This window comes from Cyanothece sp. BG0011, assembly GCF_003013815.1.
GTDB lineage: Bacteria > Cyanobacteriota > Cyanobacteriia > Cyanobacteriales > Microcystaceae > Crocosphaera.
In genome coordinates, this window is the sequence record NZ_PRLH01000050.1 from 1 (window position 1) to 57,459 (window position 57,459).

Genomic DNA, 57,459 nt, shown 5'->3' on the forward strand with positions numbered 1-57,459 from the left:
AGATTAGCTCAGGAAATTCGAGAATTAATAGACCAGGCAAAAGCTCAAAAATCTGTCATAGAAAGAAAATCTGACCCCATTCCCTTAGTACAACCTAAAGGAGATTTAGCGAACCTTGTTTCTGTGAGATATCCAGATACTAGGCTGTCTGATATGATTTTGCCGTCTGAACTAGCTGTTAGACTAAAACGGGTATTAACTGAGCAAAGACAAGGAAAACGGTTACGAGAATATAATCTTACACCTCGTCGTAAATTATTGTTTGTCGGGCCTCCTGGTTCGGGAAAAACCATGACCGCAGCCGCCTTAGCAGGAGAACTTCAATTACCTTTATTTACGACTTTATATGACAGTCTTATTGGTAAGTATATGGGAGAAACCGCTAGTCGATTAAAACTTATTTTTGAAGCAATGACAATGACAAAAGGAGTCTATTTTTTTGATGAATTTGATGCCATTGGTACGCAACGTCAAAACACCAATGATGTCGGAGAAATTAGAAGGATTCTTAACTCATTTTTAATGTTTCTAGAAAATGATCAAGGGGATAGTCTTATTATTGCAGCGACTAACCATCCTAACTTATTAGATAAAGCTCTTTTTAGAAGATTTGATGATGTTATAAAATACAAGTTACCTGATTCAGACATTATCCGTGAACTGATTCAAACTCGTTTAATAAGTTTTGAAATTGATTGGAAAGATTGGTCACAAATTATAGAGAAAGCAACGGGACTTGCTCAAGCTGAAATTGTGAGAGCAACAGATGAAGCAGCAAAGCAAGCAGTCTTATCAAACAGTGGCAAAGTTAGCGAAAAATCTTTGATTTCAGCTATTATGGAACGTAAAGAGATGAGTTTTGATGACTAAAGACAATTAATTAATAGAATGGTAAAATCTTCTCGCAAGCTTCCTCACCTATATCTACGCAATAATGGTAAAAAGGTAAACTATACATCCACATTTTCAGGTGGAAGAAAAATTTCACCACCCTATCGAAACCGAAAAGAACACGCTGAAAAGTTACAGCGTCAAATTGGTGAAGCGATTGAAAAAGCACGTCAACAATTAGAATCTCGTTTATCAGAAATTGCCGTTGGTAAACCTGGATTTTATTTAGAATTTGAGGTAACAAAAGATCAAGCAAATGCTTTTGAAAGCTTGGCAGATAAACGAAAAAAGCTTGAACTTGTTTCTGTTAAATCTTCTCTTGAGCAAGAAGATATAGTTAAAGCAACTGTATTTGTTCCGGAGTCTGCTACAGATTTTTTTCAGGAAAAAGTAGAACAGTATCTTAATGAAAATAATAAACCTACTAAGAAGCTGAATGAGAAAAATTTAACTATTGTTACCTTACTTTTTCTTATCAATACAGAATTAGATAAATTTATATTTTTATTATTACTGCTACCATTCCGTCCTAAAAATGAAAAATTAATAAGTCGAGTAGAAACTGTTGAAATTGGTACAGCTAAATCATTATTTACTGATAGTCTTGACTTGTTTCCTCAAAATGAACAAGCAATATGGTGGGAAGTTTGGTTACGTCGTGATCAACTAGAAAACTTTCAAACTATCACGCAAAGATTAGAAATTACTACTAAATCAGAAATAAAATTTCCAGAAAGAATTGTTGTCTTAGCAATGGCTAATGTAGAAGCTATAGAACAAGTTATTAAAAATTCTGATACCATTGCTGAATTACGAATTGCTAAAGATACTCCTTCATTTTTTCTTGAAATGGGATTAATTGAGCAGCAACAATGGGTAAGAGATTTAGAAAATAGACTTGAATCATTGAGATATGATATTGATATTAGAGATAATGCTGTTGCTGTATGTCTGCTTGATACAGGAGTTAATGGGACACATCAACTGATTAAAAGAGGTCTTGATATTGCTGACTTATATACCTGTGATCCAAATTGGGAAACAAATGATCATCATGGACACGGAACTCAAATGGCTGGATTAGTTCTTTATTCAGATTTATTTGAAGCTTTAACATCTTCTGAATATATAACCCTTGCTCACTGTTTAGAATCAGTTAAAATTCTTCCCCCTGTTGGAGAAAATGATCCCGAATTATATGGAGCAATTACGGAACAAGGGGTATCTCTTCCTGAAATTCAAAACCCAAAAAGAAAACGAATTTTTTCTATGGCCATAACAAGTCCTAAACCTTCTCCCAATTATGGCACTCCTTCATCTTGGTCAGCAGCAATTGATCAACTTTGTTTTGGTGAAGATAATTATAAAAGATTGATGATTATTTCAGCCGGAAATATTCGAGATGATATATATACTTCTGATTATCTTAATATCAACGATGTAAACACTGTTGAAAATCCTGCACAAGCTTGGAATGCTTTAATTGTTGGAGCTTATACCGAAAAAGTTAATATTACTCATCCTGACTTTCAGGGTTGGCAAGCTGTTGCACCATCTGGTGATTTATCTCCGAGAAGTCGCACTTCTGTTACTTGGGACAGTCAATGGCCCATTCGTCCTGATGTTGTTTTTGAAGGAGGAAATTGCGCTTCTGATGGAGAAAATGCCGCCCAAAATATTGATGATTTATCTATTTTAACGACTTATCATCGTCCTGAAAAAAGATTATTTGAAAGAATGTCAGATACCAGTTGTGCCACTGCATTAGCAAGTTATATGGCTGCAAAAATATTAGCAGAAAAACCCAACTATTGGCCAGAAACAATTCGTGCTTTAATTGTTCATTCAGCAGAATGGACACCGGCAATGCAAGAGTATTTAAAATCAGCTTCTTCCCAAAGAAAAAAAACCTCTATTATTCGTCGATATGGTTATGGAGTTCCTAATTTAGAAAGAGCATTAAGAAGTACCAATAATGACTTAACTTTAATTATTGAAGATCAAGTTAAACCCTTTGTTAAAGGATCAAGTAAGATTAAAACTAATGAGATGAATTTTCATACTTTACCTTGGCCAACTGAAGAATTAGAAAAATTAGGAGAAAGTATTGTAGAATTAAAGGTGACATTATCTTACTTCATTGAACCTAATCCTGGTGAACGTGGTTGGACAAAAAAGCATCGTTATGCTTCACATGGATTGCGATTTGAAGTAAAAAGGCCATTAGAAAGTAATACACAATTTGAGAAAAGAATTAATAAAGCGATGAGAGAAGAAGATGAAAAAATATCGAGCAGTGGAGAGAATGATAACTGGTTTCTAGGTGCTAATCTAAGAAATAAAGGGTCGTTACATTCTGATAGATGGACTGGAACTGCTGTTGAATTAGCTGAAAGGAAAATGATTGGAGTTTTTCCTGTTGGTGGATGGTGGAAAGAAAAAAAATATCTTGAACGTTATGATCAAACTGTTCGTTATTCATTAATTATTACTATTCGAGTTCCAGAAATTGAAATTGAATGTGATCTTTACACACCCGTATCTGATCAAATTAAAGCATCCCAAGAAATTAAAAATAAACAAGATATTTCTACAGCAACAGAAATTGAGAACTAACTTTTAAATATTATTTTTTCTCCAAATGTAAAAAATACTCATCTTATTTTATTATTAAGTAAAGTTATTATAGATTGGTTGATCATGTCATCAATTAAAGCCTATTTAAAGTGGATAATTTTAGGAATTACCCTATTTTTCGTTATTTCTACCTTTAGAAATCATTGGCAAGCTGTCACAGAAATCACCATAACTTCTCAAGGATGGATATTTTTATTTTTAGCTTTAATTGTTACTTTATTAGCTCATATTTGGTCGGCTTTTGTCTGGATAAGAATCCTCTACTTATTTAAGCAATCTTGTTCCTATCAATGGGGATTAAAAGTTTACTTAGTAACGAATATTTATAAGTATTTACCTGGAAATTTTGGCCATTTTTATGGTCGTATTAATGCTGTGTCTAAACAAGGGATTTCTTTATCAGTTGCGAGTTTAAGTGTGTTATTAGAACCCTTATTAATGTCTGCGGCTGCTTTATTTATTGCTTTATTAAGTCATAGTATCGGCATTATTGAAACTACAAGAAACTTTAATATATTATTCTTACAATGTTTTCTCTTAATTAGTGTTTTAGTGGGGATTCATCCTTTTATTATTAATGGACTTCTTCGCTTTATCAAAAAGATAAAATCAAAGGAAAATCAAGAAACAGAAACTATCTATCTACAGAAATATCCTGGTATTATTTTAATGGGAGAAAGTATATTTTTGTTATTAAGGGGACTAGGGTTTATTTTTGCTTTAATGGCTTTTATGTCTATTAGTTTTCAACAAATACCGATTATTATTAGTGCCTTTAGTTTTGCTTGGTTACTAGGTTTAGTTATTCCGGGTGCCCCTGGAGGTTTAGGGGTGTTTGAAGCGACGATTATTGCTTTATTAGAAACATCATCTTTACCCATCGGTATCGTTTTAACCACTATTGCTATTTTCAGAATTATTAGTATTTTAGCTGAAGTCATGGGAGCAGGACTAGGTTATTTAGGGTTTAAGCGTTAGGAACTAAAAGAGAGTAATCTCGGAATCAGGAAAAAAATATAGAATCTTCAAACCTTTATATAAGAGAAATCAAAAAGAAACCTTAAGATTACGCATTTTAAACCAAAATTAACTTGTTGATTACTTCTTCTTATTTCATTTTGATAATACTTGGTATTCGTGAGGAGTAATTCATCGTAATTATTAGGATTATTGAGAATTATCTTCATTAAACAACTTTATCCCTAACATTGGAGAAGATGAAAAACATTTTAAAAATTATTGCTGGTTTAACGACTGTAGCCAGCATGGCTACCGTTAGCGTAAAAGCAGCACAAGCACAGACAGCTTATCCTGAAGCACAAATGAAAGGGCTTCGTGGTTGGGACACCGAAGCGATTTTTACCATTGGGGAAACCATCAATGGTTACACCCCTACAGGTATTTTAGATGGAATTGGAGCCTTTAAACTCAACGATACTACCGTTCGCTTTCTGGTTAACAGTGAGTTAAGCGGTGGTCAAGGATACGCTTATGATCTCAATACCCTCGATGGTATTGCGGGTAATGAAGTCACTGTACCGGGTGGTGCGCGCATCAATTTCTTTGATGTAGATATCAACAGCAAGCAAGTCATTGATGGTGGACTGGCTTTTAACCGAATTTTTGATCGGGCTGGCAATTTAATCACCGATACCAGTCAGTTTCCTATCGGTGCATCCTTAAACCGTTTCTGTTCCGGTATGCACGTTGATGCCGGAACCTTTGGGTTTGTCGATGATATCTACTTCGCCGGGGAAGAAACGAACGGTGGAACTGAGTTTGTCCTAGATGTTGCCTCGATGAACAGTGCTGAAGGTGGCGCACTCTATGCAGCCCCTGCCTTAGGCCGCGCTGCTTGGGAAAATATTACCCCCATTGACCCCGGTAATGAGAATCAAGTTGCCTTACTGGTGGGAGACGATAGAGAAGCAGCCCCCATGTATTTATACATTGGTGAAAAAGATAGTTCAACTGGGGCTGGTTTCTTAGAAAGAAACGGTTTAGCCCAAGGAACCCTTTATACTTGGGTGGCAGACAGTGGGGAAACCATCCCAGAGGCCGGAGGGTTTATCGGCACTGGCAATAGTCGTTCTGGTAGTTGGGTTCCCGTGGTTAATATTGATCCCAACACCCCTGATGCTGATGATAGCGACGGCTTTGACGCCGACGGTTATGCCACTCAAGACGGTTTAGATACTCAAAGTGGTCGGGCTGCCTTTTTGGGTAATACAGTCGTGCCTGGGTTGACTGATGTGGGGGCCTTTCTCTTTTCTCGTCCTGAAGATGTGGCCACAAACCCCGACAACCCACTGGAAGTTGTTATGGCTTCTACCGGTCGGGATAGTGTCTTTCCGGACGATAGTTGGGGAACCACCTACACCTTTGTCAACGACTTAACGGCCTTAACTGCTGAAGCGACGATTCTTTACGATGGAGACGATGCAGGCAACGGTCAGTTTGCCGGGCCTGACTTTGGTCTTCGTAGCCCTGATAACTTAGACTGGGCAGATGATGGGTTAATCTACATTAATGAAGATCGTTCCGTTGGTGGTTTTTGTTTAACCAGTGGGGAAGAAGCCTCTATCTGGCAACTTAATCCGACCAATGGTCAGTTAGCACGAATCGCTCAAATGGATCGCAGTGTTGTGGTCCCTGCTGGCGTAACCGATAATGACCCGAATGACTGTGGTGACTGGGAAAGTTCCGGTATTTTGGATGTCACTGAACTGTTTGGCAGCAAGGAAAGACTTTTTGTCTTAGATGTTCAAGCCCATAGTCTCCGTGATGGGGTCATTGCTAGTGCAGACTTAGTACAAGGGGGTCAGTTAATTCTTATGTCTGAGTCAGTGCCTGAACCGACTTCAACCCTCGGCCTGTTAGCTTTAGCCGGTGCTGTTGGTGCAGGAACTTATGGCCGTAAGCACAAAAAATAGGAGTTATACCCCCTCAGGCAATGGTTGACGTTACAGTTAAACCCTTGCTAGGGATAACTCCCAATCTATCAGGTTCGCACTTCGACACTGCTCAGCACAAGCTCCAGATTGACACTGAGCGCAGTCGAGGTGCTATTTCTATTGTAAGCAACAGCAAATCTTAAGCCAAGGCAATAATTAGCTAATATATCGAGAAATAAAGTCTTTGAAAGCTTTAGCAAAAGAACTTCTTGCCTCAGGACCTTCATCAGAAGACTCATCAACCGAAGCACCCTGTTCCTTAGATTCCTCTTTAACTTTAGGTTGAGCAGGGGTTTCGGTTGGCTTTTTGGCCTCGGTTTTAGTTTCCTTGGTGGTTGGTTCTTTAAGTTCAGAACTCGGAGGGGTTTCTGTTGGCTTTTTAGCCTCAGTTTCAGTTTCCTTGGTGGTTGGTTCTTTAAGTTCGGAACTCGGAGGGGTTTCTGTTGGCTTTTTAGCCTCGGTTTCAGTTTCCTTGGTAGGAGCTTCTTTAAGTTCGGAACTCGGAGGGGTTTCTGTTGGCTTTTCAGCTTCTGGTGTGTCTAGATTATTTTCTTTTACTTGTGTCATAGGAGTTGTTTCTTCTGATTCTATAGTGTTATCGGTTGAATCTATATTGTCCACTTCTTCTGTAGAAGTGTCTTGATTTGATGGTGTTATTGTAGCAGGTGAATCAGAAATTGTCGTTTCAGGGGGAGAAGTTGGGGGCGTTTCTTCCGGTTCGGGAGGCTGTAAAACTTTGATAAACTGCTTTAATTGTTCTTCTTCTGTTACTGATAGCTGACGAACTTCTTCGACTTTTTTGGCGATTTCTGTCTCACCTAGATAGGCTAACCAGTTCTCAAAATCTCCACGTTTCAAATAATATATGACTTCTTGAGGAGACTGATGGCAGACTCCGATTAAATCTTGTACGCTATAAGCGAGGTGACCACTGCTAAATCTAAAGGGTTCTGGCATGGTTTCTTTTGTAATCTATAAGAATAATTGAAGAGATTAAACTCTCTTTCTCAAGATACTATCAAAAAGCCCACCTCTACGCTATCATCCGATAGTTAGGGTAAAGAGAATAATAATCAATCTTTCAGGGAAAACTCAGCTTTCTATCATCTAGAGTTTAGTCAATTGTGAGAGTATGAGCATAGACTTATCTTGCATTGTTAACAATGGTCTTTATCAAATCGTTCCCTAAGATGAAACAATTGTCTCATCTGACTTCTCTGCGACTTCGACTAACCGTCGGTATTGCTGCTATGTCCATTTTAGGATTAAGTGGGGTGGTACTTTGGATTAGTTGGCAAATGCAGAGTATTTTAGTTGTTACCCATAAAAATAATACACGCTATATTGTCGGTCGTTTTCCGTCTGATGTCGAAATCTATAGCGATATGGTTTCTTTAGAAGAGGGAACCCAAAAAGCCATTGATAACCTATCTAACCCCCAAACTTTACTATGGGTGAAAACCCCTCAAGGGGAAATTTTTGCCCAGTCTCAAGCTTTACAAATGGGAATGACAGGCAGCAATTTAGTCTCTTTAACTGATATTCCCCCACAACCAGAATTGCAAAAGGTGAATAATCGTTATTGGTTATTATGTTCGACGAAATTAGTGGTAAAAGGGGTGACTCTAGGCAATTTTTATATTGCTCAAGATATTACTAAAGATCAGATGATGTTTTGGGGTGTGATGCGGAGTCTGCTGATCATCAGTGTTATGGCAACTATCCTGATGACAATCGCCATTGCTTGGTACATCCAAACGTCTTTAACACCCCTAAAGCGCATGAGTCAGATGACAAAGGATATTGACCCGGAAACCCTGGGAAAGGTACAACTTGAATTAGAAAATGCTCCCAGTGAGGTCAAAGAATTAGCCGGAACCCTACAAACCACCTTAACTCGTCTTGCTCATGCTTGGGACAATCAACGTCAGTTAGTCAGCAATGTTTCCCACGAGTTACGCACCCCTTTAACGGTGGTATCTGGCTATTTACAAAGTACCCTACGACGGGGTAATAATTTAACGGATTTGCAACGAGAAGCTTTAGAAACCGCTTCATCGGAGGCCGATCGCACGGTTCAATTATTACAGGATTTGTTAGATTTAGCTAGGGCCGAACATGGAGGGATGTATTTTAACCTAGAAACTATTGTTCTTAATGAGTTATTAACAGAAATTGAAGGGATGGTGCATCAATATCCTCTCCCTGTGACGGTTTCTCTTCCCACTCAAGTTATCAAGGTAAAAGGGGATAAAAATCGCCTCAAACAAGTGTTTTTGAATTTAATTGACAACGCAGTTAAATATTCCCATTCCCCTGAACCTATTATCCTGAAATTGAGTCACAATAAACAACAGGCCAAAATAGAAGTGTGCGATCGCGGTGTCGGTATTCCTTTAGCCGATCAAACTCGCATTTTTGAGCGATTTTATCGGGTAGACGAAGCCAGAAGTCGCAATATTGGGGGAACTGGACTCGGTTTATCTATCGTCAAAACCCTAGTAGAAGGGATGGGGGGAACCATTCATGTTATTTCCGGGCCCCATCAAGGCACAACCTTTACTATTCTGTTACCCTTGTTTTAAAGTCTGACTCCTATTTTTATCATTAATTGAGGATGAACACAAAAACCAAAGAAACCAATCAATATCTATTGTTATCGGGGGATGCTGAACGCAAGAAATTAGAAGTTAATTTCTGGTTAGTATCTGTGATAGCTTTATTGTTATTTATTGCTATTTATACCCTGACTTTATTATTCCTAAGACAGACGTTTATCGGAGTCCTTTTATATGAAAGAGGGTTTACCCAGTTTTTGGTCATTTATTTGGCTTGTTTTGTGGTTTCTTTGACAATTTTGAAACTGATTAAATTACAACAAGAAACCTTAGCCTTACGGCGTTCTTGGGTTCCTCAAACTGTCATCTTTGATAATCCGCGATCGCGAGATTTAATGACGTTACAAAACAATTTAACTAAACATAATCAACTCCTACCCATTCGTTGTAGTCGCATTTTGGGGGCTTATATTCAGTCAGGAAGTCGTAAAACAGCTTCAGAATTAGCGTTAGATGATTCTACCTTTTATCTAAGTGCAACAGAGTCGTCTTATAGTTTTCCCCGTGTTCTTGTTTGGGCAATTCCATTATTAGGATTTATTGGGACAGTTATCGGTATTAGTCAAGCGGTAAATGGGTTTTCTAGTTTCCTAGAACAAGCAGGAGAAATTGAGCAAATTAAAGAAGGAATAGGAACCGTAACCAGTGGTTTAGCGGTGGCGTTTGATACCACTTTATTGGCTTTATTACTCAGTGTTTTGGTGATGATTCCCTTAGTTTTAGTGGAAAGAATGGAATCGAGATTACTGTTGAGAATTGATATTTATATCAATGATTTAGTGTTACCTCGCCTCAAAGAAAGGAGTGAAAACTTAGATTACGATGGCATTAATCAATCCATTCGTCAAGCGTTTCAAGACTATTTACCTAACCCTGAAGCTTTAATCGAACCCGCACAAATTTATGCACAACAAGCGGCCGAAACCTTTTCTAAAAGCTTTATTTCAGAAATCGAAAAACTACAACAATTAAGCGGTCATTTAATCGAACAAATAGAAAAAATTAATAACATGAGTATCGAAGAAAAAAGCAAATTTCTCGAAACTTTAGATCAACAATTAAACGTTAATCGGCAGCTTTCTAACTCGATGATCACAGAAATCAAACAGATTCAACCCATCCTAGAAAAATTAAGTAAACCTCGTTTAATTACCTTTACTGACTCAGAAGAACTTTAATTTATGCGTCGTCGTTCTTTTTCTAAAAATTCCATAGAAGTGGAATTATTTCCCTTTCTTTCTATATTAGCCTGTACTATTGGTACGCTCATTTTATTGATCATTGTTTTAACCACCCAACTGTTAGAAAATGAACGGGAAATTACTATTATTGCTAAACAAGAAACCACAGGGGAAAATCAAGGTAAAATACCGAAATATGTAGAATGTAGAGAGGATGGGGTGTTATTACATCCGAGTCAAGTGTTTGTCCCTAAATCTGAAATTGATAATCGGCGATCGCCCTTAAATCAATTAATTCAGGAGGTACAAAAAAACAAAGATCAACAATACTTAATTGTCGTCCTTCGTCCCCAAGGAATTGATGTTTTTCAACAAGTTAGAGACATGGTAGAAAAACGAGGGATCGATATTGGATACGAACCCATTGATCAAGATTGGACATTAAAAATAGAAGAAGCAAACAACAATGAGAACTAGAAGATATCGTCATCTGAACTCACCCAGTCAAAACCTAGATTCTTTTTTAGATATTCTCACTAATACCGTCGGGGTATTAATGTTTATTAGTTTATTTATTACCGTTGTCGCAGTAGAATCAAGTACCATTGTGACAACTCCTTTAGTCTCTAATACTGAAAAGAAACCGCGCTTTTTTGAAGTTAGAAATAACAAAATAGCTTATATTAATGATGAAGAAGTGGATCGGCAAATTGCCCTTTTAATGAAAAATTTACCCGAATGTTATCTTCCTGAAATTCCTAGCAACTTAGATAGTTATACTTATCAATTTTATCTTAATCGCATTAAAGACTATGAAAATTGTAGAGCGCAAACCCTCCAAACTTTTCAACAATTTAAAGGACAAACCGAACATTATAAAGTAACATTTTATGACCTTGACGCACTCCTTTATGAACCCTTAACCCCCGACACAGGAGAATCTTATAAAACCATTGCTCAAACGGATTCAAACTTTAATAAAACCCTAGAAAAATTTGATCCAAACACAGATTATTTAGCATTTATTGTTCGTCCTGATAGTTTTTCTGCGTTTAGAGCAGCGAGAAAACAAGCATGGAAAGCGGGTTATAATGTAGGTTGGGAACCCTTAAAAGAAGAAACCCCTATTGTTTTTGGTTCTAATGGTAGAAGCGTCGGAGTCCAATAAAAATATTATTATATTTAACAATATTAAATGATAAAATCATGGTGAAGTGTACACTTTAGAAAATCAACAAATTGACAATGTTAGAAACAGAGAATAATAAACAACAGTGGGAAGAATTAGCCTTAAAAACTTTTTTAGAGATGTTAAGAGCTAAAGATGGAGACCTGGAAGTAGTAGCTAAACTATCTGAAGTTTTTTCCGATCTTGATAGTCTTAAACCAATGGCTACATTTCTTAAGGAACATTCAGCAGGAAAACAAGCATTTAAAGAATATCCCTGCTTGGGTAATATTGATTTAAATGAACTGAATAAATTACCCAAAAATAGTTTAGGTTATTGTTATAGTAATCATCTCAAGGAAAGAGGTTTAACGCCATTAAACCTAGAACAAATACCAATTACTAATGATTATGAATTTATTCTCGTACATATTCGAGACACCCACGATATTTGGCACGTTGTTACTGGTTTTGATACTGATATTATAGGGGAAATTCAATTAGAGGCATTCTATGTTAAACAACTTCGCTTTTCCCGTTTCTGGTTATCTTTATTAGCTAAAAATCTCTTAAAAACGACTCTTTATAATATTGAAAATAGTGAGAAATATTTAAACGCAATTACTGAAGGATGGATAATGGGGAGTAATGCTTCCCCTTTATTTGGTATTCAATGGAATCAATTGTGGCATCTTCCTCTAGAAGATATACGAACTTCTCTTAATATAAAATTAGACGACAAAAATTAATAAGTTAAAATATCTCTCATGATTTTTTGTTCTATCGGGTATAGCAACAGTAATATTATGATTAATAATTTATACGAGACAGATTATGTTCAATGGACACAATTGCAAATTGAAGCATTAAAAGCAAAAGATTGGAAAAGCATCGATTTTGAGCATCTAATTGAGACTTTAGAAATGGGAGATCCAAAAGAAACAGTTGAAAGTAATCTCATTATTTTGATTGCTCATCTTTTAAAACTTGCTGTTCAAAAAGATGCTCCTGATTGGATGACTAATCGTTGGTATAATTCCATTGATGAACACAGAAAAAGGGTTCTTAAAGCACAACGAAAGTATAAACCGATTAAAAAATATTTACCCACTGCTATAGAAAATTCCTATCCAGATGCCAGAGATTTGGCGATAAAAGAAGGAAAACGAGCCGATGGATGCAAAGTTATGAAAAGAGATGAGTCAGAATATCCTAATAACTGTCCTTTTACTTTTGAGCAAATTCTTGATGAAAACTGGTATCCAAACTAACAATTACTTTATTTCCGAACTAACTTATTATGCAGATTTTTAACCAATTATTAAATATATCTACTGACGAAAGTATTGGTTTATATAATATTACTGAAACCGTACAGCAATTTATTAACACGACTTCGATAAAAAATGGTCAAGTTCTTGTTTTTTCAAGACATACAACCACCGCTCTTGTTATCAATGAAGATGAATCTCGACTATTACAAGATATAAAAGTTTACCTAACAAAATTAGCTCCCCCCACAGAGTCTTATTTACACAATGATTTGCATTTACGAGATGTCCCTCCCGACGAACCCGAAAATGCTCATTCTCACCTCATGGCCATGACTTTAAGTACCAGCAAAGTGATTCCTATTGTAGACGGAAAATTAGCCCTTGGTACTTATCAGTCTCTAATGTTAGTTGAATTAGATGGACCCAGAAAACGGACTTTTTTTGTTCAAGTTTGGGGGGAACCTTAAATAAGGTATTCAGTTAATTTTCTGAGCAAAAATTGTTAATGTCTTCTTCTATCGATTCAATTACGTTTTGAATAGAATCCTTTAAACTTGGACTAATTTCTAATCCTAATCCTAAGTTTTCTGCTTCAATTAAATAAACCGTTACATCATTAGGAAACTCTTCTTTAAATATCTTTCTTCCTGCTGCTAACGCATGATCCCAGCGAAAGTCGTGTAAACTATAACTAGGTTCGGGTAATTCTTCTAATTCCTCTCCTGGTACTTGATAAATAGTGCCTGGTTCTGAATCGGTCGTACAAGCATCAATAATGATTAATTTTTCACTTCCCCTTGCTTGAAACATTACCTCCATTCCGGCGGTTCCACAGTCATAAATCTGTAGATTAGCTAAGCTTTTATCCTTAAAAATATCTTGTAATTTTTGAGCAATAATAACCCCCACTGCATCATCACATCGATTGAGATTACCGCAACCAATTACTGTTAACATATATCATAAATTTAAACTATATTATCAGTTATTATAACTGTAGCAATCTATTGACTAAAATTAAAATAAAATTATTATCTTACGATGTAAAAATATTTGATAATGCTTCGAGCAATTTATGATTCTCCTCAAACGTACGAACAGCAATGCGAAAATAGCGATCGCCTAATGTTTCAAAAGTGGAACAATCTCGAATCAAAATCCGATACTGTTGTAATAATTCCTGTTGTAATTGAAAACTCGGAATTTCAGTTTTAACTAAGATGAAATTCACAGAACTAGGAACAGGTTCTAACCCTTTAATGTGTAATAATCCTGTCAGTAACTGCTGATAAGCTGATGATAACCATTGTCTCGTTTGTTGTACAAAAGCTTCATCTTTTATAGCGGCGATACCGGCGTTAACCGCTAAACTATTGACAGGCCAAGGATCACGCCACCGTTGCCACCGTTGTAGATGATGGGGATGAGCGATCGCATAACCTAAACGTAGACCCGGAAGACTATAAAATTTAGTCAGCGATCGCACAATAATTAAATTAGGATAAGCCTCAATCCAAGGAAGTAAACTTTGTTGCCCGGAAGGGGGAACAAAATCCATAAACGCCTCATCAACCACCACTAATTTAAACCGTTCTAATAAGGGTAATAAAGCCTCTCTAGGGAATAATTGACCCGTCGGATTATGGGGATTATTAATAATAATACCGGCCTCAGTTCCCTGACAGTGATCCAAAAGATTCAAACCATCAGAGGTTGGCCAAGGAAAAGAAAGGGGGATAATCTTCGCCCCAAACCCTTCTAACCCTCGCCAATAATCCCGAAATCCAGGAATCATGACATAAGTATGTTTTTCCGCTGCCAAGTCACGGCTGGCCCAGGTTAATAACTCTGCTGCCCCATTCCCTGGCAAAATCCACTCAGAGGGCAGTTTATGCCATTCTGAGAGGGTTTTTCTCAATTTTGTGTATTGGGGATCAGGATAATGTCTAAGGCTGTCTAACGCCGTTTTAATCGAGGTTAAGACCGATGGGGGAGGACCGAGGGGATTAATACTAGCAGAAAAATCTAAAATAGAAGAAACTGGACAGCCAATTTGAGCAGCTGCCCAGACTAAATTACCACCATGAACGGGTTGTTTCATCTGCCGAAAACTACTTTTTCGGTGCAACCCGTTCTTTAAACAGCTTTCCGGCCGAGAAAGCAGGAACTTTAGTGGCAGGAATACTCATTTTTTCATTGGTTTTGGGGTTACGGCCTTCTCGGGCCTTGCGATCGCGGGCTTCAAATGATCCAAAGCCCACTAGGGTGACTTTATCATCTCCGGCCACTGCTTCCATAATCGTTTCTATGGTGGCACTAATCACGGTTTCTGCTTGTTTTTTGGTGACTTCAGCCTTATTAGCCACTGCATCAATTAATTCACCTTTATTCATTGAGTAATCTCCTTATATGGTTTGTTAGTTCTATGGTGTTTTGGCACATCCTAGTTAAAAATAGGACGAATTATAAGTAATCTTTATAGACGTAAATCGCCAAAATCCCCATAGGCTAAATGTTTCACTGCATTATTCTAAGCCGAATTGTCCCCAATCGATCCCCTAAAACGGTAATTTATATAGATTTTTTGCATTTTAGTTCCAATAAATCAGGTCGGCAGAAGGAAAGTTTAAGGATTTTTTGCCAATGGGATAGGGGGTAACGATAACATAGAGAAATATAAGTCGCTAAACAAAGCAACCTGAGAGATCGATTGTGAATAATTATTCTCCAAAACTACTATGGCTCAATAATTCTGGGTTAGGGTGTTTATTAAATTTACTGCTACTGGCCATTTTATTAGTCTCCGTTGGCTTAGGATGGGTGGTTAATGGATTTCTGATTTTACTGGGGGTCATTTTAATTACTCCAGTGATTGGGTTATGGGTATTACGATGGTGGGTTCAGCGTAACTTAGTCGAAGATCAATGTCCTGTGTGTAGCTACGAATTTACAGGGTTTAATGGGGTAGAAACCCGCTGTCCGAGTTGTGGTGAAGCTTTAGAAGTTGAACAGGGCCAGTTTAAACGAGTCACTCCCCCAGGTATCATTGATGTTGATGTGGTCGATGTCTCGGTTCAACAATTCGATGATCCTGATTAGACCTCAAGTGTTACATAATTTAAAGTTCTACAACAATTTTTATGAGGAGATTCTGTCACTGCGGTAAACTAGCCCTTAATCCTGACTATTTTTAGAACAGACAGATAAGATACTCTTAAGTCTTTGTTCAGTTGGGAAACCTCGACTACAATTTATTGTTAGTTAAGGTGCTTGACTAAGGAGAACACTCGGTTAAGGAGCCGGAATCAATGTCACACAAAGTTAAAATCTACGATACCTGTATTGGTTGTACTCAGTGCGTTCGTGCTTGTCCCCTCGATGTTTTAGAGATGGTTCCCTGGGATGGTTGTAAAGCCAGTCAAATTGCTTCTTCTCCCCGTACAGAAGACTGTGTGGGCTGTAAGCGATGTGAAACAGCTTGTCCTACCGATTTCTTAAGCATCCGTGTTTATCTTGGGGCAGAAACAACCCGCAGTATGGGATTAGCCTACTAAAAAACCTGCAATTAAATCGGTCATTCGTGACATTTTCCCCACCTAATCATCTATCGGTTAGGTGGGACTTTTTCTGTTAACTATGTGTTAACAGATAATTAATTTTGTTAACTAATCCTCCAGAAAGATGTGGTGAATTAGATGTCAAAGATAGAATTGAAAAAAATTTAGACTCAATTTTAGGAGGAATTATTATTATGAATATTATTGCTTGGATTATTTTGGGATTATTAGCAGGGGCGATCGCTAAATGGATTTTTCCCGGTCATCAGGGCGGTGGCTTTATCGCGACCATGTTTCTGGGAATTATTGGGGCATTTATTGGCGGAACTCTAATGACTTTTATTCGCACAGGAACCCTACAATTGGCTGGAGCCTCTCTCAGTATTCCAGGGGTTTTTGTGGCTGTTTTAGGAGCAATTATTGCCATCTGGCTTTGGGGTTTAATTAATCGTGGCTAACCTTTAATAAAGTTTGTTTAAACTGACATCTTGCACGCCTAAGAAATTAAAAATTACATTGAACAGGGTGTAGGGTGTAGGGTGCAGAGGAAGATTAAAACTATTGCCTACCCCCCCTGCCCCTAACCCCCCCTGCCCCTAACCCCCCCTGCCCCCCTTATAAAGGGGGGTGTGGGGGGTTGGGGGGTTTATCGAAGGTGCAAGATATGAGTTAAATCAGATAAATTTTACGATTTTAGTAGGGGTCAACAACCGTTGACCCCTATAACATTTATATTTCTAGTTCAACTTGTAAAGGGTTGAAAAGTTCTAGTTTTGTTTGATGTTATTTAACCACTCTCGTAGTTGTTCGCCGGCCACTTCTCGCCCTCCTAAGCCAAAGGCTAAAGCAATGGCAGCAGCAATGCCTCCTACTAATAAGCCAAAGGCTAAATTAACGATATTCGGGGCAATTCCCATCTGTTGTAAGGCCATAGCCACCACAAAAATAAGGATAGAAATTCGAGCCGTATGGCCCAAAAATTTAGCTTGACGAGTGCCTGAATTCGTAATTAAATTAAAGCAAAGGTTAGCTAAGTAAAGTCCTAACGCTAAAATCGCTAATCCTACTAACACTTGACCTGCGATCGCTAACAAGGCTCCGACCACAACTTTCAAAGCTTCAATTTTGAGAATATCGACTGCCGTCAAAGACGCAAGTAACATGACCACCACTAAAACAATAATACCCGCGATTTCTGACGGGGTTCGGGTGGGAGTCGTCGGCGTTGGAGTCTTAGCAGTTGAAATGGGAGTGGTATCAGTTGCAGTGGCAGGAGGTACAGTGGGAGGAACTTCAGTGGTCTCCGTTGGAGTCGGAGGGGTTGGGGGGGGTGTAGGGGTTTGGGCGATACCCAACCATTGAAAAATGTTGTTAAAGCCCACACTTCTTAACACATTGGTGACTAAATCTGAGAGATATTGTCCCCCAACATAAGCTAACCCTAAGACCACTGTAGCTGCAAATAATTTAGGCAAGAGATTTAAGACTTGATTGAGCATATCCGTCGCTGGTTCGGAAATGGCATCAATTTGCAGCGCGTCTAAGGCAGTAATGGCAACAGGAATTAAAATGAGGATATTAACAACGGTGCCAATAATATTGGATAAGGAGTTACCGGTGGGGTCACTGGATAAGCCGAATTTTTCCCCGACTTGATTGAGGGGGGTTGTGGCTAATAAACTGCTGACCACCCGTTGCACAATTTTAGCCACAACCCAGCCCACCGCTGCAATAATGACAGCAGCAAGGATATTGGGGATAATGGCTAAAATTTCATTTAAGAGTCCTTGTACGGGGGCTAAGGTTCCCTCTAACTGAAGGGTACTGAGAATCGAGGGTAAAAACAGCAGGATCACCAGCCAGTAAACCGCATTACCGATAGTTTGGGATACAGAGAGTTGCTCACTATCCCCTCCTAACCGTTGTTCTAGATTAAACGTACCTAAAAGACGGGTAATGAGTGTCTTTGATAAGGCAGCTAATACCCAAGCAATAGCCACCAGGATTCCAGCCCCTAAGAGTTTCGGTAAGAAATTGGTAATTTCTCCGAGAAGACTATTAAGGGGTTCATAAACGGCTTCAAGTTGCAGGGTGTTTAAGAAAGCAACGACAGCGAAGAGAATAATGAGCCAATAAGTAAAATCAGAGACCCATTTTTCGATGGGAATGGAACTATCCGAGGAATCTTCTCCGGCAATCCAAGCAGCAATTTGATTATCGATTTCGGTACTCTGGAGAACTTTTTTGACAACGCCTCTGACAATCGAGGCGATAATCCAACCAACTAAGAGGATAATCAGACCTTGTACCAAAGTCCAACCATCAGAAAATAGTTGATTCAATAAAGACGGATCAACAATAGGGGTTTCTTGTGCTAGAAACCAGCGGGTTAACGTAGTCATGATATAACCTTTGAAAAATCAAGCGGTATATTTTCGGTTTTAATATAACGAAATACCAACTTAATGTTCAAAATACGTCAAGTTAATTCAGACTACGCTTAACAATTAATCATAATTCGTTACTAACCCCTTAAGAAGGGCTTCCTGTTAAGCTAGGAAGAGGTTGATGGGTCAAACAATGCCAATAACAAGTAAATAAATTAGGATGGGGATAGGTTAGAGAAGCGATGGCAGGGGCTGCTGGAAAGGGCCATAAGCGATCAAAAACAATCTGTTGACCTTTGAGGCGAAATTGCAACAAGTATAAGGAGGAAGGGGCATCTAGGGACTCTAATAACCCTTCGGCTAACTCATACAGGGGACGATATAAAGACTTATTCAAGGCAATGGGTTGTTCGTAGGAGTTAGGAAAGGCCCCTTCTCCAATAATCTCTCCATAGATGAATTCTGTCGGAGTGACGGCGATGGGTAGCCACAAATCTCCTAACCAAGAATCCCCAATACTGGTTTTATACCCTAAGGTTTTCTCTACCCATTGTCTTCGTCCCTTGATATCTTTACAATCTTGGTAAATTTTTTGTTCGGGAAAAGATAGCCAACTGGGCATTTCTATGGTCAGAGGACAATAGAGGATATCTGCATCTGCTTGGGAAACTTGAGATTTTCTTGACCATAATGAGGCTGCTGGGATCACTTCAACCTGAGTTGAGGGAGAATCAGCATAAATGGCTGTTTCAAGTGCCGTAACCATTTTTTCGGTTGCCGGGGAAGCTAAATAGGTGGTACCTTCAGCTTTGACCTCAGCATTGACGATAATTAAAGCTTTACGCATATCGGTTGAATGATTGAGCGAATCTTGTGTTTTCGAGTTAGTGGGAAAATTTAATCTATCTCTGTAGAGAGATTACCCATGTTAATCGCTAACGATAAACAGGCAATGTAAAATGAAAACAACTACCTTGTCCTGGTACACTATCAACCCAAATTTGGCCATAGTGGACACGAATAATTTTACGACATAAGGATAACCCTAATCCATATCCTTCTTTTCCTTGATCCCGTTGCAAGCGGAAGTGGCCTTCAAAAATTCGTTCCTGTTTTTCTTGAGGAATGCCAGGACCAGTATCACACACACTAACTTGTACTTTTTGACTGGTACGGTGAAGAATTGATAAGGTAATTTCTCCTCCTTCTGGTGTATATTTAATCGCATTATCGATCAAGTTGACAATCACCTGACGGATTAATTCTTCATCGGCATAGACTCCGGGTACATCTTGGGGAACATCATGAATTAAGGTTAAGGATTTCTCTTTTAATAAATCGTTATATTGGGCGACAATCTCTTTCGATAAACGGGGTAAGAAAACCTCTGTATGTTGCACGTGCAGTTGAGCATTCATACTTTTGGAGGCTTGTAAAATGTCTGTAATCAGACGATTCATCACCCGAAATTGATTACGGGTTTGCTGAAATAATTGGGCAGCTAATTTTTGCTGTTTTTTGGTAGGCTCGTGGGTTTGCGCCAGTTCTAGGGTTTCTACGGCAATAGACGCAGCGGTTAAGGGACTCCGTAAATCATGGGCTAACATGGCTAAGACTTGATCTTTGAATTTGAGTTGTTCAAGTAAGTTTTCTTTATCTTTCTTGAGACGAAATATTTCGTCGGAAAGACGCATGAGTTCCCCTGAATAACCCACACTGCTGGCGGTTTCGACGGATGAGTCGCGATGATTTTCTTCTAGGGATGAAAGCCATTTTGGCCACCATTTTTTCAGTTGATTGACGAGATTACTTCCTGCTAGGGTTTGTCTGGGTTCGGGAACCACTTTCACTAACGCCGGAGTCGCCACTAAGCGAAAATGCTCCACGAGGTGGGGTTGTTCGTGAATTTCAATGACTTCTAACTGGCAAGGACAATCTTCGCTAATGGTTTTGACGTAGTCTCGGATGGGTTGAATATACTCATGGGAACTGGGGCGCTCATCGACAAACAACAATAACTGAATTGACATCGGTGCAGCCTGATCAGTTTTAGCGGTTGTTTGATGGTTGGGGGGTTCTAGCACTGCAACTTAATATTATATACTGACAAATAAAGATGGTTGTTTAGAATCAGAGATTTTCCTATCTATTCTATTCTAGATTCTTAAGATAGTATAAAATCAACTACACTTAATGTTATAGCTTAATTGTAAAAACTTTACTGCAATGGTTGAAAACGATTATGGCTCTTGGCTATGTTGCCCTCGTCCTTCATGCTCACTTACCGTTTGTCCGACATCCTGAACGGGACTATGTCCTAGAGGAAGAGTGGCTGTATGAAGCGATTACAGAAACTTATATTCCTCTATTGCAAGTTTTTGAAGGATTACAACGAGATGGCATCGATTTTAAACTCACAATGAGTTTAACCCCTCCTCTGGTGTCCATGTTGCGAGATCCTTTATTACAAGAACGCTATACTGACCATCTGGGAAAATTAGAAGAACTGATCGTTAAAGAAATTGAGAATAATCAACACAATGGCCATATTCTCTATTTAGCTGAATTTTATCACCAAGAATTTACGAAAATTCGCCAAACTTGGCACCAATACAACGGAGATTTGATTGTCGGGTTTAAAAAATTCCTAGACAGCAATAATCTCGAAATCATGACCTCTGGGGCGACTCATGGTTATCTTCCCTTGATGAAAATGTATCCTCAAGCGGTGTGGTCACAAATTAAAGTGGCCTGTGACCATTATCAAGAAACTTTTGACCGTCCCCCCAAAGGCATCTGGTTGCCCGAATGCGCCTACTATGAAGGGTTAGAAACCCTGCTGGCTAAGGCGGGGTTACGTTACTTTATTATCGATGGCCACGGCATTTTATACGCTCATCCTCGCCCCCGTTATGGAACCTACGCCCCTGTTTTTACTGAGGCTGGGGTGGCGGCTTTTGGTCGAGATCACGAGTCCTCTAGTCAGGTTTGGTCCTCTAAAATGGGGTATCCGGGTGATCCTGAATATCGGGAATTTTACAAGGATTTGGGTTGGGAGGCAGACTACGACTACATTAAGCCTTACATTATGCCCAATGGTGAACGGAAGAATACGGGGATAAAATACCATAAAATTACCAATACTCAGGGCAATATGGGGGATAAGGCGTTATATGACCCCTATTGGGCTAGGGAAAAGGCGGCCGAACACGCAGGGAATTTTATGTACAATCGGGAACAACAAATTGCTCATTTAGCGAACATGATGCAACGTCCCCCTGTGGTGGTGGCTCCTTATGATGCGGAATTATTCGGCCATTGGTGGTACGAGGGACCGTGGTTTCTTGATTATTTATTCCGTAAGGCTTGGTATGATCAAAGTACCTTTGATCTGGTTCATTTGGCTGATTATTTACGGTATAACCCCACTCAGCAGTTGTGTCGTCTCTCTCAGTCGAGTTGGGGTTATAAGGGGTTTCATGAGTTTTGGCTCAATGATACTAATACTTGGATTTATCCCCATCTCCATCAAGCGACGGAACGGATGATAGAATTAAGTAACTTAGAACCGGCTGATGAGTTGGAACAAAGAGCGTTAAATCAAGCTGCACGGGAATTACTCTTGGCTCAATCTTCTGATTGGGCGTTTATTATGCGCGCGGGTACGATGGTTCCTTACGCAGTGGAACGAACCAAAACCCATCTTCTTCGCTTTAATCAGATTTATGATGATTTTCAACTGGGAACCATCAATGCTACTTTTCTAGACAGCATTGAGGCAATGGATAATATTTTCCCCAATCTCGATTATCGGGTTTATCGTTTCTCAGGGAACAAGGAATTAAGAAAATGAAGAATTTAGAATGAAGAATTTAGAATTTAATTCTTTTGTGCATTCTAAATTCTCAATTCAATTCAATTTAATTACTGCCGCTAAAGGTAACTTCTGGAAACTTACTTTGAGCTTCCTTCATGGTAATGCTTTTACCTTGATTACGTAGGTCTTGCCAGTAATTAATCACTTCTGTGGCTTTGTTTAATACTTCAATTCTTTCGGTTTCTAAAATCCAGTGTTTGGCTTCTAATTCTTCTTTTAATTCTTGCCAAGCATCGTTACGTGGCCAGAAAAAATAAGCGGTTAAAGGACTGGTTCCTTTTCCGACCACTTGATCAACTGCGATCGCTACGTTAGCATCTAACCACAATACTTTTAAAATAAATCTAGGCTCCAATTGCCCCTCCCGTTAAATAAACGACGACTATATTTAATAATATACAACACACTATCATACCCTATAGCGTCACTGTTTGACTATTAAATAGGCTCATGGCTTTTTCAATTCCTTCAATTAAGCTGGTTTCAATGGCATCAACCACTAAAGGAAAGGTTTTATCAATAATTTTTCTTTCTTCGGGGCTAAACCGCCCTAAAACGTGAGAAACGGTATTATCGAGTTGACCCGACTTACCAATACCGAGGCGTAAACGAGGAAAATTTTGTCCTCCCAAATGGGAAATAATGGATTTCATCCCATTATGACCACCGGCTGACCCTGATAAACGCATTCTCATGCGACCAATAGGCAGATCCATGTCATCATAAATCACTAACACATCCGTTGAGGTTAGTTTATACCAATCTACCACAGCCCGAACGGATTGACCGGAACGATTCATATAAGTTAAAGGTTTAAGTAGATAAATTTTTTGATTATTTCTGCTGGTTCCTTCTGCTATTACTCCTTGAAACCGGCGGTTTTCTTTCCAAGAGAGTCCCCATGTTTCAGCTAAAAGATCGACAATTTCAAAACCAATATTATGACGAGTTTTATCGTATTTAGGTTCAGGATTTCCCAATCCTACAATGAGTTGAGGAATAATCAATGAGTTTGATTGTGCTTGAGACATTTAACTGATGATTAGAGATATCAGTTATCCATTTTATCTTAAAATAGTGACTGATTCTAATTCATTGACCAAAAAATTATCTAAAATATTAATACCCCCAATTGAAAACTGCTATTAGCGATCGCCAAAAAGTGATTAATTATCTTAATCAAACTAAAAGAAGATAATGAAATTAAAGAGAAGACAATTATTCAAACAAATCAAAAGCTTTAGTCTGGGATATTTAACCTTGCCTTTAGCCCAAATCAATCAACAATATACCTTAACTCCACAACAAATTGAAGGGCCTTTTTATCCTGTCAATTTTCCCCTAGATGATGATAATGATTTAACCTGGATTAATGACAGAAAAAATCAGGCATTGGGAGAAAAAATTATCATTTCAGGCAAACTTTTAACCCAGGAACATCAACCGATCTCCGCAGCCAAAGTTGAAATTTGGCAAGCTTGTGCTTCGGGACGTTATAATCACCCTTATGATCCCAATCAAGCCCCCATTGATCCTAACTTTCAAGGTTGGGGATGGACCACTACCCGTCAAGACGGTTCCTATTTATTTAAAACCGTTAAACCAGGGGGTTATCCTGTTACGGGATCTTGGAAAAGACCCCCTCATATTCACTTTAAGGTAACACTTCCTCGTCAAAAAGAATTGATTACTCAATTATATTTCTCAGAAGAAAAAACCTTAAATGAAACGGATAAAATTTTACAACGAATCCCTATCCATCAACAACCTTTAGTGATAACCAATTTAATTAAAAATGAAAGCTTAAAGATGAGGATTGGGGAATTTAATATTGTAATATAGTGAAATGAACTAACTTAAGTAAAATATTGGATACCATAAGTATACGTCTAGCTCAACTCGATGATGTCAAAGCGATCGCCAATTTTAATCAAACAATGGCCATGGAAACGGAGGGAAAAGTTTTGCAACCCGATGTTCTAAAGGCAGGGATTAAAGCCTTATTAAACAACCCGTCCCACGGTTTTTATGTAGTAGCTGAAGTTCAGTCAAAGGTAGTGGGCTGTTTGATGATTACTAGGGAGTGGAGTGACTGGCGTAATGGGGTCTTTTGGTGGATTCAAAGTGTCTTTGTTGAACAGGAATATCGTCGTCGTGGTATTTATCGAAAAATGTATGAATTTATCAAAGAACTCGCTAATAATAAAGAAGAAGTTTGTGGGTTCAGATTATATGTAGAAAAAGATAATCGGGTTGCCCAAGAAACCTATAGCGCATTGGGAATGACACCCCTTCCTTATCTGATGTTTGAACAACCTTTTCCCCGATGATAATTGACCGAAAAAAAGGGTTCCAAGCCTCCTATTTCAAGGGGATGAAAAGAAGAGTTTTCCTTGTTTCAAGCCTCCAACTTGAGGTGGAGGTAATTCTAAATTCTACATTCTAAATTCTTCATTCTGATTGACAGTTCTTAGCAAAATAAGTCAAGATATGAATATATCGTAAATCTTTGTAAAGTTTTGCTTAGATGTCAATCGAATTTCTGTCATTAGAAAACATTCAAGAAATTGCACGTCAATACGGGTATTGGGCAGTATTTATTGGCATTGCCTTAGAAAATACTGGAATACCTATTCCTGGGGAAACTATCACTATCGTAGGCGGTTTTTTAGCCGGCAGCGGAGAATTAGGCTACTGGGTTGTGTTAGGAAGTGCGATCGCCGGTGCCGTCATCGGCGATAATTTTGGTTATTGGATTGGCCGTTGGGGAGGATGGCCATTATTAATAAAAGTAGGTAGCTTTTTTAACATCTCCACGAGACAACTAGAAGACGTTAGGAACAAGTTTAGTAAAAATGCAGCCAAAGCGGTATTTTTTGGCCGTTTTGTCACCTTATTAAGGGTGTTTGCCGGTCCGGTGGCGGGTATTGCCCAAATGCCTTATTATCGATTTTTACTCTGTAATTTAGGAGGGGCGACAGTTTGGGCATTAATTATGGTTAGCTTATCCTTTTTTGTCGGAAAATTAGTGCCGTTACCTGAATTAATTCATTGGATCACTCAATTTGGTATTTTGGCTTTAATTGCTGTGATAGCGTGGGTAGGGATGACACTATGGTTAGAGTTTAAGAAACCTGGATTAGAAGGGAAAGATTAAGGGGTTACCATTAACCAATGGGGGTATGATAGACATCTGAGGTGATTTGTTTAAATTGACGAATTAAATTCAGTGTTTTGTGGTAACCCATCTCATTGTTTTGTTGTTGAAACTGATTGAGGGCGATTTTAAAATTTTGCCAAGCCATGTCTTGTAATCCTAAAATTCCAGCCGCAATACCTCGATTAATATAAGCACTGGTTAACTGAGGATTTAAGGTAATGACTTCGGTAAAATCTTGAAAAGCCGCTTGATAATTCCCTAATTTTTGATAAGCATAACCTCGCTGATAATAGGCTTGTTCGTCCTTGGGATTTAAAATAAGAACATGAGTCAAATTAGCGATCGCCCCTTGAAAATTTTCCAGTTTTAAATGAGCCACAGCGCGATCGTAATAAATCAAGGTTTTAGCTTGCAAAGAATGATCTCTATGGTTTTTTAGAGCTTGATTATAACTGTCTAAAGCTTGCTGATAATTCCCTAATTGAAAATGGACTAATCCTTGATTATAGTAAGCACGATAATCATGTTTATGGCGTTTAATGACTTCTTGGTAAGCAGCTAAAGATTGACCATAATTTTCGAGTCGATAATCGGCTAATCCCTTATTAAGATAAGCTTCAATATTGTTTGAATTTCTCTTTAAAGCTTGTTCACAGTCTTGTTTAGCTGCTTGATTATGATTGATTTGTAAATAGGCCAGACAACGATTACTATAAGCAGAGGCAATTTTGTGATCCTTGTTATTAATAACTTGAGTAAATTTCAGAATCGCTTCTTGATAGTTTTGTTCGTTTAAATAGCGAATTCCTTGGGAAAAATCAGGAGAAATTGCTAATTTTTCTGAACTAGGGGACGAAAATCCTAAGCAGAATAAAATGGCTGCAATCAAAACAAAAAACTTAACAGCATCCTTAACTAGATTGTGCATCATTTAATCTTTCACGTAATTAGCTAACTTCGATCATGCTAGAAAAAATCTGAAAATTTTTCCATAGACAAATGGTAAAAGATTAAGACAATCTAAGAAGAAAAGATCAATGTTTCAGCAAAGAAATCAATTAGAAGAGGTGATCAATGCTTGGAAACGTTGACAAAAGGATAATTATAATGTATAAATTCTATAAAATCTATTAAACTTTTAGTAAGATTGATCATTCAATTAGATTAATTCTAAAAAATAAGAGTGATCAATTAATAACTAATATCATTTAGAACTATATATTAGCTAATATGAAAAAACCAACGTTATCAGTCATTATTCCCATGAGGGATAATGTTCCCCAAGTCTGGATAGAAGCGTTATCAAAAGTTGAGGGTAATGTAGAATTTATTTTAGTTTATCCTCCTGAAGTTCCCTTACTGAGTAATAATGATCCGAGAATTCGTCAGATCGTTAGTGCTTTAAGAGGAGAAGTTATACAAAGAATTACAGCTTTATTAAATGCGTCGGGAACCTATGTTTTATCTATTAATTGTGATGAATATTTGTACCCCAAAATTGAAGAAGTTGTGCTGGCATATTTTCAAAGATTTCCCAATAGTTATTTATTTAAGTTAAGACAAAAGTTTTATCCTTATGGTAATCAAGAGAAATTATTAGAAGACTGGGAAACTTTTACGAATCTAGAGAATATCACAGTCAGGAAAGGAGACGATCATCATTTAAAAACAATAGAAACCCTTCAAGAGATTCCTATCTGTCCTTTAGACAATGAATTTAATTTACTTTGTCTGATCAAAGATCGCAAAGATCATCATGGACCCCATCAAGAGAATTTTGATAAAAAAGTGTGGAAAAATAGTTTAGTTCAAGAGCAATTAAACGATATTGTTAAGCAATTTACTCTTTTAGGGCCGTTTAAATATGTTCCTTTTTGGTGTTCTGATCGATTACTTGGTTTAGCCATGCAAGCTAATTTATACAGCAAAGGAATTGCCAAAAAAGGCGATATTATTGGACATATTTTACCGTTTCCTGAGCAATTTCGTACAGAAAATAATCCTCCCGAATTTCGCTATAATACGACGAATAGACGGTATATTTTAGCCGAGTGTTTACTTCTAAAAGTATATCCTCAATATGGATATTTTTGGAATTTAGTTATTGCCAGTCTTAAAAATTTAGTCAGAGTTAAATCAGGAAAAGATAAGTTAGCCAAACTCATCCCATTTTCTAATCAATCTTGATAAAATGAGATTAAGAATTACATTTTATCATTGATTAATGTGATTTGTCCTGATTGCAATCGATTAAAAATCTCAGTAATTCCGATTAGTTCTTCTTGGGTAATGGGTTGATTACATAACATGGCATCTAAAAAATATTTTTCATCCATTGCCGTCAATTTCCCTTGTTCAAGAACTCGCTCAATTTGGAAAATAAGCCCGGTATGGGAGTTTTTATCGTCTGAATAACACATTATCATGTCCTTATTACTATCACATTTTTCAGAAGTTTGATGGTTGAAAAACTCTCCATAAAAGAGAATTATTATTTAACTATAACAATTTTAAAAATTGGTAAACTGTGACAGTAAAGAAAATCCGATGTGATCGTCATCAATTTGATAGGATGGGCAAATATTTCTAATCCCTTTAAATACTTGCCCATCTTACGCTAGATTTGTGTATTCTGGTGACGTTATAGTAAACCTAAGCCATGACGCAAACGGCTTTTATCCCATCCTTTTTCGTTTAATAAAAGCCAAGATTGAATGAGATCAGGACCGTGTAATTCACCCATTAAACCGGCACGAAGCGATCGCATGACTAACCCTTTTTTCACCTTAAACGTTTTCGTCACTTGTTTAATGGTGTCTTTGGCTTCATCTTCGCTCAACTGAGAAGAGGCTTCAATTTTTTCTAAAACAGCTTGTAAAACCCCTTGAACTCCCTCTTGTTTCATTTGGGCCATGGCTTCTTCACTGTAGTCCACTGTTTCGCCGAATAATAAGACACTTTCTTGTGCTGCGTCACTGAGACGGGTGAGACTCGGTCCGATGAGGGTGGCCATCGTTTCTAACCAAGGGCGATCGCTGTCGATATTGATAGGATAGCCGGCCCCTTGCCAATAGGGAACCAATAAATCCACTAATTCTGGCCCTGACAGTTTATGTAAATATTGACTATTAATCCAATCAAGTTTGTCCCAATCAAATTTAGCCCCGGCCTTATTGACTCGTTCTAAACTAAACTGTTGGGCTGCTTCGCTTAACGTAAAAATCTCTTGAGTCGAGTCTGGGGGAGTCCATCCCAATAGGGTCATATAGTTGGCTAAAGCATCGGGTAGAAAGCCCATTTGACGAAAGTCATCAATAGAGGTTACCCCATCCCGTTTTGACAGTTTACGTCCTTCTTGGTTCAAAATTAGGGGGGTGTGGGCGAATTCTGGAACCGTTGCGCCGAGAGCTTCGTATAAGAGAATTTGTTTAGCGGTATTAGCGATATGATCTTCTCCTCGGATCACATGGGTGATCTTCATATCCATGTCATCGACCACTACGGCTAAATTATAAAGCGGTTGTCCAAAGGGTTGATCGGGACTATCGGCCATACGAGCGATCACCATATCTCCGCCGAGATCGCTGCCTTTCCAGGTCATTTTCCCTCGGATGAGATCGTGCCAGACAATTTCGCGCTGATCATCAATCATAAAGCGAATGACTGGTTTTCTGCCTTCTGCTTCAAACCCTTGGCGTTGTTCTTCGGTGAGATGACGATGACGGTTATCGTAGCGAGGGGCTTGGTTTTGGGCTTTTTGTGCCTCTCGCATTTGTTCTAATTCTTCTGGGGTACAATAACAACGATAGGCAAATCCTTTGTCGAGTAGGGTTTGAATGGCTTGACGATAGAGATCGAGGCGTTGGGTTTGAAAAAAAGGACCCTCATCCCAAGTTAAGCCCAACCAGGCCAGTCCGGATTTAATATTGTCGGTGTATTCTTGACGCGATCGCTCTTGGTCAGTGTCTTCGACTCTGAGGATAAACTGGCCTTGGTGATGATGAGCAAATAACCAGTTAAAAACGGCGGTTCTGGCGGTTCCGATGTGTAAATTTCCTGTGGGACTTGGGGCGATACGAACTCTGACTGTCACAAAATTTTTCCTGTAGTCAATATTAGTAAAGTTCCCTACCTTCAGTTAGAGGTAGGGCTTTTTAAGCTCAATTGATTATCATAAGTGATTTTAGGTTAACTCATCAAGCAATTATTGATCATAAAGTGTTTAAGTTAAACGTTTTTTCTGAACCTTGCTCTGTGGATTTTGACTGATTTTCTAGCGTTTTCTAATGCTTAATTTTCTCAACGCTGATGAACTGTAATTGTCTAAGCTCTTTCGACTAAAAAGGGTAACGATAAGCGATAAAATATCCATCCAAACAACGTCAAGATAATCGCCACAGCACTAGCGATCCAAAATCCTGCTACGTTAGAAATTTCTCCGGTGGTGGCTAAATCTCTTGTGGTGACCAATAGGGGAGTAACAGGGTTAATTTTTACCAAAATTGCCCAAAATCCTTCCCGTGGTTGAGGATAAATGACAGGAGTGACAAATAACCAGAGACGAGTGACAAAACTGATGGCTTTATTAACATCACCATAGAGACAAGAAAATGGACTTAAAATTAATCCCAGTCCTGTGCCAAACAAGATCAAATGAATGAAGGCCACGGGAGCAATAAGAATTGTCCAAGTTACCCCTACTTTAAACCAGACAAATAAGAAAAAAATGGGAATCAATTGAATCAGAAAATTAAATAAAGTTTGTGATACTTTCGAGAGGATAAACGCTTCTGGGGGGACATTTAATTTCATCAGCATCCCTTTCGCACTTCGGGCGGCTCCCATAGTATTATTAAAAACTTGAATAAAAGTTTGCCACAGTGTCATACTCAGAGCAACATAAACTGGGTAAGGAATAGGGGTGTCTCCTAAGTTCAAAACTCTGGCTTCTCTGAGGAAGGTTAAACCCACTGCGCTGACTAACGGGGGGATAAAAATCCAGAGTACACCGAGAATAGACTGACGATATTGAGATTGAATATCTCGTTGAAATAATTGCCAAGCTAATTCACGAGAAGCAAGCAAGTCGTACCACATTTCCTGTAATAGTTTGATGGGGTGTCTGACGCGACTATTTGGTTCATAGACCACAACAGGGAGAGGTTTTTTGTGTTTATCTCGAGTGGGTTGGCGGTTGGCTTGACTCATGGTTAGACCCTAGATACTTGTAAAGCATGGTAATCGTTTTATCATATAACTTTACATTACAAGAATCTGTCAAGTTCATTGATCCCCTAAACTAAAAAAGGGATTTGAGAATGTTAACCCATTGATGAGTATTATCATGTTCAATAAAAGTACGATTCTGTCGATTTTATTAATTTTTATCCCTTTATCTCTAGGGTCTGAATACTTGGAATGGGGGGCATCGATTACTTTTATCACCGCCGGTTTAGCTATTGTGCCGTTGGCTGCTTTTATGGGTCAGGCCACAGAAGAAATTGCTGTGGTGGTTGGTCCGAATTTAGGGGGATTGTTAAATGCTACCTTTGGTAATGCCACTGAATTAATTTTGGCTTTCGTGGCTTTGCAAGAAGGGTTAATTGGTGTGGTTAAAGCCACCATTACTGGTTCAATTATTGGGAATTTATTATTAGTGGTGGGCTTTTCAATGTTATTGGGTGGCCTGCGCTACAAAGAACAGGAATTTCAATCGGTGGCAGCCCGTGTTAATGCGTCTTCGATGAATTTGGCCGTCATTGCTATTTTATTACCGACGGCGGTGCAATATACGTCGAGTGGGATTGAAGAACAAACCTTACAGAATTTATCTGTTGCTGTAGCGGTTGTTTTAATCTTGGTCTATGGATTAACCTTATTGTTTTCGATGAAAACCCATGCTTATTTATATGAAGTGGGGATGGTGGCCGAAGAAGAATCCGAAGAAGATGGCACTAATGTCAATCTGAGTAAATGGGTGATTATCCTTTTATTAGTTACCCTTGGGGTTGCCATTGAATCAGAGTTATTGGTCAATTCCCTAGAAGAAGCCACCTCATCTTTAGGGTTAACTGCTTTGTTTACCGGTGTGATTTTACTCCCCATTGTGGGCAATGCCGCTGAACACGCTACGGCGGTTACGGTTGCGATGAAGAATAAAATGGATTTATCCATGTCCGTGGCGGTAGGTTCAAGTTTACAAATTGCGTTGTTTGTTGCCCCTGTTTTAGTGATTGCGGGTTGGTTATTAGGACAACCGATGGATTTAGATTTTAATCCCTTTGAATTAGTCGCTGTCGCTGTGGCGGTTTTAATTACGAATTCGATTAGTTCCGATGGTCGTTCTAATTGGTTAGAAGGGACTTTATTATTAGCGACTTATGCAGTAATTGGTTTAGCCTTTTATTTCCATCCGGTGGTTGAGGGACTGGGTTGAGGAGAAGGCAGGAGGCAGAAGGCAGGGGGCAGGAGGTTGGGAGTTAGGAGTCGGGAGTTGAGGAGAAGGCAGGAGGCAGAAGGCAGGAGGCAGGAGGTTGGGAGTTGGGAGTCGGGAGTTGGGGAGAAATATTACTTTAATCTGAAATATTACTTCAATCAGTTAGTTATGATGTTAAAAGCTTTAATTTTTGATGTGGATGGAACCTTAGCCGAAACGGAAAGAGATGGCCATCGAATTGCGTTTAATCGGGCTTTTGCTGAGGGGAATTTAAACTGGAATTGGTCAGAAACCCTCTACGGAGAATTGTTAGAAATTTCTGGTGGAAAAGAAAGGATTCGATATTATTTACAACAATATCATCCTGATCTGATCAAAGATTTGGACAGTTTAATTCCTCAACTTCATCAAGCAAAAACGAACCATTATGGTCAGTTATTATCATCAGGAGAAATTCAATTACGTTTAGGGGTAAAACGGTTAATTGAAGAAGCTTATCAGGAGGGGATACGATTAGCGATCGCCACCACTAGCGCGTTACCCAATGCTTTGGCTTTAATCGAAAAACATCTTAATCCTCAGTGGTTTGAAGTGATCGCAGCCGGGGATATTGTTCCGAATAAAAAACCCGCTCCTGATATTTATAAATATGTCTTAAATGAGATGAAGTTATCCCCTGATGAATGTTTAGTATTTGAGGATTCTTTTCATGGGTTACAAGCCGCTTCTGAGGCTGGTTTAAAGACAGTCATTACTTTACATGATTACACAAAAAATCAAGATTTTTCTTTAGCTAGTTTAGTTTTAAATCATCTAGGAGAACCGAACAATCATTTTAAAATGATCAAAGGAGATATTAACAATAAAGGTTATCTTGATTTAGAATTATGTCAAAAATTGATGATCAATTATTAAAAAAGCCCCCCAAAGTAACTAATTTGAGGGGAAATATTAGGGAGTTTTAAAGAATCACTGATCAGTTTTTGGTCACTGGTCACTGATAACTGCTCACTGTTTAATAAGCGTCTTGTAACTCGTAAAAATCGGGGGAAACATAATCTTTTCGTAAGGGCCAACCTACCCAATCTTCCGGCATCAAAATGCGTTTAAGATCCGGATGACCATCGTAGATAATGCCATACATATCATAGCTTTCCCGTTCTTGCCAATCTGCCGCTTTCCAGATCCAGTAAACGGAAGGAACATGGGGGTTATCTCTGGGTAAAAAGACTTTAAGGCGAACTTCTTCAGCTTGCTCGCAGTTATCACTCACCTTGATCAAATGATAGAAGCTAACCAGTTCTTTTCCAGGGCCCAGATCATAAGCTCCCTGACATTGTAAATAATTAAACCCGTAGGCGTACAAAGCAGTACAGAGGGGAACCAAAAAGTCAGGAGAGACTTTAATTAATTCTATCCCCAGATGATCCGGTTCAAGTAAGTCATGGTCGAAACCATTGTCTGTTAACCAACTCGACACCGGGCCTGCTTGTACGATCGCGCCTTCTTCTTCTTGTTCTGGGGCGTTATCTTGTGTATTCTCATCAACCATATTATGCTTCCTCTCTCTGTTTTTGGGATGCTAAAGCGGGGGGAACTTCCATACCGATCGCTTCTGTCAATTCTTTGGGAGGTGCTTGACGGGTAGGAGTCGCCAAATATTTTCCGGTCAAAATGGGAGAAACCGCTTTCATGTTGTGGGGGGTACTATAGTAACGGTGGGTTTGTTCCATTACGCTAGACCGTTCCTGAATGGTTTCATTAGAGACTTTTTTCCGCAGTTTGATGATCGCGTCAAAAATGGCTTCGGGACGGGGAGGACACCCAGGAATATAAACATCCACAGGAATGAGTTTATCCACCCCTCTAACGGCGGTTGTAGAGTCGCTGCTAAACATTCCCCCGGTGATGGTACAAGCACCCATGGCGATGACGTACTTAGGATCGGGCATTTCTTCATAAAGACGCACCAAAGCAGGGGCCATCTTCATGGTGATCGTTCCCGCAGTGATGATTAAATCCGCTTGTCGGGGGCTAGAACGGGGAACGAGACCAAAACGGTCAAAATCGAAGCGAGAGCCGATGAGGGCTGCAAATTCGATGAAGCAACAAGCGGTTCCGTATAACAAAGGCCACAAACTGGATAATCTAGCCCAGTTGTGCAGATCGTCTACGGTGGTTAAGATTATATTTTCTGACAAATCTTGAGTAACTTGGCCACGGGCAGCCGGGTTAAGGATTTTTTCCTTTTGCAACTGCTCAATGGCGGATAGATCGGAGGTTGGGTTCGGACTCATAAGAGATTAATGATTAACTACAATCGTCGATTGATAATAATTGCTAGGTTTTACCAAAATAATAGAGTCTAAAGCCCTGTCAAAAGAAACAGAAGTTTTTTGATTTGGAGTAGTTAAACCCCTTATAAGAACAACTTCTGACTTCTGACTTCTGACTTCTGACTTCATCAAGACCATTCTAACGCGCCTTTCCGCCAGGCATAAACCAGGGCGACGACTAAAATGGCGATAAAGATCAATGCTTCGACAAAGGCTAGTAAACCTAAGCGACTAAAGGCAACGGCCCAGGGGTAGAGAAAGACGGTTTCTACGTCGAATACCACGAATACGAGGGCAAACATATAGTAACGGATATTGAATTGAATCCAAGCTCCGCCGATGGGTTCCATTCCTGACTCGTAGGTGGTGCGTCTTTCGGGTCCACCGCCACTGGGCCGTAAAATTTTGGAGGCGGTTAAAGCGAGAATGGGGATTAAACTACAAGCGAGTAGAAAACCCAAGACATATTCGTAACCATTGAGGACAAACACTGTTTTTGATTAACTCCTCTCGATGTTCTAAATTTTTCCTAATCTCTATTAAACCGTAAACTCTACAAAAATAACCCTAAGAAAGTGTTTTTTATGGTTGCTTTTCTGTTGGGTGTGGGGTGTGGGGTGTGGGGTGTGGGGTTTTACTTGGGTGTAAAATTTCTGATTAACTGTCTAAAAATACGAGGAAAAAACCGTTTAATATAAATGGCTAAAATTTCTATTTTGCCGATATAGACTTCTGCTTTATTCGTTTGAATGGCTTTAATAATACTTTTGGCGCATTTTTCGGGGGTAATACCTTGTGCCTGATGTTGATCTTTTTTGTTCCATTTTTGTCCATTTGCGGTTAAGGCATTTAAGGAAATATTGGTGTTAATATATCCTGGACAAATGAGAGTCACTTTAATGTTATCTCGCCATATTTCTGCTCTTAATGAGTCAAAATAACCGTGTAAGGCGTGTTTAGAAGCGGCATAAGTTGAACGCAAAGGTGTGCCAAATTTTCCTACTAAGCTACTAATAATAACTAAATGACCTGATTTTTGTTGTTGCCATTGAGGTAAGATAAATTTAGTTAAAGCGATCGCTCCAAAAAAATTCACTTCCATCATATATCTTTCTACGTCTATTTGAGTTTCTGTAGCAGTTGAGCGTTGAGTTATTCCGCTTCCGTGAATCAAAATATCAATTTTCCCATAACAATTTAAGGCTTGTTGAGCTTTAGTAATCAAGGTTTCAGATTGACTTAAATCCAGAGATAATATATTTACGTTGGCCTTATATTCCTGTTGACAATGTTGGGCAACTCGTTGTAATTCTTGTTCTCTACGAGCGGATAAAATTAGTTTAGCTCCATTGGCTGCTAATTGATAGGCTAAGGCTTCCCCGATACCAGAAGATGCCCCAGTAAGCCAGACGATTTTATCACGAATTTCAGTCATATATTATCTTTAATTTGTCTCCAAATTTCAGGAATCATGTCCGTTAGCCCATGATCACTATCCAGTTCTATTAGTTTAACCCATTCTCTTGTTTTAGCATAATCATAACTCGATTCAATGGGAATAACTTCATCATGTTTACCATGAAAGATTAAAGTAGGGATGGGACGCTTTAACGTCGTTTCATCATAAGTTTTTCCATCAGTTATGAATTGATAACTTAAGGGTAATTCTTTGTCGTATCCATAGTGATAAATTGATAATTCTCCTCGTTTTTTCCAGGTATCAAGAGTATTTTTATCAATACTTTGTAACCAATGGGTGAAAAAATTAAAGGCAGGTGCTAATAAAATTAATTCCTTAACTTTTGGGTGTTTTTCTGCTGTCCAAGTTGCGGTTAAGCCTCCTAAACTTGAACCAATTAAAATGACAGAATTTTGCTCATTTTCTAAATAAGTTGATAGTTGTTGAATTTGTCGGGTTAAGGTTAAATGATAAAAATCGTTTTGATTTAAATCAGGGATAATTAAAGGTATATTTTCAGCAGCAAAAAGATCCTTGAATTTTTGAGCTTTGATAGACTGGGGACTAGATGCAAATCCATGTAAATAAATATATTTTGATTGATTATTTAACATATAGTAGTTCTCATACTCATAAGGTACACAGTTGATTGCTTTAAGGCAACAGGCAAGGGTTCTCCCCCTAATAAAAGGGGGAGTTAGAGGGGGTGGTAAGGGTTCTCCCCCTAATAAAAGGGGGAGTTAGAGGGGGTGGTAATAGTCAGGAGTTTAACATATACCTCATCAGAATAAAAAACCCTATAGAATTTTATTTTGATATTATCTGTTTAATTAATTTATTACTCAGTAAAATTGCCTCTTTTTCATCTATTTTAGCTATTTCGATAATCTGATTAACTTGTTGTTCATTCATAGTATTAAATTGTTTTATATTGGGACAATAACTATTGTTCAAGTCCCCTGGTTCAAATTTATCTAAGTTATTACCATAGCTTCTTTTGTTCATTTTAATAACATCTTGCCCAATATCACTAATTAAATAGATAAATAGTTTATCAATCATATTAATTCCGAAAATATTCGGATAGAAACCATGATAACAAGTAAAATTAATCGCCTTGGTAAAATTACGAATAACTTTTAATCTTCCTCGATTAAAAACACCGAATAAAATAGGTGCAGGTTCTCGTTTTTCTAGTTTATACCAAGGTTGTCTATTTTTGGTTAAATACCTTTCATCATAACCTTTTTCTTCTCCGATTTTAAGATAATTTAGAATTGCCTCATTATTGATGTCTTTCACATCTAAACAGTAAATAGATTTATCTTGTTTAATCAGTAATTCTAAATCATTATCAGTAAAGATAGCTGTCTTAATTAAATTACTTTTCGTGATACATAGACATAGATTATTATCATTAAGTTGTAATTGTTCAATTTTGCTTTTATTTAACGCAAAGAAATCATTTGCACCGGTTGCAATACCTCGCTTAAATGTACCATATTCTAACAGTTTACAGAAACCTTCGGGAATTTTTTGATCAGAGAGTAAGGATAAAATAATGGGTGTCCATTTCTTTTGATAAGGTAATTTATTATGAGTTAGTTGATGATGATAATAGTTACTAATATTAGCTATTTCTTTAATGTCTTGCGTATTATTAATATTCGTTATTTTAATATCTTGTTTTATTTGATCATTTTGACATAATAAAATACAAATAGTAGTGGTTGCATCAGGAAAAATGTCTTTTTCGTTAGCAAAAATAACAATCTGTTTTAATAAATTATTTTCTATTAGTGTTTTTTTTATTTCTTTTCCATATCCTGTATTAAAAAATTCAAAGGGAAGAATAAAAGCAAGTCTTCCATTACGGTTGAGTTGCTGTAATGCTTTGATGAGAAAAATAGAAGCAATATTAGAATATCCCCCTAATTTTTTACCGATTTGTTGTTCTATTTTTGGTAGAATATCATGTCTATCTATAAATTTCTGAAACCGTAGATAAGGAGGGTTACAAATAATTGCATCATAATAGTTTATATCTGATTTTAAATAGTCTTGATTAACAAGAGTAAAATGATTATTCTTTTGAAAATTATCTAGGTAGTTAAGAAGATTAGTATCAATTTCATAAGCGGTAAAATGCCATTGATATTGTAAGTTTAATTTGCTGATTTCTTCATAAAAAATACCCAAACCAAAAGCAGGATCGAGTATTTTTTTAGGATGATTTTCTGTGACCCATTTAGCCATAATAGAAGCAACTAAAGAAGGTGTAAAAAACTGTCCATATTTTTTTCTATAATTAATAGGAGTCTCTAAAACATAACTAGATTCATACATTTCATTTTTACCTATATAAGTGATTATAAATAAACCTAAGGTGGGCAATACTAAGAAAACGCTTGTAAACCTTACCTAGAAACTATTTAAGACATTGCCCACCCTACAAGTTTCATCCATTTAATTATGCCTACCTACCTAATTCATCCGATAAGCTTTAGGAGTTACCCCAGTTACTTGTCGAAACTGTTTACTTAAATGACTATGGCTACTAAACCCACAATTTAAAGCAATATCTAGAATAGATTGATTGTTTTTTTTCAATAATTGTTTAGCCCGTTCTATTCGTTGCTCGATTAAGTATTGATGAGGAGATAAACCAACAGATTGCTTAAATAAACGACTAAAATGAAATTGACTAATATCAAGTAATTGCGCTAGATTTTCTAGTTTCAGATTTTCGTCAAGATGAGCCTCAATATAATTAAAAACTTGACTGAGTTGATAGGGTGATAATCCTCCTTGATAAATCGGTAATATAGGCTTAGTTGTGCTATGATTTCGGATGAGATTCACCGCTAAAATGTTAGACAAGGAGTCAAGATAAAGTTGATTGTTAGAGACTTCTTTTTGAGATTCTTCAAGCAGCATCATCGTAATTCCTTGAATATGGGAATCATGCACCTGAAATTGAGGAATGAGTTGAAAAAAGTTACTATCACAATCAAGGGTTTCTTGAGCAATATTCTGCAAAAACTCAGTTGTTATTTGAATTTGTAAACAATTTTCTTGACCTTTCCATTGAACAAATAAAGGTACATTAGCAGGGGTAATCAATAGTTCCCCAGGACGATATAACCCGTTGTAACTCACACCATCCTGAATCTGCAGATATTCAAGGGGACGTTGGGAGAGGGAGATAAATATAGTATGTTTATCCTGACAAAAATAGTTACCTTCTCCGGGTGGGTTGCGAAGGTGTTCAACGCGGATGTTTTCGGGCCGTTGCCTTTGTGTTGGTAAATGAGTCGGATTCATGCTTTTTGACTAAATTATAGGCAAGAAATGAAAAATTGACCGCAAGATTGTTCAAGTAAAGCAAGAATGAGATAGTTTCTCAACCAAAAAATCTCTAAGCTGACAGTGTTGTTACGATTTAGGAGATATGAATGATGAAACTGGTAGTATTTGGTGCAACTGGGAATGTGGGTCAGCAAGTGGTAAAACAAGCACTTGAACAAGGCCATGAGGTGACAGCTTTTGCACGAAACCCCCTCAAACTCGATATTAAGCACCCCAAACTCACACTATTTCAGGGAGATGTAATGGACAGCGCAAGGGTCCAACAAGCATTACAAGGTCAAGACATAGTGGTGTGTACCCTGGGTTCTGGGAAAAAGTTAACGGGGATGGTGCGCTCACAAGGCACTCAAAACATTATCCTAGCAATGAAAAAATGTGGGATGAAACGGTTAATCTGTCAAACCACTTTAGGAGTGGGTGAGAGTTGGGGAAGTCTTGATTTTTACTGGAAGTATATTATGTTTGGCTTGATTTTGCGGAATGTGTTTGCGGACCATCAACGACAAGAAGAAATGGTGCAAAACAGTGGTTTAGATTGGACGATTATTCGGCCCGGTGCCTTTATAGAAGGGTCCGTTACAGGTAAGTATCGTCACGGTTTTCCAGGAACGGATAAGACCTCAAAACTAAAAATTACCCATGCTGATGTGGCTGATTTTATCTTGAAGCAATTGGTTGATGATGTCTATCTTCACCAAGCACCCAGTTTATCTTATTAAATTAATAAAAGGAGTGTTTTATGTTAACAGACTTAATCTTACCCATTTCCTTGAGTATAGCGACATTATTTTGTTCTTTGGTAGCTGGATTTTTGTTTGCTTTTATGTTAGTAGTGATGCCGGGAATACGACGTTTAAATGATAAAGAATTTATCCGCAGTTTTCAGGTTATCGATGGCATTATTCAGAACAATCAGCCGATTTTTGTTTTAGTTTGGGTTGGTTCAGTAGTATTTTTAATTGTTTCTGCCATACTTAGTATTGGGCAATTAAATGGTTTAGTGCCTCTGCTGATTATTAGTGCGCTATTGTACATTTTTGGGGTTCAATTACCGACTTTCATGATTAATGTTCCCTTGAATAACAAACTAAAAACTTGGGATGTTATTAATATGAATGAAACAACGTTAAAATCAGCCCGTTTAAACTTTGAAACCCGTTGGAATCGATGGAACGAAATTAGAACATTTTTTGCCTGTGTAACCTCTACCTTGTTAATCATTCTATTGTTGAAAATTTAACCGAAATAGCAGGATTTTTTATTCAGGGGAGTGGGTAAAAAGCACCCACTCCTTTTATTATTGAATTGGATTAAATGTTACAGTAATTTCTCGTTTTCTTGTTAAACACATAGCGATACTTTTTTCATAATAAGCTGCTTCATTAATAAAGACAGGATAAACGTTACTATCTCCTTGATAAGTAATTATTTCTCCGTTAAACGTAATAAATAAAGGATCACCGAAATTAATAGCTTGATAATCTTTTGATTGTAAATTAGGATGAATCATTGCTATAACTTCTTCTCCATCTCTGGGATAATCAATTCTTTCAAAGACTTCATAAACAACTAAATTATGACTTTTTTTCTCAATTTCATTGTGATTATATTTATCCAAAAAATCTAATAAACTATAAATAAGTTGTTCAGTTTTAATGAATAATTCTGCCTCTAAAACCCCTTGAGGAATCGCACCGACTTCTATGGTTAATCCTAATTCTGTGTTACTTCTTAATAGCTTATTGGTTTCGTTTGAAACATAGTATAAAACCTTAAGTTCAGGATAAATTAAACTTAAATAACTACATAATTGTAAATGAAAATCATTTTGATCAGAAAGAATAATGGTTAATCCCATAGCCGAGGTTGTACTATGAATATCAACCAAAAAATTAATCTGATTATCTCTCAGCTTTTGATGAATGGTTTTAGCCAAAAGTTGCTCATACAAAATATTATCTAAATTTTCTATATCTTCTGAAGCAAAACATCGATTCAGATCAATTTCTGTATATCTAACACTCAATTCTATCGCTTTGGGATTAGATAAAAATGGAAATACTTTTAGGGTTTCTCGTTTCAGTAAATGGGGATTCTTGAGGAACTTTTTAATTAAATAAATTCCTGTCAATTCGTTGCCATGAGTACCACCAAAAAGAGCAACTTTTTCAATTTTTTTGATCATAGAATCCCCTAAACTAAACTGATTAACAGTGAACTAACAATGGTCTTTTAAGAGTAAGGGGAATAGAAGAGGTAGAAAAATAAAGTTTCAGTATTTTTTCTGATTATCTATTAATCATTTTTCGGTTGCCTCTTGCCTCTTGCCTCTTGCCTAACCTCACATTAATTAACAACTGATTACTGCCTATTATTACTGTGATAGTTGTCGTTTTAAAGCTTCTAAACCCGACCAACGACTATCAATTGTTGGTTTATCATCATCAGTTTTTGGGGTAGGAGGTTGACAATCTTTACCGCATAACTGTCTTAAGGGGATAGCTAACGATAATTGTTCATAAAGCCAACTTTGAGGATCAAAATGACCGTGTGGGGATAAACTTTCTGATAAATCTTCCCAAGCAACTTCTCTTTCTTGAGGATAATTTTCGGCTAATTCTGCATCTTTATTTAACCAAATAATCTCCGAGGTATCCAAACTTAGACGACGATTATACTGTTGTAAACAGCGATCGCAAGTTAAGGTAATAATGGTTTCTCCTGTCACACTCACTTCGAGAAAAGTTCCCCCGTGACGGATCATCATTTTGCCTCGAAAGGGGGTTAAAGTGTCTAATTCAGGGATAAAATCATCAAGAACAAGGGTTTGGGTTCGATTAAGGGTCTGTAGTAAATGGGGAATATAAATCGCTTGCATAATCTTACGTCTTCCTCTTTTTACGTTTGATTCAGTTAGGGTATCGACTCCCCTTGTGGATAACCAAGGGATAGGGTTCCTGGGGGTAGAGTGAGGGTGGTTTTGGACCCTGGGGACTGCAAAGAAACCTTTAATTCTCCTTGAGTGCTAACACCGATGATAGTTCCTGTTATACCTTCAATGATAACTTTACGCCCGACACTATCCAATATTTGTACATAATTTCTCACTAAGTTATCCACCCCCTCTCTCAGATAATTGTCATAACCCTCGAAAACCCCATTAATGGTAATAGCGGACAAAGTTTCTAAACAATCGATTTCGTGGGAGTTACCATAAGATTGAATAGTAATGCCAGGATCGGGAACTGGATTATCCCAATTAATCCCCACACCAATGACAGCGTGGGTAATCATCTGGTTGTGAATGCGGGTTTCGCTTTTAATTCCCCCTAATTTGCGTCCTTCTAAAATTAAATCGTTGGGCCATTTTAATTGTACCGGGAGTCCATAACGACGTAAGTTTTGGGCAATACCCCAGGCAGTAAAAAGGGTCAGATGAGGCGCATTTTGAGCTTCAAGGTTGATGTCTAGACCAATTGATAAATAAAGACCTCCGGCATCGGAAACCCAGTTTCTCCCCCATTGTCCTCGTCCTGCGGTTTGTTGAGAGGCGATGGCCACGACTGGGAAAGGGTTCCCCTCTCCTAAAAGATCCCAAACCACTTGATTAGTAGAGGTTACGGTTTCAAAAAGATGCAAGGGATAGGAGGGTTGTTTTAAATAAGTGGTCATTTTTCTGGGATCAAGTGTCATATCTTGCACCTTCGAGAGAGTCAAAAAAAGAGGGAATCGGTCAGAATATTTTTGGTTGAAGCTAAATAAAAAAGAGACTTTTGCCTTTTACCTGGAAATTATTATGAAAAATCTAGCTCATAAAGCTAAATATACGACTTTAGGAATCGTTGGCATCATCGTTTTATTGATTATCTGGAGTTTTATCGAACCTCGCATTCTTAATATAGAAAATGAAACAGCAAAAATTCCTAATTTACCTCAATCTTGGTCGGGTAAACAAATAGCACAGTTGTCAGACTTTCAAATTGGATTATGGGGTGATAATCGCGGTACGGCTAGGGGCAGCGTTGCTAAGATCCTAGAAGCTAAACCAGCGATCGCTTTAATTAGTGGTGATTTTGTTTATCATCCGGGTTCTAATATTGAATCCGAGATCGAAACCGCAGTAGACATCGTCCGTCCTTTGGTCGATGCCGGTATCCCTACTTATGCAGTGCTAGGGAATCACGACTATGGTATGAGTAGCAAAAAAGCCCAACCCTCAACCGAACAAGCAGAAAAATTAGAAATAGCCTTAGAAGAGGCCGGTATCCAAGTTTTAAGAAATGAAGCCATTAGACTCGAACTCCCTAATAGTAATGAGCCGTTATATTTAGTGGGTGTGGGTTCTTTATGGGCCAGTAGAGATAATGTTAAGCAAGCACTCAATGCGATCGACAATAATAGTCCCAGAATTGTGATGATGCACAATCCCGATACCTTCGAGCAGTTTCCTAAAAATTCAGCCCCCTTTGCCGTAGCAGGCCATACCCATGGGGGACAAGTGCGTATTCCAGGGTTCCCTCAATGGTCCTGGTTGAGGTTTACTCAGAAAGATAAAGTCTATGCTGATGGTTGGGCCAAAGGCTTTGGGACATCGGGTAATCAGCTTTATGTTAACCCTGGTATTGGTATGAGTATCGCGCCCATACGCTTATTTTGTCCCCCAGAACTCACCTTTTTTACCCTGGAGGGTTAACCCACACCCCCCCTGCCCCTAACCCCCCCTGCCCCTAACCCCCCCTGCCCCTAACCCCCCCTGCCCCCCTTATAAAGGGGGGTGTGGGGGGTGTGGGGGGTAAGGAGGGATTGACCAATGCTTAAAAATCTTAGGGTTTATGGTCAAGTTTCCCATGATTTCTATCTATAGTAGACAACGAATAAAGCTAGATTACGAGGAGTAACCCACTTTGAAAAAGGTAGAAGCGATTATCCGACCCTTTAAACTAGACCAAGTGAAGATCGCTTTAGTCAACGCTGGAATTGTTGGTATGACAGTTTCTGAAGTTAGGGGGTTTGGACGACAAAAAGGACAAACCGAACGTTATCGCGGTTCTGAGTACACTGTAGAATTCCTCCAAAAACTGAAGGTGGAAATTGTTGTCGAAGATCATCAGGTGGACATGGTGATTGAAGAACTGACAGCCTCTGCGCGGACAGGAGAAATTGGAGATGGCAAGATTTTTGTGTCTCCTGTGGACCAAATTATCCGCATTCGGACTGGAGAAAGCGATCTCGAAGCGATTTAAGGGTTCCGAGGACTTGGGATCTCCTAAGTCCTCTGTTTTAATTGGGGTAGGAGAAGGGCAAAGGCTTGACCCCGATGAGAGACATCTCGTTTCAGTTCCGGTGTCATCTGGGCAAAGGTTTGCTGGTATGGGGGAACATAAAAAATTGGATCATAACCAAACCCTTCGTTTCCTTGAGGGGTTTTGAGGATTTCCCCTTGACAAATGCCTTCGCTTTGTAGGGCAATGGAACCATCAGGACGGGCTATGGCGATCGCACATACAAATTGAGCCTGACGATTGTCCTGATTGCCTAACTCGTTTAATAATCGTTCAATTCTTTCTTGATCGCTGTTACCATATCGGGCAGAATACAGCCCCGGCGCACCATTGAGGGCTTCTACCGCTAACCCGGAATCATCGGCGATCGCCCATTCCCCTAGACGTTTGGCCACTTGAGAGGCTTTGAGACAAGCATTCTCCATAAAGGTTGTGCCGGTTTCTTCGATGTCGATTTCGGGGGGTTTAAGGTGCAACTCCCAATCTAATCCCGTTAAATACTCTTGCATTTCTTGCAGTTTTCCCGGATTACCAGTAGCAACGATTAATTTTTGCTTCATGCTTCTTGCTATCTTTGAGAATTGTTTATATTAAAGAGAGACAAGATTTTTATGACTCGATTGTTAAGAAAAGACCACAAAGTCTCTTATTATAATCTATCCCTCATTATTTTCTTCGCTAATTACAAAAATTGTATGATAATTATCAACTCTTTAGCCTAAAAGTTAGATATTCTTAATCATGTTCTTTATCCCTTGGTGGAATATGTTAACCCATTCTTCTATTCATTCTCATGTTGCCAATGATACAAAAAAGATGGACAGTAATTTCAAAAGTCTCACCAATGCTCAAAGTTTGTCTGAACTGTTACACCATATCTTTTTAGGCATTTCTTCAGCCAATGAACAGGGTTTTTTTGAATCATTGGTGTTTCATTTAACTCAAGTTTTACAAGTAGACTATGCTTTTATTAGTCAATTAGAAAGTGATGATTCTGCTATGACTTTAGCCGGGTGTTTTCGGGGGCATAAATGTGATGATTGTGTTTATCAATTAAGTAATACCCCTTGTGAAATTGTCATCAAAGAAGGCAAATATGTTTGTTATGATAATATTAGAAAAAAATTTAAAGATGATAGTTTACTTCAAAAAAATAATATTGAAAGTTATATAGGGACAGCTTTATATAATCAAAAAGGAGAAGGGATCGGCTTACTTTGTGTTATGAATTGTTCTCCCCTTAAAAATACCAAAGTATTAACCAAAATTATTGATATTTTTGCCATCAATGCTGCTAGAGAGTTAGAAAAAATGCAAGCAGAGACGGAACTTGAAGCCATTAACAAAAATTTAGAAAAATTAGTCAAAGCAAGAACAGATCAACTTGAAAAAACCAATAAAAACTTACGGCAAGAAATTCAACGAAGAATCAAAATAGAATCTCAATTAATCAAGCAAGAAAATCAATTTAGAGATTTGGTCTATAATATTGATAATGGTATTATTATTGTTAATAAAAAAGGAAAAATTAAATTTGCTAATCCTGCGGCTACCAAGATTTTTGAGCAACCCTTACGAAATTTATTAGATTATGATTTTGGCATTCCTATTATGAGTAATAAACCAGATAAACCCGTAGAATTAGAAATTATTAAATCTAATCAGAGAACGGGTTTAGTAGAAATGAATGTCACCCTAACAGAATGGGAAAACGAATCGGTTTATTTGGTTTCTTTTAGAGAAATTACCGCTAGAAAAAAAGCAGAAGAAGCCCTAATAAAAGCTAAGAAAGAAGCGGATTTAGCCAATCAAGCAAAGACGGAATTTTTAGCAAGTGTGAGTCACGAACTTCGCACTCCAATGAATGCAATTTTAGGATTTTCTGAACTTCTCAAGTTGAAATTGAAAGTAGATGAACCGAGTATTTATCGATATGTTGAAACCATTTATAATAGTAGTCATTCCCTGCTATCTTTGATTAACGAATTACTAGACATTAATCAAGTTGAAGCGGGAAAAATAGAACTAAATTATCATCCTTTTTCCCTTAGAAAACTTATCAAAGAAACCGTCAATCTTTTTTCTAATCAAGCCTCACAAGGACAAGTTGATTTATCAATCAATATTCAAGATAATGTTCCTCAATTAATTGAATTTGATTCTTTACGATTACGTCAGATTTTAGTCAATCTTATTGGTAATTCCTTTAAGTTTACCACAAGAGGTCATATTAAAATTGTTGTTAGTATTGAAGACTTACACAGTCAATACTGTACATTAAAAATGATTATAGAAGACACAGGAACTGGTATAAAAGACGAAGATAAGGAGCGAATTTTTGAAGCCTTTACCCAAAGTAAAGGACAAGATAATTATCGGTATGGAGGTAATGGTTTAGGTCTATTTATTACCCAAAAAATAACGGAATGTTTAGGGGGAGCGATAACCCTAGAGAGTGAATGGGGAAAAGGATCTACTTTTACTGTGACTTTTCCTAATGTAAAAATTATTGATTTAACAGAAAAGACTCAGGGAAAGTCTTATAAAAAAACTCTTCACGATCTTGATAAAATGACGATTTTAGTCCTTGATAGGGTTCCTGCCCATTGTGAATTAATTGAGGGTTATTTTGCAGGAAGCAAACACAATTTATTTTTTGCCAATGATCAAGAAATAGCCATTAATTTAGCCAACCATTATTGTCTTGATGCCATATTAATTAACTTCTCTCTTCACAATATTGATAATAGTCTAGAAACATTAGAACTGTTAACCAGACAAAATACAATTAAAAATATTCCTATCATTGCCATGACAGATGTTCCGCTAAACATCAGAGAAAATCACCCAAATCTTTTTGAAAGAATTCTCTCTCAACCGCTTAACTATTGTGATCTTGTTGAGGTTTTCAGTAATATTTTAGTGCAGAAAGCAGAACAACAAAGTCAGATAAAATTTACCCTCACAGAATCCGACTATCAAAAGATTAATAATTTATCTGAGTTATTAGAAGAACTACAACAAATAGAAGATAATTCCTGGAACTTAATGCGTCGAAGAATGATCTTATCGGAACTGCAAAAATTTTGTGATAACCTCGAACAATTAGGACAGACTCATCATTGTCAAATGCTGATCAACTATAGCAAAATCTTAGCCAATCATATTCATATCTTAGATATTGAGCAGTTATCGAATACCTTAGAAAAGTTTCCGCAAATTAGAGTAAATTTAATCAATTATGCTGATGAGATCAACAGAGATCGGAACTCTAGACCCTAAGTTTACTTCTATTGGGTAAGGAGGTTTCCTACTCCTTGTAGGGAATGCTCTTGTCACTAAAAATCCCTATGTACCCCTTTTGATCAACCTCTGAGGTAGTTTTTTTAACCTTAAATGACTATCTCTTGTATCATCAGGGGTTTTCCTTAGACTGACATCTTGCACGCCTTACAAAATAACTTGATGGCTAAGAAAAAGACAGTCAATGCTCAAGCAGTTAGCCTTAAAATAAGATACTTTTGCCTGTCTTGGTGAGCGTTCCCTTGCGCAGATGCGAAGGCGCGGGGTCTCACCGCTCTTGCCTTTTGCCTACCCCCCTGCCCCTTACCCCCCCTGCCCCCCTTATAAAGGGGGGTGTGGGGGGTGTAATCGAAGGTGCAAGATATGAGTTAGATATCAATGAATCTTGAAATCGTATCAAAACGGCCAGTTAGAGAAGAAATGGAGCCTTACAATAGAAAATGATAGAGAATCTGAAGATGAGGTGCTATGCTCTCACAAATTGTGCGTCCTTTGGTTAACACACAAGTCCGTCTTTTAGCCAACTCTCACACCACTCAAACCACCTTAGTAGAAACCATCGCTCGATGGTTAGGTTATATTGGGGTTGAAGCTCAAGTGACTAAGTTATGTCCTGAAAGCGATCGCATCCATGTGGCCTTAAGAGTGGGTAAACCGGATTCTTGTGATGATGGAGACTGGTGTCGTATTTTAAATAATCTGCGATCGCCTGATCCCCAGGAAAACAATCGTGTAACCTCTTCACATAACTTTCATGAGTCTCATCAGCTACAAATTGCGCGATTATTAGCTTATTTAATTCAAGTCAGTGATCCCCACCAAGAGATTACTTGGCCAGAAATCGAACATCAATTAGTTGCTTTGAATCTTGATGATTCTATGTTATCGGGGATTAAATCCGCTCTTAAAGTGCCTCAATCTCCCGATTTATTAAAAAGGGTTGACCCCGATATTGCTGCTGTCACTTTTCCCATTGCAGTTAAAATTGCTTGGTTTGATCAAGAAATTAATTCCCACGAAAATCATGCGCTTTCTGCTTTATTAACAGCGATGAAATAGACTACAGTTATTTTATCAACACTGTTTAATATGTCCTAACTTAATAACAATTTGGTCAATAATAGTTCTTAATTCTGATGGGGGTAAGTCGGATTGATTAACCATAATACTAAAAGCTAATTGCTCATAATTTCCAGGTTCAATATACCCTGATAAAGAAGATGATCCCGACAAAGTTCCTGTTTTAGCTTGTATTTTTCCTTCTACAATGGTATCTTTAAACCGATTTTTTAGGGTTCCATTCGTCCCCCCTATGGCTAAAGAATTACGATACATTTTAGCGTCTGGGGTTTTGATCATTAAGGTGAGTAAGTTAACCAATGCTTCCGGGGTGACTAAGTTATGACGAGATAACCCCGAACCGTCTTTTAAGTGATATAAATTCGGCTCTAATCCTAATTGAGTCAGAATTATTTTTAAGTTATCAATCTTACTATTTTCTATCTTATCATCTCTCAAAAGATTAAGCAAGCTTTCTGCATATAAATTATTACTTTCTTGATTGGCTTTTGTGATCATTTCTTGTAAAGAACTTGATTTAATTTCTATTATTTTGGCTAAATTATCCCTTTCACTATCCCCATAACTCACCTCAGAATTAATAATAGTGATTCCTTCTTTTTCTAAATAAAATCGTAGGGAATCTAAAAAATATTTTCCTGGGTTAACCACTGCCATTCCGAAAGGATCAGGATCAGAATTGCTGGCTAAACTTCCAGTAATGGTTAATAAAGGTGCTTCAAAATTACGATTAATTGAAACAGAATAAGGACTATTTTCTTCACCTGTTATAGTTTGATTGTTAACTTTCCATTGTTGTCCTGCAATGGAATCAGACCATTGTATTGTTAATTTTTCTCCTAATTTTTGAGGATTTAAGGTTAAAATAACAGCATTTTCATTGAGAATTAAACGATTAACTGATGGTGCATAATAAAACTGAATATCTTCCCATTCCCAAGTAGAATTGATAACTTGCATTGCAGCAGAATTATCTTCTACAATTAAGTTTTCAATGCGTTTAATTCCTTGAGTTTTTAACTGTTTAGCAAGGGTTTCTAACTGTTCACTCTTTAAGGTTGGATCGCCTTTTCCTACAACTTTTAAAACGGTTAAATTAGGAGATGATCCCGAAGCATAGACAGGGGTTTTTATTTGATAATTAGAGTCATATTGAATCAATACTGCTGCTGTGGTTAATAGTTTAACAGTAGAAGCAGGAATAAAATATTTTTGAGAATTTAACTCATATAACGGGGTTTGCTTATCTAAGGTTTTAACTAAAATACCCCAATGCGATCGCTTTAATTTTTCCTTGTTTAAAATATCATCTATTGTTGGTTTCAAATCAGTTTCACAAACTGACGTATTTTCTGTATTACTATTTATATTAGAATTGACCTCATTGGCTTTCAAAGGTAGATAAGATGTAAAAATAAAGGATAAAATCAAACCAAAAATTCTTATTTTTTTCAAATTTAGATAATAAAAATTCATTCGTTTTTCTCGAAGTTAGTTTTCAGCATGAGGTCTAAAGTATTTGCTTCTTTATCCACTGCACAATACAAAAATGTCGAACTTACGTTTATAAATTAAGGCTCAAACGAGGGGTCAGTTCTGATAGTTAACACTTGCGGGGGTGTAGCATCAGGAGGATAGAGAAAATCTAAGCGAACCAGTCGCCATCTTTGGGAGGGAATAGTTTGATGCACAAGGGGTTGACCCATCTGACCCCGATGTTGTACCAGATGAAAAAAGCGAGTTTGCCAAGTTGCCGCCTCATCAATGTAACCTACTCGCACTGTTCCTCGGAAAAAAACTGATTTAGGGGTGGGCGATAGAAAACGCAATTCATCAGTTATGCTGTCTTGTTTGAGAGGGGTTTGTACGCTGATGGTCACGTTTTGCTTCTGTGGAGTGGGGTTGTAGAGGGGAATTGTCACGCTATATTGTACCCCGTAATTCCCATGAGATTCGTAAGCGGTATCAGGATAACGGACCATCAAAGGTGCGCTTTGGACTTGATTCGTGCCAAAAGTTCCTCCCTCAAGGGTACTTAGTCCATAAGAGAGACTTTGTCCAACTTCTGGGATAGTCAGATATCTTTGACCATTGGTTAATCTAGCATACCAAACCGAACCTCTAGAGACTCCAGCAACTCGTCCATAGATTAACTGATTATCTTCAGGGCGTGAAGGGGGGCGATCGCGAGGTGTTACTAATTCTCCTGAGACCAACAGCGTTTCCCACTCCTCTAGAGTTGGGGGGCGTTCTTCTCCTGTGTTCTCATCGATGGGGGCAAACTTCGCTAAACTAGCCGCATAAAGGCTGCCATCAGTTTTGAGCCGAAAATAAGCAGAACGTCCATTTAATGGAGGCTCAAGGTCTTTGACAGGAATGGGTAAATTGAGTAACATTCGGCTTTCTTTTGGCGGGATAACCAGTTCCGGACCAGAGATTTCTTGACGAGTTTCTCTGAGGATCTCTCCCATGACTCGACTCCCAGGCCCAGCATAAACTGTCCCTAATGGATCTTCTACTTGAGGAGGTAATTCAATAAAGGGAGCATCGGGTTGGCTTAGATAAGTCGCTCCTTGTAGAATATTGACAGTAACAGGAGTTCTTGTGGGGTTATGGAGAAGAACCCCTAAATATAAGGTTCGTAAATCCTCTGGATTGGGGGCAGATGCCACATGATGGGCAAAAACGTCAAACCGCCTCACAAATAAATAGTCTAAGTGTGCGCTGCGCTCTCGTTTTCCTAAAGGGGGAAAGGTTGAGAGTAAAATCCCTTCTTTTTGAACTAATTCAGGACTATTGCTATTGAAAACAGGAATATGATTAAGTCTCCCAGGAAGGGGACGAACCTCTTGCGGTTGGACAATTTCTTGAGGGGGTTGATTTTCTATTGGGGAGTTATTAGCCAGAAAGAGCGGTAAAAAGACCATTTCTAATTGTATTGTTCCTTATTGTAACTTGTCGTGCATCATTAATAATTGATATTAGTTCTTGTAAGGTGGGCAATGCCCACCCTACTTAGTTCTATGAGCTAGATATATTAATAACTAATTATCTCCAATCCTCCCAATCATTATTAAAGATAGACGTATTAGGAAATGTTGTCGGATTGTTGTTAGCATCTAATTTTTGTCGTAAATCTTGTAACTTTTTCGAGCGAAAAATGGGTTCTTCAACTAATTGATAGGGTAAAATTTGCTCATCAATAGCAAAGGCCGCAGTCGTTCCAGCAGCAGCCCCGGAAGACCATTCAAACGAGTGTACCCGATAAGCGGCTGCAGCAATATGACTCACCGCAATGCTCTTCCCCGTTACCAGCAAATTATCGATGTTTTGAGGTAACATAGCCCGTAGAGGCACTTGGAAAGGATAAGCTTGACCTTGACCCATTCTTTCCCCTTTCCGCTCCGTATTCCCTGGTTTTTCCGCGGGATATTCCGTCATACAGGGATGAAAATCAATGGCATAATGACCAATACCCACAGAGTCAGGATAAATGGTCGATCGCTTGCGTCGAGTCACTTGTTCAGGAGAAGCATCCCCACTGAGGATCTTAAACCCTTCTAACCCGGCTAAAGCACCGTGTAAGCGACGATAGGTATCAGGAGAGAGGGTATTTTTATAATAATCATCTTGATAGTTGCGACGAGAAATATCAATTTCATTGACCATAAACCCATCTGCGTAAATAAATGATTCCCGGCCAATAATGCGCCTTGCTTCACGCATATAGGGATATTTCGATAACCCGTGAACCGTTCCCATGGGAGAGTCTAAACCGCTTAAATAAACATGATAGGGGTTTGGGGTTTTTACCCCCTCTCCTAACTGGGAGTCAGTGGTTCCCACCACTAACCAATAAAAATAACCGATAGAATGTTCTTCCCCTTTTCGTAAGGTTTCGGTCCGTAACCCCCCCATCCAGTTGCCGGGTTCGAGTTGACCCATTTCTTCTAGTTGTTGACGGGTATAAATAAGGTTATCTCTAGACGTACCGGGACGATAATCATTCCCCCAGGTCCAGTTTTGCATGGAAATGTCTCCAGGGGTGGGAACGGTGAAAGTCAGACCCCCAAAGGTCTTTTGCTCACCCTGTTGGGGACTCCAAATACGACGATAAGTATAGACTAAATCAAAATCTGCTAACCGTTCGAGTTCATAACTATAGTAAGGGGAATATTGAAGGTAAAAATCAGGTAATTCATAGGTTTGCCGCTCTTCGGTGGTTTCCATGGCAAAGGTATAAGTAAACCCTTGGGTGCAATAGGGATCACCCGTGGCACTCGAAGAAGAGGGTTCTAAATAGGAACGGGGATCGATCCCTAAACGGTAGGGAACATCCGCTAAAGCGATAATTTCCCCGGTTTCTGTGGCTTCTATGACGTACCAATCAGAGGGTTCAGGTTTATCATGAGGCTTGGGAATAAACTTGATAATGGTTTTGTTGAATAACTTAGAATCTTCGTAGGTGTAAGCATCCTCGATGGTTTGGGAGAGGGGATAGGTATTTAAGGGGGGTGCGCCTTCTCTGGGGGTATGTTGAATGGCGATCGCACTCATGATCTGTTTTCCCGTTCCCCCGTTGGGATTTTTTTCGATGGTTAAATCTTTGATCACCGTTGAGGGGAACCAGTTAAGTTGTCCTCCTCCCTTTTTAGCGGCATCGTCTAACATGGCCTTGAGAATTTTATGACCATCTTCTGGCAGAAAACAAGACTCACTCACCCAACAGTCCCCGGGGTTAAGTTCCCCATAATAGTCTTTAATGCGTTCCCGTAATTCTAAATAACCCCGTGGATAGATTAACTGCGATCGCTGAGTAGGACGCTCATCTAGGGCCGAAGTTCCCTGAGAGGAGAGTTGTCCCCCAACCCAGTCAGTGATCTCGGTCAAACAGACGGTTTTCCCTGCCAATAAGCCCTCATAGGCGGCCGCTGTTCCTGCTAGTCCGCCCCCTACGACTAATAACTCACATTCTACGGTTTTGTCGGGGTTACGAGGGGGAGTAGCTACCGTTAAAGGAGTCATCATTTGCCACATCACTAAGGTTAACGGAAGGGTTGAAAAATAGCGACGGATACGATTGAGCATAATCTGTGAGGAAGGGTTATCTAGATGATGAAGTAGCCTTGGTGTTATTTCTTATGTCTGCCATCGGCTCTGATTAGTTCCCTGAACAGCGTTAAACCCCGTCGTAACTGACGGGGTTTAACAAAATAGTTTGGCCTGATTTCAGACTTAATCAATTTTTTCGAGTTGCCAAAGAATTTGATTTCCTTCTCGGCGAACCCGTGAAACAACCCAATTACGCCAAGACCAATGATCGCCACGACTGGTGACCGCACTGGCATTGATGTCCATTAAATCCGCTAATTCTGAGCTAGTGATTAAATAACCCTTATCAGCGATTTCATCAGCAATGCGTAGGGTTTCAATCAGGTTTTGAATTTCAATGACTCTCTCTTCACGGGAGAGATCAAAGTCTTCAATTGTATTGACAGATGAGTCAATCATAATAGTATCAACTTAAAATTGCAAAAGGGTGGTCTTGAGTAAACTATAAAGAAAGTCGCTAAGATTTCACGAATCTTGCTACTGTTTATCATAGCGACTTTTTGATAAAATATCAGTAAGGCTAGATTTTTTTTATCAAGAATGATTGACTTATATATTGATCTAAATCTTTATTATAAATTTCTAGGGGATTCTTGCCGAATAAAAAAGCTACCCTAATTGAATGTGGCATCACTTCTTTTTGTCTGGCTAAAACGCATTTTAAATGCGTTTTAGCTAAAGCCCATCACTTTACGCTAAAGCGACTTCTACTTGCGGCCAACGATTAACGGTGTTACCGATAATCGATAAATCTTGCATCACACGGTCAAACTTATCGGGGGTCAGAGATTGGGGTCCGTCGGATAAAGCTTTTGCCGGGTTAGGATGAACTTCTATCATCAACGAATCAGTTCCAGCTGCGATCGCCGCCGCCGCCATGGCGGGAACGTAATCGGATTTTCCGGTGCCGTGACTGGGGTCGATCATAATCGGTAAGTGAGTTAAAGACCGTAATACCGGCAACACTGATAAATCTAAGGTGTTACGGGTGTATTTGCCGTCAAAGGTGCGAATCCCTCTTTCACAGAGAATAACACGGGGGTTCCCTGCGGCCAAAACGTATTCAGCGGCCATTAACCATTCGTCGATGGTGGCTGACATTCCCCGTTTGAGTAAGACGGGTTTATCTTGGGCCCCGACTTTTTTGAGGAGGGAGAAGTTTTGCATATTTCTCGCGCCCACTTGAACCACATCCGCCACTTCAGCGATTTTGTCTAAGTCCGCTGCGTCCATGACTTCTGTAATAATGCCGAGTCCACTGGCTTCTCTAGCGGCTGCTAATAATCCTAACGCGCTTTCTCCGTGGCCTTGGAAAGCGTAGGGGGAAGTCCGGGGTTTATAGGCCCCACCCCGTAAAAATTTTGCTCCGGCGGCTTTGACCCGTTTGGCGGTTTCGACGATCATGGCTTCGTTTTCCACTGAACAAGGACCGGCCACCACGGCAACGGGATGATTTTTACCCACGGCCACTGGGCCATCTGGTGTCTCAATAATCACTTCGCTATATTCTCCGTGACGGTATTCCAAACTCGCCCGTTTGAAAGGTTGTTCGACCCGTAGAACATTTTCTATCCAAGGGCTGATTTCTTGGATTTGTAGGGGATCTAGGGAAGCGGTTTCTCCTACCAGGCCGATCACGACTTTGTGTTTACCGACGATTTTCTCAGGAGTTAATCCCCAATCTGTAAATTCCTGGTTAATACGTTCAATTTCATCTGCTGGTGAACCAACTTTCATAACAACGATCATAATTTGTTTTCCTCTAGGGTCAATGATAGGGGGTGTTTGGATTTTGTTCTTTTTGTTTCCCTTGTGAGTCAATTAAATAACCCGTAGGTATATTCACCTTCTGGGTTATTGATAATACTATAATAATAATTGATTTTCGTTTCATTTATTAACTAATTCTTTAATAACCCGTTATCCGTTGTCAGTGACCTGTGACCTGTGAACAGTTATCAGTTATTAACCCTTTAGAAGTTAGCCTTAATTTTACCTTGTTGATTCTATCTTCTCTCTTCTCTGTGTTCACTGTTTAACATTTTTTGAGTGATTTCGTGACGATAACTAAACATATCTTGCAGACGAAAGTCAACCCACCACCCAATTAAAATTTCTACAATTCTACCCCCAGGAATTTCGTATTTAATTTCGTCGGTTAATTCTGTTTGATCGTTTTTTGGAGTAAATTGATGACGGTGTTCCCAAGATTTCAAAGGACCAATTTCTTGGATATCGACAAATAAATAGGGCTGATTACATTCAGTATGACGGGCTAACCAACGAATGGGAATAAACCCTAACATCAATTGGAATTCTGTGATAGCACCCATATCTAACCCTCCTTCTCGTTTGACAATTTTAACGGGTTGCCACGGTGGGGTTAAAATATCTAAAACATCAGGACGTTCGTGAAATTCCCAGACTTTTTCTATGGGGGCATCAATGAGGCTTGTTTTTTTAAAGGTTAACATTTTTGATTGAAAAGGCAGGAGGATTTTAAAGCTAGTTTGAATCCGAACTTAAAAAGTAATATAGTGCATTAATTCTTCTATTATTGTAGCATCTAATTGCAATCTTTTTTGTAAATCAATTAAATTTTTATATTTTCCTTTTTCTTGGCGATCGCTGATTATTTTTTGGATAATATTATTAGAAATTGTCGGGATTTCTTGCATTTTTGCTGAGGTTGCTGTATTAATATTTATTTTTTTCGGGTTGATTAAACTATCGGGATCGTAATAAGAAAAGGTTAAAATTGGCTTTAAGGGTTGGAGACGGGATAGGGGAATATTTAAGGCTGCCGCCATATCTTCTATGGATAAAATTTCTACCCCTGTTTGTACTAATTCTACCAAATTTCTAGCTTGATGAATTGAGATCCCAGGTAATCTTAATAAGTCGTCGATAGTGGCTTGCGTTATATCAATTTTTATCCCTAACTCCGTTGCGATCGCAATTTCTTCTAGGGACTGAAACCGATAAAAAGGATCACTTTCTATTTGTTGACGAAGCTTTCTTTTACGAGGATTAAATTGTTGAGAAAAGGAGCTAAAAACCATGATTTTAGGAGTTAACGAGTCAATTTTTTCATGAGAATCAATCCTTATCTATTCTGTTAGTACAAATTTTCTTAGCCTGATATCATACACTTTAATTAATCACTGTTTAATTAATTCTATCTAACAATTTACGGCGTTTTTGTTCAAATTCGTAGTCGGAAACTAACCCTTCTTCTCGTAGTTTATCCAGTTCCCGTAACCCTTCAGAAATGACATTGACTTGTAGGGGTTCTATGTGTTGCTTATAGACTGTATGAGGATCACTTTCTAAGTTGTTAAATTGATCATTAAACTGATCGGCTCCCTGTATAAAATA

The 57,459-nt window shown here is 38.4% G+C and carries 59 protein-coding genes (1 of these 59 only partly in view); 27 read left to right on the forward strand and 32 right to left on the reverse strand.

Translation table 11 applies throughout. The features are described 5' to 3' along the window. The 4 genes from C4E06_RS06995 to C4E06_RS07010 form a co-directional block, all read left to right on the forward strand. Positions 1 to 870 (forward strand): AAA family ATPase (locus tag C4E06_RS06995; RefSeq protein ID WP_107667413.1); only part of this gene is annotated, 870 nt, incomplete at its 5' end. An 18-nt stretch (positions 871 to 888) separates the two neighbouring features. Continuing rightward, positions 889 to 3,507 carry a S8 family peptidase gene (locus C4E06_RS07000; protein ID WP_107667414.1) on the forward strand — a complete coding sequence of 873 codons (2,619 nt, stop codon included), beginning with the start codon at positions 889 to 891 and terminating at the stop codon, positions 3,505 to 3,507. Positions 3,508 to 3,591: 84 nt separating this feature from the next. Next, positions 3,592 to 4,506, forward strand: coding sequence for a lysylphosphatidylglycerol synthase domain-containing protein (locus tag C4E06_RS07005; protein ID WP_107667415.1), 915 nt, complete (start codon positions 3,592 to 3,594; stop codon positions 4,504 to 4,506). Between the two features lie 239 nt (positions 4,507 to 4,745). After that, positions 4,746 to 6,461: an alkaline phosphatase PhoX gene (locus tag C4E06_RS07010; RefSeq protein WP_107667416.1), complete on the forward strand. Its 1,716-nt coding sequence runs from the start codon at positions 4,746 to 4,748 to the stop codon at positions 6,459 to 6,461. 177 nt (positions 6,462 to 6,638) lie between these two features. Here the strand turns inward: C4E06_RS07010 and C4E06_RS07015 are convergent, their stop codons facing one another. Next, positions 6,639 to 7,439 carry a hypothetical protein gene (locus tag C4E06_RS07015; RefSeq protein ID WP_107667417.1) on the reverse strand — a complete coding sequence of 267 codons (801 nt, stop codon included), beginning with the start codon at positions 7,437 to 7,439 and terminating at the stop codon, positions 6,639 to 6,641. Between the two features lie 233 nt (positions 7,440 to 7,672). Here C4E06_RS07015 and C4E06_RS07020 point away from each other — a divergent pair, with 233 nt between their 5' ends. The 7 genes from C4E06_RS07020 (at position 7,673) to C4E06_RS07050 (ending at position 13,190) form a co-directional block, all read left to right on the forward strand. After that, entirely contained in the window at positions 7,673 to 9,067 is a 1,395-nt protein-coding gene (locus C4E06_RS07020; RefSeq protein ID WP_232826181.1) for a cell wall metabolism sensor histidine kinase WalK, read from the forward strand. Between the two features lie 32 nt (positions 9,068 to 9,099). After that, complete coding sequence (locus tag C4E06_RS07025) at positions 9,100 to 10,278, forward strand: MotA/TolQ/ExbB proton channel family protein (protein WP_107667419.1); 1,179 nt, start codon at positions 9,100 to 9,102, stop codon at positions 10,276 to 10,278. A 3-nt stretch (positions 10,279 to 10,281) separates the two neighbouring features. Next, positions 10,282 to 10,758, forward strand: coding sequence for a hypothetical protein (locus C4E06_RS07030; RefSeq protein ID WP_107667420.1), 477 nt, complete (start codon positions 10,282 to 10,284; stop codon positions 10,756 to 10,758). Beyond that, positions 10,748 to 11,449 (forward strand): hypothetical protein, encoded by a 702-nt coding sequence (locus tag C4E06_RS07035; RefSeq protein WP_107667421.1) that lies wholly within the window; start codon positions 10,748 to 10,750, stop codon positions 11,447 to 11,449. Before C4E06_RS07030 ends, C4E06_RS07035 begins: the two co-directional genes overlap by 11 nt. Positions 11,450 to 11,526: 77 nt before the next feature. Then, entirely contained in the window at positions 11,527 to 12,198 is a 672-nt protein-coding gene (locus C4E06_RS07040; RefSeq protein ID WP_107667422.1) for a Coq4 family protein, read from the forward strand. Between the two features lie 57 nt (positions 12,199 to 12,255). Further along, the gene (locus C4E06_RS07045; RefSeq protein ID WP_107667423.1) at positions 12,256 to 12,720 is read left to right on the forward strand and encodes a DUF29 domain-containing protein; all 465 of its coding nucleotides are present in this window, start codon (positions 12,256 to 12,258) and stop codon (positions 12,718 to 12,720) included. Between the two features lie 29 nt (positions 12,721 to 12,749). Further along, positions 12,750 to 13,190 carry a secondary thiamine-phosphate synthase enzyme YjbQ gene (locus C4E06_RS07050; protein ID WP_107667424.1) on the forward strand — a complete coding sequence of 147 codons (441 nt, stop codon included), beginning with the start codon at positions 12,750 to 12,752 and terminating at the stop codon, positions 13,188 to 13,190. A gap of 13 nt (positions 13,191 to 13,203) precedes the next feature. Here C4E06_RS07050 and C4E06_RS07055 read toward each other — a convergent pair whose 3' ends face one another. From C4E06_RS07055 to C4E06_RS07065, 3 genes are all read right to left on the reverse strand, one after another. Continuing rightward, positions 13,204 to 13,680, reverse strand: a complete 477-nt coding sequence (locus C4E06_RS07055) for a hydrogenase maturation protease (protein ID WP_107667425.1) — start codon at positions 13,678 to 13,680, stop codon at positions 13,204 to 13,206. 79 nt (positions 13,681 to 13,759) lie between these two features. Then, the gene (gene cobD, locus C4E06_RS07060) at positions 13,760 to 14,824 is read right to left on the reverse strand and encodes a threonine-phosphate decarboxylase CobD (protein ID WP_107667426.1); all 1,065 of its coding nucleotides are present in this window, start codon (positions 14,822 to 14,824) and stop codon (positions 13,760 to 13,762) included. Between the two features lie 10 nt (positions 14,825 to 14,834). Continuing rightward, a complete protein-coding gene (locus C4E06_RS07065) occupies positions 14,835 to 15,116 on the reverse strand; it encodes an HU family DNA-binding protein (protein WP_008276079.1) in 282 nt (93 codons plus the stop codon). A 319-nt stretch (positions 15,117 to 15,435) separates the two neighbouring features. On the opposite strand from C4E06_RS07065, the gene C4E06_RS07070 reads away from it, so the two are divergent. From C4E06_RS07070 to C4E06_RS07080, 3 genes are all read left to right on the forward strand, one after another. Next, a complete protein-coding gene (locus C4E06_RS07070; RefSeq protein ID WP_107667427.1) occupies positions 15,436 to 15,822 on the forward strand; it encodes a hypothetical protein in 387 nt (128 codons plus the stop codon). 209 nt (positions 15,823 to 16,031) lie between these two features. After that, on the forward strand, positions 16,032 to 16,277 hold the full coding sequence (gene psaC / locus C4E06_RS07075; RefSeq protein WP_008276077.1) for a photosystem I iron-sulfur center protein PsaC: 246 nt from the start codon (positions 16,032 to 16,034) through the stop codon (positions 16,275 to 16,277). A gap of 197 nt (positions 16,278 to 16,474) precedes the next feature. Next, the gene (locus tag C4E06_RS07080) at positions 16,475 to 16,738 is read left to right on the forward strand and encodes a GlsB/YeaQ/YmgE family stress response membrane protein (protein ID WP_107667469.1); all 264 of its coding nucleotides are present in this window, start codon (positions 16,475 to 16,477) and stop codon (positions 16,736 to 16,738) included. Between the two features lie 309 nt (positions 16,739 to 17,047). On the opposite strand, the gene C4E06_RS07085 is transcribed toward C4E06_RS07080, so the two are convergent. The 3 genes from C4E06_RS07085 to C4E06_RS07095 all read right to left on the reverse strand — a co-directional run bounded on the left by C4E06_RS07085 (position 17,048) and on the right by C4E06_RS07095 (position 20,751). Further along, positions 17,048 to 18,682, reverse strand: a complete 1,635-nt coding sequence (locus C4E06_RS07085) for a mechanosensitive ion channel (RefSeq protein WP_107667428.1) — start codon at positions 18,680 to 18,682, stop codon at positions 17,048 to 17,050. 130 nt (positions 18,683 to 18,812) lie between these two features. Further along, a complete protein-coding gene (locus C4E06_RS07090) occupies positions 18,813 to 19,514 on the reverse strand; it encodes a hypothetical protein (protein ID WP_107667429.1) in 702 nt (233 codons plus the stop codon). Positions 19,515 to 19,602: 88 nt separating this feature from the next. Then, entirely contained in the window at positions 19,603 to 20,751 is a 1,149-nt protein-coding gene (locus C4E06_RS07095) for a histidine kinase (protein WP_107667430.1), read from the reverse strand. Positions 20,752 to 20,909: 158 nt separating this feature from the next. Between C4E06_RS07095 and C4E06_RS07100 the strand changes: the two genes are divergently transcribed. Continuing rightward, positions 20,910 to 22,520 carry a glycoside hydrolase family 57 protein gene (locus tag C4E06_RS07100; RefSeq protein ID WP_107667431.1) on the forward strand — a complete coding sequence of 537 codons (1,611 nt, stop codon included), beginning with the start codon at positions 20,910 to 20,912 and terminating at the stop codon, positions 22,518 to 22,520. A 67-nt stretch (positions 22,521 to 22,587) separates the two neighbouring features. Here C4E06_RS07100 and C4E06_RS07105 read toward each other — a convergent pair whose 3' ends face one another. Then, entirely contained in the window at positions 22,588 to 22,899 is a 312-nt protein-coding gene (locus C4E06_RS07105) for a 30S ribosomal protein PSRP-3 (protein ID WP_107667432.1), read from the reverse strand. A gap of 61 nt (positions 22,900 to 22,960) precedes the next feature. Next, positions 22,961 to 23,575 (reverse strand): aminoacyl-tRNA hydrolase, encoded by a 615-nt coding sequence (gene pth, locus C4E06_RS07110; protein WP_107667433.1) that lies wholly within the window; start codon positions 23,573 to 23,575, stop codon positions 22,961 to 22,963. A gap of 166 nt (positions 23,576 to 23,741) precedes the next feature. Between pth and C4E06_RS07115 the strand changes: the two genes are divergently transcribed. The 3 genes from C4E06_RS07115 (at position 23,742) to C4E06_RS07125 (ending at position 25,701) form a co-directional block, all read left to right on the forward strand. After that, a complete protein-coding gene (locus C4E06_RS07115; protein ID WP_107667434.1) occupies positions 23,742 to 24,386 on the forward strand; it encodes a protocatechuate 3,4-dioxygenase in 645 nt (214 codons plus the stop codon). Between the two features lie 26 nt (positions 24,387 to 24,412). Continuing rightward, complete coding sequence (locus C4E06_RS07120) at positions 24,413 to 24,874, forward strand: GNAT family N-acetyltransferase (RefSeq protein ID WP_107667435.1); 462 nt, start codon at positions 24,413 to 24,415, stop codon at positions 24,872 to 24,874. 197 nt (positions 24,875 to 25,071) lie between these two features. Continuing rightward, positions 25,072 to 25,701, forward strand: a complete 630-nt coding sequence (locus C4E06_RS07125; protein ID WP_107667436.1) for a DedA family protein — start codon at positions 25,072 to 25,074, stop codon at positions 25,699 to 25,701. A 10-nt stretch (positions 25,702 to 25,711) separates the two neighbouring features. Here C4E06_RS07125 and C4E06_RS07130 read toward each other — a convergent pair whose 3' ends face one another. Then, positions 25,712 to 26,635 carry a tetratricopeptide repeat protein gene (locus tag C4E06_RS07130; protein WP_198648390.1) on the reverse strand — a complete coding sequence of 308 codons (924 nt, stop codon included), beginning with the start codon at positions 26,633 to 26,635 and terminating at the stop codon, positions 25,712 to 25,714. A gap of 299 nt (positions 26,636 to 26,934) precedes the next feature. Between C4E06_RS07130 and C4E06_RS07135 the strand changes: the two genes are divergently transcribed. Further along, positions 26,935 to 27,891, forward strand: a complete 957-nt coding sequence (locus tag C4E06_RS07135) for a transposase (RefSeq protein ID WP_107667438.1) — start codon at positions 26,935 to 26,937, stop codon at positions 27,889 to 27,891. Positions 27,892 to 27,908: 17 nt separating this feature from the next. Here the strand turns inward: C4E06_RS07135 and C4E06_RS07140 are convergent, their stop codons facing one another. From C4E06_RS07140 to C4E06_RS07150, 3 genes are all read right to left on the reverse strand, one after another. Continuing rightward, the gene (locus tag C4E06_RS07140) at positions 27,909 to 28,124 is read right to left on the reverse strand and encodes a hypothetical protein (protein WP_107667439.1); all 216 of its coding nucleotides are present in this window, start codon (positions 28,122 to 28,124) and stop codon (positions 27,909 to 27,911) included. A gap of 221 nt (positions 28,125 to 28,345) precedes the next feature. Then, a complete protein-coding gene (gene gltX, locus C4E06_RS07145) occupies positions 28,346 to 29,797 on the reverse strand; it encodes a glutamate--tRNA ligase (RefSeq protein WP_107667440.1) in 1,452 nt (483 codons plus the stop codon). A gap of 230 nt (positions 29,798 to 30,027) precedes the next feature. Further along, a complete protein-coding gene (locus C4E06_RS07150; RefSeq protein WP_107667441.1) occupies positions 30,028 to 30,912 on the reverse strand; it encodes an ABC transporter permease in 885 nt (294 codons plus the stop codon). Positions 30,913 to 31,048: 136 nt separating this feature from the next. On the opposite strand from C4E06_RS07150, the gene cax reads away from it, so the two are divergent. Continuing rightward, entirely contained in the window at positions 31,049 to 32,140 is a 1,092-nt protein-coding gene (cax, locus tag C4E06_RS07155; RefSeq protein WP_107667470.1) for a calcium/proton exchanger, read from the forward strand. Between the two features lie 168 nt (positions 32,141 to 32,308). Continuing rightward, complete coding sequence (locus C4E06_RS07160; protein WP_107667442.1) at positions 32,309 to 33,055, forward strand: HAD family hydrolase; 747 nt, start codon at positions 32,309 to 32,311, stop codon at positions 33,053 to 33,055. Between the two features lie 100 nt (positions 33,056 to 33,155). On the opposite strand, the gene C4E06_RS07165 is transcribed toward C4E06_RS07160, so the two are convergent. The 7 genes from C4E06_RS07165 to C4E06_RS07195 form a co-directional block, all read right to left on the reverse strand. Then, a complete protein-coding gene (locus tag C4E06_RS07165) occupies positions 33,156 to 33,692 on the reverse strand; it encodes an NAD(P)H-quinone oxidoreductase subunit J (protein WP_107667443.1) in 537 nt (178 codons plus the stop codon). A gap of 1 nt (position 33,693) precedes the next feature. Further along, the gene (ndhK, locus tag C4E06_RS07170) at positions 33,694 to 34,437 is read right to left on the reverse strand and encodes a photosynthetic/respiratory NAD(P)H-quinone oxidoreductase subunit K (protein WP_107667444.1); all 744 of its coding nucleotides are present in this window, start codon (positions 34,435 to 34,437) and stop codon (positions 33,694 to 33,696) included. Between the two features lie 167 nt (positions 34,438 to 34,604). Continuing rightward, a complete protein-coding gene (ndhC, locus tag C4E06_RS07175) occupies positions 34,605 to 34,967 on the reverse strand; it encodes a photosynthetic/respiratory NAD(P)H-quinone oxidoreductase subunit C (RefSeq protein WP_008275059.1) in 363 nt (120 codons plus the stop codon). Between the two features lie 143 nt (positions 34,968 to 35,110). After that, entirely contained in the window at positions 35,111 to 35,911 is an 801-nt protein-coding gene (locus C4E06_RS07180; RefSeq protein ID WP_107667445.1) for an SDR family oxidoreductase, read from the reverse strand. Continuing rightward, on the reverse strand, positions 35,908 to 36,549 hold the full coding sequence (locus C4E06_RS07185) for a YqiA/YcfP family alpha/beta fold hydrolase (RefSeq protein ID WP_107667446.1): 642 nt from the start codon (positions 36,547 to 36,549) through the stop codon (positions 35,908 to 35,910). The genes C4E06_RS07180 and C4E06_RS07185 overlap by 4 nt, the downstream gene beginning before the upstream one ends. Before the next feature lie 193 nt (positions 36,550 to 36,742). Next, positions 36,743 to 38,281, reverse strand: coding sequence for a class I SAM-dependent DNA methyltransferase (locus C4E06_RS07190; RefSeq protein ID WP_198648391.1), 1,539 nt, complete (start codon positions 38,279 to 38,281; stop codon positions 36,743 to 36,745). Positions 38,282 to 38,419: 138 nt separating this feature from the next. Beyond that, positions 38,420 to 39,259 carry an AraC family transcriptional regulator gene (locus tag C4E06_RS07195; protein WP_107667447.1) on the reverse strand — a complete coding sequence of 280 codons (840 nt, stop codon included), beginning with the start codon at positions 39,257 to 39,259 and terminating at the stop codon, positions 38,420 to 38,422. A 134-nt stretch (positions 39,260 to 39,393) separates the two neighbouring features. Here C4E06_RS07195 and C4E06_RS07200 point away from each other — a divergent pair, with 134 nt between their 5' ends. Continuing rightward, entirely contained in the window at positions 39,394 to 40,023 is a 630-nt protein-coding gene (locus C4E06_RS07200; protein ID WP_107667448.1) for an SDR family oxidoreductase, read from the forward strand. Positions 40,024 to 40,043: 20 nt separating this feature from the next. Next, complete coding sequence (locus tag C4E06_RS07205) at positions 40,044 to 40,544, forward strand: DUF1772 domain-containing protein (RefSeq protein WP_107667449.1); 501 nt, start codon at positions 40,044 to 40,046, stop codon at positions 40,542 to 40,544. Positions 40,545 to 40,601: 57 nt separating this feature from the next. On the opposite strand, the gene C4E06_RS07210 is transcribed toward C4E06_RS07205, so the two are convergent. The 3 genes from C4E06_RS07210 to C4E06_RS07220 form a co-directional block, all read right to left on the reverse strand. Next, positions 40,602 to 41,489 carry an aspartoacylase gene (locus C4E06_RS07210; RefSeq protein ID WP_107667450.1) on the reverse strand — a complete coding sequence of 296 codons (888 nt, stop codon included), beginning with the start codon at positions 41,487 to 41,489 and terminating at the stop codon, positions 40,602 to 40,604. Between the two features lie 189 nt (positions 41,490 to 41,678). Beyond that, positions 41,679 to 42,182 (reverse strand): DUF177 domain-containing protein, encoded by a 504-nt coding sequence (locus C4E06_RS07215; RefSeq protein ID WP_107667451.1) that lies wholly within the window; start codon positions 42,180 to 42,182, stop codon positions 41,679 to 41,681. 35 nt (positions 42,183 to 42,217) lie between these two features. Next, positions 42,218 to 42,997 (reverse strand): biotin--[acetyl-CoA-carboxylase] ligase, encoded by a 780-nt coding sequence (locus tag C4E06_RS07220; protein WP_107667452.1) that lies wholly within the window; start codon positions 42,995 to 42,997, stop codon positions 42,218 to 42,220. Positions 42,998 to 43,100: 103 nt separating this feature from the next. Between C4E06_RS07220 and C4E06_RS07225 the strand changes: the two genes are divergently transcribed. Both C4E06_RS07225 and C4E06_RS07230 read left to right on the forward strand, forming a co-directional pair. Next, positions 43,101 to 43,997, forward strand: coding sequence for a metallophosphoesterase (locus C4E06_RS07225; protein ID WP_107667453.1), 897 nt, complete (start codon positions 43,101 to 43,103; stop codon positions 43,995 to 43,997). Positions 43,998 to 44,208: 211 nt separating this feature from the next. Further along, entirely contained in the window at positions 44,209 to 44,547 is a 339-nt protein-coding gene (locus C4E06_RS07230; RefSeq protein ID WP_107667454.1) for a P-II family nitrogen regulator, read from the forward strand. Positions 44,548 to 44,570: 23 nt separating this feature from the next. On the opposite strand, the gene rdgB is transcribed toward C4E06_RS07230, so the two are convergent. Then, complete coding sequence (gene rdgB, locus C4E06_RS07235; RefSeq protein WP_107667455.1) at positions 44,571 to 45,146, reverse strand: RdgB/HAM1 family non-canonical purine NTP pyrophosphatase; 576 nt, start codon at positions 45,144 to 45,146, stop codon at positions 44,571 to 44,573. Positions 45,147 to 45,327: 181 nt separating this feature from the next. On the opposite strand from rdgB, the gene C4E06_RS07240 reads away from it, so the two are divergent. Then, entirely contained in the window at positions 45,328 to 47,868 is a 2,541-nt protein-coding gene (locus C4E06_RS07240) for an ATP-binding protein (RefSeq protein ID WP_198648392.1), read from the forward strand. A gap of 489 nt (positions 47,869 to 48,357) precedes the next feature. Then, positions 48,358 to 48,948 carry a hypothetical protein gene (locus C4E06_RS07245; protein ID WP_107667457.1) on the forward strand — a complete coding sequence of 197 codons (591 nt, stop codon included), beginning with the start codon at positions 48,358 to 48,360 and terminating at the stop codon, positions 48,946 to 48,948. Between the two features lie 15 nt (positions 48,949 to 48,963). Here the strand turns inward: C4E06_RS07245 and dacB are convergent, their stop codons facing one another. The 8 genes from dacB to C4E06_RS07285 form a co-directional block, all read right to left on the reverse strand. After that, a complete protein-coding gene (gene dacB / locus C4E06_RS07250) occupies positions 48,964 to 50,445 on the reverse strand; it encodes a D-alanyl-D-alanine carboxypeptidase/D-alanyl-D-alanine-endopeptidase (RefSeq protein WP_107667458.1) in 1,482 nt (493 codons plus the stop codon). 95 nt (positions 50,446 to 50,540) lie between these two features. After that, positions 50,541 to 51,896, reverse strand: coding sequence for a DUF3370 domain-containing protein (locus C4E06_RS07255; RefSeq protein ID WP_107667459.1), 1,356 nt, complete (start codon positions 51,894 to 51,896; stop codon positions 50,541 to 50,543). A 121-nt stretch (positions 51,897 to 52,017) separates the two neighbouring features. Next, positions 52,018 to 54,057 (reverse strand): FAD-dependent oxidoreductase, encoded by a 2,040-nt coding sequence (locus C4E06_RS07260; RefSeq protein WP_107667460.1) that lies wholly within the window; start codon positions 54,055 to 54,057, stop codon positions 52,018 to 52,020. Positions 54,058 to 54,204: 147 nt separating this feature from the next. Continuing rightward, positions 54,205 to 54,480: a hypothetical protein gene (locus tag C4E06_RS07265; RefSeq protein ID WP_107667461.1), complete on the reverse strand. Its 276-nt coding sequence runs from the start codon at positions 54,478 to 54,480 to the stop codon at positions 54,205 to 54,207. Positions 54,481 to 54,771: 291 nt separating this feature from the next. Next, positions 54,772 to 55,830: a 3-deoxy-7-phosphoheptulonate synthase gene (gene aroF, locus C4E06_RS07270; RefSeq protein WP_107667462.1), complete on the reverse strand. Its 1,059-nt coding sequence runs from the start codon at positions 55,828 to 55,830 to the stop codon at positions 54,772 to 54,774. Between the two features lie 257 nt (positions 55,831 to 56,087). Then, positions 56,088 to 56,555: an SRPBCC family protein gene (locus tag C4E06_RS07275; RefSeq protein ID WP_107667463.1), complete on the reverse strand. Its 468-nt coding sequence runs from the start codon at positions 56,553 to 56,555 to the stop codon at positions 56,088 to 56,090. 48 nt (positions 56,556 to 56,603) lie between these two features. After that, on the reverse strand, positions 56,604 to 57,143 hold the full coding sequence (locus C4E06_RS07280) for a ComEA family DNA-binding protein (protein WP_107667464.1): 540 nt from the start codon (positions 57,141 to 57,143) through the stop codon (positions 56,604 to 56,606). Between the two features lie 106 nt (positions 57,144 to 57,249). After that, positions 57,250 to 57,459 carry the 3' portion of an NINE protein gene (locus tag C4E06_RS07285; RefSeq protein ID WP_107667465.1) on the reverse strand. Its footprint extends 201 nt past the window's final position, so 210 of the gene's 411 nt are visible here — the last part of the coding sequence; the start codon falls outside the window, past its right edge; its stop codon occupies positions 57,250 to 57,252.

What these genes read in the sequence shown, in the direction of transcription:
- C4E06_RS07000 (WP_107667414.1), top strand. Translation starts at nt 889, where the DNA reads ATGGTAAAATCTTCTCGCAAGCTTCCTCACCTATATCTACGCAATAAT.
- C4E06_RS07005 (WP_107667415.1), top strand. Translation starts at nt 3,592, where the DNA reads ATGTCATCAATTAAAGCCTATTTAAAGTGGATAATTTTAGGAATTACC.
- C4E06_RS07010 (WP_107667416.1), top strand. Translation starts at nt 4,746, where the DNA reads ATGAAAAACATTTTAAAAATTATTGCTGGTTTAACGACTGTAGCCAGC.
- C4E06_RS07015 (WP_107667417.1), bottom strand. Translation starts at nt 7,439, where the DNA reads ATGCCAGAACCCTTTAGATTTAGCAGTGGTCACCTCGCTTATAGCGTA.
- C4E06_RS07020 (WP_232826181.1), top strand. Translation starts at nt 7,673, where the DNA reads ATGAAACAATTGTCTCATCTGACTTCTCTGCGACTTCGACTAACCGTC.
- C4E06_RS07025 (WP_107667419.1), top strand. Translation starts at nt 9,100, where the DNA reads ATGAACACAAAAACCAAAGAAACCAATCAATATCTATTGTTATCGGGG.
- C4E06_RS07030 (WP_107667420.1), top strand. Translation starts at nt 10,282, where the DNA reads ATGCGTCGTCGTTCTTTTTCTAAAAATTCCATAGAAGTGGAATTATTT.
- C4E06_RS07035 (WP_107667421.1), top strand. Translation starts at nt 10,748, where the DNA reads ATGAGAACTAGAAGATATCGTCATCTGAACTCACCCAGTCAAAACCTA.
- C4E06_RS07040 (WP_107667422.1), top strand. Translation starts at nt 11,527, where the DNA reads ATGTTAGAAACAGAGAATAATAAACAACAGTGGGAAGAATTAGCCTTA.
- C4E06_RS07045 (WP_107667423.1), top strand. Translation starts at nt 12,256, where the DNA reads ATGATTAATAATTTATACGAGACAGATTATGTTCAATGGACACAATTG.
- C4E06_RS07050 (WP_107667424.1), top strand. Translation starts at nt 12,750, where the DNA reads ATGCAGATTTTTAACCAATTATTAAATATATCTACTGACGAAAGTATT.
- C4E06_RS07055 (WP_107667425.1), bottom strand. Translation starts at nt 13,680, where the DNA reads ATGTTAACAGTAATTGGTTGCGGTAATCTCAATCGATGTGATGATGCA.
- cobD (WP_107667426.1), bottom strand. Translation starts at nt 14,824, where the DNA reads ATGAAACAACCCGTTCATGGTGGTAATTTAGTCTGGGCAGCTGCTCAA.
- C4E06_RS07065 (WP_008276079.1), bottom strand. Translation starts at nt 15,116, where the DNA reads ATGAATAAAGGTGAATTAATTGATGCAGTGGCTAATAAGGCTGAAGTC.
- psaC (WP_008276077.1), top strand. Translation starts at nt 16,032, where the DNA reads ATGTCACACAAAGTTAAAATCTACGATACCTGTATTGGTTGTACTCAG.
- C4E06_RS07080 (WP_107667469.1), top strand. Translation starts at nt 16,475, where the DNA reads ATGAATATTATTGCTTGGATTATTTTGGGATTATTAGCAGGGGCGATC.
- C4E06_RS07085 (WP_107667428.1), bottom strand. Translation starts at nt 18,682, where the DNA reads ATGACTACGTTAACCCGCTGGTTTCTAGCACAAGAAACCCCTATTGTT.
- C4E06_RS07090 (WP_107667429.1), bottom strand. Translation starts at nt 19,514, where the DNA reads ATGCGTAAAGCTTTAATTATCGTCAATGCTGAGGTCAAAGCTGAAGGT.
- C4E06_RS07100 (WP_107667431.1), top strand. Translation starts at nt 20,910, where the DNA reads ATGGCTCTTGGCTATGTTGCCCTCGTCCTTCATGCTCACTTACCGTTT.
- pth (WP_107667433.1), bottom strand. Translation starts at nt 23,575, where the DNA reads ATGTCTCAAGCACAATCAAACTCATTGATTATTCCTCAACTCATTGTA.
- C4E06_RS07115 (WP_107667434.1), top strand. Translation starts at nt 23,742, where the DNA reads ATGAAATTAAAGAGAAGACAATTATTCAAACAAATCAAAAGCTTTAGT.
- C4E06_RS07125 (WP_107667436.1), top strand. Translation starts at nt 25,072, where the DNA reads ATGTCAATCGAATTTCTGTCATTAGAAAACATTCAAGAAATTGCACGT.
- C4E06_RS07130 (WP_198648390.1), bottom strand. Translation starts at nt 26,635, where the DNA reads ATGATGCACAATCTAGTTAAGGATGCTGTTAAGTTTTTTGTTTTGATT.
- C4E06_RS07135 (WP_107667438.1), top strand. Translation starts at nt 26,935, where the DNA reads ATGAAAAAACCAACGTTATCAGTCATTATTCCCATGAGGGATAATGTT.
- C4E06_RS07140 (WP_107667439.1), bottom strand. Translation starts at nt 28,124, where the DNA reads ATGTGTTATTCAGACGATAAAAACTCCCATACCGGGCTTATTTTCCAA.
- C4E06_RS07150 (WP_107667441.1), bottom strand. Translation starts at nt 30,912, where the DNA reads ATGAGTCAAGCCAACCGCCAACCCACTCGAGATAAACACAAAAAACCT.
- cax (WP_107667470.1), top strand. Translation starts at nt 31,049, where the DNA reads ATGTTCAATAAAAGTACGATTCTGTCGATTTTATTAATTTTTATCCCT.
- C4E06_RS07160 (WP_107667442.1), top strand. Translation starts at nt 32,309, where the DNA reads ATGATGTTAAAAGCTTTAATTTTTGATGTGGATGGAACCTTAGCCGAA.
- C4E06_RS07165 (WP_107667443.1), bottom strand. Translation starts at nt 33,692, where the DNA reads ATGGTTGATGAGAATACACAAGATAACGCCCCAGAACAAGAAGAAGAA.
- ndhK (WP_107667444.1), bottom strand. Translation starts at nt 34,437, where the DNA reads ATGAGTCCGAACCCAACCTCCGATCTATCCGCCATTGAGCAGTTGCAA.
- C4E06_RS07180 (WP_107667445.1), bottom strand. Translation starts at nt 35,911, where the DNA reads ATGACTGAAATTCGTGATAAAATCGTCTGGCTTACTGGGGCATCTTCT.
- C4E06_RS07185 (WP_107667446.1), bottom strand. Translation starts at nt 36,549, where the DNA reads ATGTTAAATAATCAATCAAAATATATTTATTTACATGGATTTGCATCT.
- C4E06_RS07190 (WP_198648391.1), bottom strand. Translation starts at nt 38,281, where the DNA reads ATGTATGAATCTAGTTATGTTTTAGAGACTCCTATTAATTATAGAAAA.
- C4E06_RS07195 (WP_107667447.1), bottom strand. Translation starts at nt 39,259, where the DNA reads ATGAATCCGACTCATTTACCAACACAAAGGCAACGGCCCGAAAACATC.
- C4E06_RS07200 (WP_107667448.1), top strand. Translation starts at nt 39,394, where the DNA reads ATGAAACTGGTAGTATTTGGTGCAACTGGGAATGTGGGTCAGCAAGTG.
- C4E06_RS07205 (WP_107667449.1), top strand. Translation starts at nt 40,044, where the DNA reads ATGTTAACAGACTTAATCTTACCCATTTCCTTGAGTATAGCGACATTA.
- C4E06_RS07210 (WP_107667450.1), bottom strand. Translation starts at nt 41,489, where the DNA reads ATGATCAAAAAAATTGAAAAAGTTGCTCTTTTTGGTGGTACTCATGGC.
- C4E06_RS07215 (WP_107667451.1), bottom strand. Translation starts at nt 42,182, where the DNA reads ATGCAAGCGATTTATATTCCCCATTTACTACAGACCCTTAATCGAACC.
- C4E06_RS07220 (WP_107667452.1), bottom strand. Translation starts at nt 42,997, where the DNA reads ATGACACTTGATCCCAGAAAAATGACCACTTATTTAAAACAACCCTCC.
- C4E06_RS07225 (WP_107667453.1), top strand. Translation starts at nt 43,101, where the DNA reads ATGAAAAATCTAGCTCATAAAGCTAAATATACGACTTTAGGAATCGTT.
- rdgB (WP_107667455.1), bottom strand. Translation starts at nt 45,146, where the DNA reads ATGAAGCAAAAATTAATCGTTGCTACTGGTAATCCGGGAAAACTGCAA.
- C4E06_RS07240 (WP_198648392.1), top strand. Translation starts at nt 45,328, where the DNA reads ATGTTCTTTATCCCTTGGTGGAATATGTTAACCCATTCTTCTATTCAT.
- C4E06_RS07245 (WP_107667457.1), top strand. Translation starts at nt 48,358, where the DNA reads ATGCTCTCACAAATTGTGCGTCCTTTGGTTAACACACAAGTCCGTCTT.
- dacB (WP_107667458.1), bottom strand. Translation starts at nt 50,445, where the DNA reads ATGAATTTTTATTATCTAAATTTGAAAAAAATAAGAATTTTTGGTTTG.
- C4E06_RS07255 (WP_107667459.1), bottom strand. Translation starts at nt 51,896, where the DNA reads ATGGTCTTTTTACCGCTCTTTCTGGCTAATAACTCCCCAATAGAAAAT.
- C4E06_RS07260 (WP_107667460.1), bottom strand. Translation starts at nt 54,057, where the DNA reads ATGCTCAATCGTATCCGTCGCTATTTTTCAACCCTTCCGTTAACCTTA.
- C4E06_RS07265 (WP_107667461.1), bottom strand. Translation starts at nt 54,480, where the DNA reads ATGATTGACTCATCTGTCAATACAATTGAAGACTTTGATCTCTCCCGT.
- aroF (WP_107667462.1), bottom strand. Translation starts at nt 55,830, where the DNA reads ATGATCGTTGTTATGAAAGTTGGTTCACCAGCAGATGAAATTGAACGT.
- C4E06_RS07275 (WP_107667463.1), bottom strand. Translation starts at nt 56,555, where the DNA reads ATGTTAACCTTTAAAAAAACAAGCCTCATTGATGCCCCCATAGAAAAA.
- C4E06_RS07280 (WP_107667464.1), bottom strand. Translation starts at nt 57,143, where the DNA reads ATGGTTTTTAGCTCCTTTTCTCAACAATTTAATCCTCGTAAAAGAAAG.